59 protein-coding genes, 1 tRNA gene, 1 other RNA gene and 2 pseudogenes (1 of these 63 only partly in view) are annotated in these 54129 nt (G+C 65.8%); 31 read left to right on the top strand and 32 right to left on the bottom strand.

Annotated elements, in window-relative coordinates; genetic code table 11:
• Both ABEI27_RS07970 and ABEI27_RS07965 read left to right on the top strand, forming a co-directional pair.
• Positions 1-96, top strand: the end of a protein-coding gene (locus tag ABEI27_RS07970; RefSeq protein WP_375798873.1) for an alpha hydrolase. 498 nt of this gene lie to the left of the window's left edge; the window shows 96 of its 594 coding nt (coding positions 499-594); its start codon lies beyond the left edge, outside the window; the stop codon is at positions 94-96.
• A gap of 142 nt (positions 97-238) precedes the next feature.
• Positions 239-1129 (top strand): EamA family transporter, encoded by an 891-nt coding sequence (locus ABEI27_RS07965; protein ID WP_375798872.1) that lies wholly within the window; start codon positions 239-241, stop codon positions 1127-1129.
• A gap of 42 nt (positions 1130-1171) precedes the next feature.
• Here the strand turns inward: ABEI27_RS07965 and ABEI27_RS07960 are convergent.
• Positions 1172-1594: pseudogene (locus tag ABEI27_RS07960) on the bottom strand (zinc-binding dehydrogenase); the annotation flags it as partial.
• 12 nt (positions 1595-1606) lie between these two features.
• On the bottom strand, positions 1607-2206 hold the full coding sequence (locus ABEI27_RS07955) for an alcohol dehydrogenase catalytic domain-containing protein (protein ID WP_375798871.1): 600 nt from the start codon (positions 2204-2206) through the stop codon (positions 1607-1609).
• Positions 2207-2424: 218 nt separating this feature from the next.
• On the opposite strand from ABEI27_RS07955, the gene hisS reads away from it, so the two are divergent.
• Both hisS and truA read left to right on the top strand, forming a co-directional pair.
• Entirely contained in the window at positions 2425-3720 is a 1296-nt protein-coding gene (gene hisS / locus ABEI27_RS07950; RefSeq protein WP_375798913.1) for a histidine--tRNA ligase, read from the top strand.
• 6 nt (positions 3721-3726) lie between these two features.
• Positions 3727-4545 (top strand): tRNA pseudouridine(38-40) synthase TruA, encoded by an 819-nt coding sequence (gene truA / locus ABEI27_RS07945; protein WP_375798870.1) that lies wholly within the window; start codon positions 3727-3729, stop codon positions 4543-4545.
• A 60-nt stretch (positions 4546-4605) separates the two neighbouring features.
• On the opposite strand, the gene ABEI27_RS07940 is transcribed toward truA, so the two are convergent.
• Complete coding sequence (locus ABEI27_RS07940; protein WP_375798869.1) at positions 4606-5337, bottom strand: SDR family oxidoreductase; 732 nt, start codon at positions 5335-5337, stop codon at positions 4606-4608.
• A gap of 125 nt (positions 5338-5462) precedes the next feature.
• Positions 5463-6014, bottom strand: a complete 552-nt coding sequence (locus ABEI27_RS07935) for a GbsR/MarR family transcriptional regulator (protein WP_375798868.1) — start codon at positions 6012-6014, stop codon at positions 5463-5465.
• Between the two features lie 140 nt (positions 6015-6154).
• Here ABEI27_RS07935 and ABEI27_RS07930 point away from each other — a divergent pair, with 140 nt between their 5' ends.
• The 4 genes from ABEI27_RS07930 to ABEI27_RS07915 are packed head-to-tail and all read left to right on the top strand — an operon-like array spanning position 6155 to position 9913.
• Positions 6155-7702 carry a COG1361 S-layer family protein gene (locus ABEI27_RS07930; protein WP_375798867.1) on the top strand — a complete coding sequence of 516 codons (1548 nt, stop codon included), beginning with the start codon at positions 6155-6157 and terminating at the stop codon, positions 7700-7702.
• Entirely contained in the window at positions 7699-8436 is a 738-nt protein-coding gene (locus ABEI27_RS07925) for an ABC transporter ATP-binding protein (protein WP_375798866.1), read from the top strand. Before ABEI27_RS07930 ends, ABEI27_RS07925 begins: the two co-directional genes overlap by 4 nt.
• The gene (locus tag ABEI27_RS07920) at positions 8433-9182 is read left to right on the top strand and encodes a hypothetical protein (RefSeq protein WP_375798865.1); all 750 of its coding nucleotides are present in this window, start codon (positions 8433-8435) and stop codon (positions 9180-9182) included. Before ABEI27_RS07925 ends, ABEI27_RS07920 begins: the two co-directional genes overlap by 4 nt.
• Entirely contained in the window at positions 9179-9913 is a 735-nt protein-coding gene (locus tag ABEI27_RS07915) for a hypothetical protein (protein ID WP_375798864.1), read from the top strand. The genes ABEI27_RS07920 and ABEI27_RS07915 overlap by 4 nt, the downstream gene beginning before the upstream one ends.
• Positions 9914-9976: 63 nt before the next feature.
• Here the strand turns inward: ABEI27_RS07915 and ABEI27_RS07910 are convergent, their stop codons facing one another.
• Both ABEI27_RS07910 and ABEI27_RS07905 read right to left on the bottom strand, forming a co-directional pair.
• The gene (locus ABEI27_RS07910; RefSeq protein WP_375798863.1) at positions 9977-10423 is read right to left on the bottom strand and encodes a universal stress protein; all 447 of its coding nucleotides are present in this window, start codon (positions 10421-10423) and stop codon (positions 9977-9979) included.
• 84 nt (positions 10424-10507) lie between these two features.
• Positions 10508-11029 carry an archaemetzincin family Zn-dependent metalloprotease gene (locus tag ABEI27_RS07905; RefSeq protein ID WP_375798862.1) on the bottom strand — a complete coding sequence of 174 codons (522 nt, stop codon included), beginning with the start codon at positions 11027-11029 and terminating at the stop codon, positions 10508-10510.
• A gap of 39 nt (positions 11030-11068) precedes the next feature.
• On the opposite strand from ABEI27_RS07905, the gene ABEI27_RS07900 reads away from it, so the two are divergent.
• On the top strand, positions 11069-11488 hold the full coding sequence (locus ABEI27_RS07900) for a UPF0146 family protein (RefSeq protein ID WP_375798861.1): 420 nt from the start codon (positions 11069-11071) through the stop codon (positions 11486-11488).
• Between the two features lie 309 nt (positions 11489-11797).
• Here the strand turns inward: ABEI27_RS07900 and ABEI27_RS07895 are convergent, their stop codons facing one another.
• From ABEI27_RS07895 to hisH, 3 genes are all read right to left on the bottom strand, one after another.
• Positions 11798-11977 carry an Hsp20/alpha crystallin family protein gene (locus ABEI27_RS07895; RefSeq protein WP_375798860.1) on the bottom strand — a complete coding sequence of 60 codons (180 nt, stop codon included), beginning with the start codon at positions 11975-11977 and terminating at the stop codon, positions 11798-11800.
• A 358-nt stretch (positions 11978-12335) separates the two neighbouring features.
• Positions 12336-13142, bottom strand: a complete 807-nt coding sequence (gene pheA / locus ABEI27_RS07890; protein ID WP_375798859.1) for a prephenate dehydratase — start codon at positions 13140-13142, stop codon at positions 12336-12338.
• 66 nt (positions 13143-13208) lie between these two features.
• On the bottom strand, positions 13209-13850 hold the full coding sequence (gene hisH / locus ABEI27_RS07885; protein ID WP_375798858.1) for an imidazole glycerol phosphate synthase subunit HisH: 642 nt from the start codon (positions 13848-13850) through the stop codon (positions 13209-13211).
• Positions 13851-13996: 146 nt separating this feature from the next.
• Between hisH and phnD the strand changes: the two genes are divergently transcribed.
• From phnD to ABEI27_RS07870, 3 genes are all read left to right on the top strand, one after another.
• Positions 13997-15037, top strand: a complete 1041-nt coding sequence (gene phnD / locus ABEI27_RS07880) for a phosphate/phosphite/phosphonate ABC transporter substrate-binding protein (RefSeq protein WP_375798857.1) — start codon at positions 13997-13999, stop codon at positions 15035-15037.
• Positions 15038-15115: 78 nt separating this feature from the next.
• Positions 15116-15937 carry a phosphonate ABC transporter ATP-binding protein gene (gene phnC, locus ABEI27_RS07875; protein ID WP_375798856.1) on the top strand — a complete coding sequence of 274 codons (822 nt, stop codon included), beginning with the start codon at positions 15116-15118 and terminating at the stop codon, positions 15935-15937.
• On the top strand, positions 15934-16947 hold the full coding sequence (locus tag ABEI27_RS07870) for a PhnE/PtxC family ABC transporter permease (protein ID WP_375798855.1): 1014 nt from the start codon (positions 15934-15936) through the stop codon (positions 16945-16947). The genes phnC and ABEI27_RS07870 overlap by 4 nt, the downstream gene beginning before the upstream one ends.
• Here ABEI27_RS07870 and ABEI27_RS07865 read toward each other — a convergent pair.
• From ABEI27_RS07865 to ABEI27_RS07855, 3 genes are all read right to left on the bottom strand, one after another.
• Positions 16944-17534 (bottom strand): uracil-DNA glycosylase family protein, encoded by a 591-nt coding sequence (locus ABEI27_RS07865; RefSeq protein WP_375798912.1) that lies wholly within the window; start codon positions 17532-17534, stop codon positions 16944-16946. The genes ABEI27_RS07870 and ABEI27_RS07865 overlap by 4 nt on opposite strands.
• 101 nt (positions 17535-17635) lie before the next feature.
• The gene (locus ABEI27_RS07860) at positions 17636-18217 is read right to left on the bottom strand and encodes a DUF99 family protein (protein ID WP_375798854.1); all 582 of its coding nucleotides are present in this window, start codon (positions 18215-18217) and stop codon (positions 17636-17638) included.
• A gap of 79 nt (positions 18218-18296) precedes the next feature.
• Complete coding sequence (locus ABEI27_RS07855; protein ID WP_089765108.1) at positions 18297-18473, bottom strand: DUF5786 family protein; 177 nt, start codon at positions 18471-18473, stop codon at positions 18297-18299.
• Positions 18474-18603: 130 nt separating this feature from the next.
• Here ABEI27_RS07855 and ABEI27_RS07850 point away from each other — a divergent pair, with 130 nt between their 5' ends.
• The 3 genes from ABEI27_RS07850 to ABEI27_RS07840 all read left to right on the top strand — a co-directional run bounded on the left by ABEI27_RS07850 (position 18604) and on the right by ABEI27_RS07840 (position 20086).
• Entirely contained in the window at positions 18604-19236 is a 633-nt protein-coding gene (locus ABEI27_RS07850; protein ID WP_375798853.1) for an MBL fold metallo-hydrolase, read from the top strand.
• 100 nt (positions 19237-19336) lie between these two features.
• On the top strand, positions 19337-19492 hold the full coding sequence (locus tag ABEI27_RS07845) for a hypothetical protein (RefSeq protein ID WP_375798852.1): 156 nt from the start codon (positions 19337-19339) through the stop codon (positions 19490-19492).
• Between the two features lie 111 nt (positions 19493-19603).
• Complete coding sequence (locus ABEI27_RS07840; protein WP_375798851.1) at positions 19604-20086, top strand: DUF5807 family protein; 483 nt, start codon at positions 19604-19606, stop codon at positions 20084-20086.
• A 162-nt stretch (positions 20087-20248) separates the two neighbouring features.
• On the opposite strand, the gene ABEI27_RS07835 is transcribed toward ABEI27_RS07840, so the two are convergent.
• Both ABEI27_RS07835 and ABEI27_RS07830 read right to left on the bottom strand, forming a co-directional pair.
• Positions 20249-21490: a DHH family phosphoesterase gene (locus ABEI27_RS07835; RefSeq protein WP_375798850.1), complete on the bottom strand. Its 1242-nt coding sequence runs from the start codon at positions 21488-21490 to the stop codon at positions 20249-20251.
• A 118-nt stretch (positions 21491-21608) separates the two neighbouring features.
• On the bottom strand, positions 21609-22079 hold the full coding sequence (locus ABEI27_RS07830) for a universal stress protein (RefSeq protein WP_375798849.1): 471 nt from the start codon (positions 22077-22079) through the stop codon (positions 21609-21611).
• A gap of 433 nt (positions 22080-22512) precedes the next feature.
• On the opposite strand from ABEI27_RS07830, the gene ABEI27_RS07825 reads away from it, so the two are divergent.
• Positions 22513-23403: a S1C family serine protease gene (locus tag ABEI27_RS07825; RefSeq protein WP_375798848.1), complete on the top strand. Its 891-nt coding sequence runs from the start codon at positions 22513-22515 to the stop codon at positions 23401-23403.
• A gap of 50 nt (positions 23404-23453) precedes the next feature.
• On the top strand, positions 23454-23912 hold the full coding sequence (locus tag ABEI27_RS07820; RefSeq protein ID WP_375798847.1) for a universal stress protein: 459 nt from the start codon (positions 23454-23456) through the stop codon (positions 23910-23912).
• Positions 23913-23933: 21 nt separating this feature from the next.
• On the opposite strand, the gene ABEI27_RS07815 is transcribed toward ABEI27_RS07820, so the two are convergent.
• Both ABEI27_RS07815 and ABEI27_RS07810 read right to left on the bottom strand, forming a co-directional pair.
• On the bottom strand, positions 23934-24488 hold the full coding sequence (locus ABEI27_RS07815) for a GNAT family N-acetyltransferase (protein WP_375798846.1): 555 nt from the start codon (positions 24486-24488) through the stop codon (positions 23934-23936).
• A complete protein-coding gene (locus ABEI27_RS07810; RefSeq protein WP_375798845.1) occupies positions 24485-24856 on the bottom strand; it encodes a universal stress protein in 372 nt (123 codons plus the stop codon). The genes ABEI27_RS07815 and ABEI27_RS07810 overlap by 4 nt, the downstream gene beginning before the upstream one ends.
• A 542-nt stretch (positions 24857-25398) precedes the next feature.
• Between ABEI27_RS07810 and ABEI27_RS07805 the strand changes: the two genes are divergently transcribed.
• Complete coding sequence (locus tag ABEI27_RS07805; RefSeq protein WP_375798844.1) at positions 25399-26076, top strand: DUF5806 family protein; 678 nt, start codon at positions 25399-25401, stop codon at positions 26074-26076.
• Positions 26077-26240: 164 nt separating this feature from the next.
• On the opposite strand, the gene ABEI27_RS07800 is transcribed toward ABEI27_RS07805, so the two are convergent.
• On the bottom strand, positions 26241-27473 hold the full coding sequence (locus ABEI27_RS07800) for an MBL fold metallo-hydrolase (RefSeq protein ID WP_375798843.1): 1233 nt from the start codon (positions 27471-27473) through the stop codon (positions 26241-26243).
• A gap of 437 nt (positions 27474-27910) precedes the next feature.
• Between ABEI27_RS07800 and ABEI27_RS07795 the strand changes: the two genes are divergently transcribed.
• Positions 27911-28219 (top strand): hypothetical protein, encoded by a 309-nt coding sequence (locus ABEI27_RS07795; RefSeq protein WP_375798842.1) that lies wholly within the window; start codon positions 27911-27913, stop codon positions 28217-28219.
• Position 28220: 1 nt separating this feature from the next.
• Positions 28221-29252 carry an oxaloacetate decarboxylase gene (locus ABEI27_RS07790; RefSeq protein WP_375798841.1) on the top strand — a complete coding sequence of 344 codons (1032 nt, stop codon included), beginning with the start codon at positions 28221-28223 and terminating at the stop codon, positions 29250-29252.
• A 103-nt stretch (positions 29253-29355) separates the two neighbouring features.
• Here ABEI27_RS07790 and ABEI27_RS07785 read toward each other — a convergent pair whose 3' ends face one another.
• From ABEI27_RS07785 to rnpB, 3 genes are all read right to left on the bottom strand, one after another.
• On the bottom strand, positions 29356-29646 hold the full coding sequence (locus tag ABEI27_RS07785) for a hypothetical protein (protein WP_375798911.1): 291 nt from the start codon (positions 29644-29646) through the stop codon (positions 29356-29358).
• Between the two features lie 168 nt (positions 29647-29814).
• Positions 29815-30918 (bottom strand): matrixin family metalloprotease, encoded by a 1104-nt coding sequence (locus tag ABEI27_RS07780; protein WP_375798840.1) that lies wholly within the window; start codon positions 30916-30918, stop codon positions 29815-29817.
• Positions 30919-30991: 73 nt separating this feature from the next.
• Positions 30992-31438, bottom strand: an RNA gene (gene rnpB, locus ABEI27_RS07775) — RNase P RNA component.
• Between the two features lie 198 nt (positions 31439-31636).
• Between rnpB and ABEI27_RS07770 the strand changes: the two genes are divergently transcribed.
• A complete protein-coding gene (locus tag ABEI27_RS07770) occupies positions 31637-32239 on the top strand; it encodes a TIGR00296 family protein (protein ID WP_375798839.1) in 603 nt (200 codons plus the stop codon).
• Positions 32240-32292: 53 nt separating this feature from the next.
• Here ABEI27_RS07770 and ABEI27_RS07765 read toward each other — a convergent pair whose 3' ends face one another.
• From ABEI27_RS07765 to ABEI27_RS07755, 3 genes are all read right to left on the bottom strand, one after another.
• Entirely contained in the window at positions 32293-32928 is a 636-nt protein-coding gene (locus tag ABEI27_RS07765) for a histidine phosphatase family protein (protein WP_375798838.1), read from the bottom strand.
• Between the two features lie 73 nt (positions 32929-33001).
• Positions 33002-34156 (bottom strand): nicotinate phosphoribosyltransferase, encoded by a 1155-nt coding sequence (locus ABEI27_RS07760; RefSeq protein ID WP_375798837.1) that lies wholly within the window; start codon positions 34154-34156, stop codon positions 33002-33004.
• Between the two features lie 98 nt (positions 34157-34254).
• Positions 34255-35700 (bottom strand): Hvo_1808 family surface protein, encoded by a 1446-nt coding sequence (locus tag ABEI27_RS07755; RefSeq protein ID WP_375798836.1) that lies wholly within the window; start codon positions 35698-35700, stop codon positions 34255-34257.
• A gap of 176 nt (positions 35701-35876) precedes the next feature.
• On the opposite strand from ABEI27_RS07755, the gene ABEI27_RS07750 reads away from it, so the two are divergent.
• Positions 35877-36455 carry a cysteine hydrolase family protein gene (locus ABEI27_RS07750; RefSeq protein WP_375798835.1) on the top strand — a complete coding sequence of 193 codons (579 nt, stop codon included), beginning with the start codon at positions 35877-35879 and terminating at the stop codon, positions 36453-36455.
• A gap of 3 nt (positions 36456-36458) precedes the next feature.
• Here the strand turns inward: ABEI27_RS07750 and ABEI27_RS07745 are convergent, their stop codons facing one another.
• The gene (locus tag ABEI27_RS07745) at positions 36459-37397 is read right to left on the bottom strand and encodes a hypothetical protein (protein ID WP_375798834.1); all 939 of its coding nucleotides are present in this window, start codon (positions 37395-37397) and stop codon (positions 36459-36461) included.
• 143 nt (positions 37398-37540) lie between these two features.
• On the opposite strand from ABEI27_RS07745, the gene ABEI27_RS07740 reads away from it, so the two are divergent.
• Positions 37541-38842 (top strand): dihydroorotase, encoded by a 1302-nt coding sequence (locus tag ABEI27_RS07740; RefSeq protein WP_375798833.1) that lies wholly within the window; start codon positions 37541-37543, stop codon positions 38840-38842.
• A gap of 198 nt (positions 38843-39040) precedes the next feature.
• On the opposite strand, the gene ABEI27_RS07735 is transcribed toward ABEI27_RS07740, so the two are convergent.
• Entirely contained in the window at positions 39041-39811 is a 771-nt protein-coding gene (locus ABEI27_RS07735; protein ID WP_375798832.1) for a carbon-nitrogen family hydrolase, read from the bottom strand.
• A gap of 133 nt (positions 39812-39944) precedes the next feature.
• Here ABEI27_RS07735 and ABEI27_RS07730 point away from each other — a divergent pair, with 133 nt between their 5' ends.
• On the top strand, positions 39945-41375 hold the full coding sequence (locus tag ABEI27_RS07730) for an FAD-dependent oxidoreductase (RefSeq protein ID WP_375798831.1): 1431 nt from the start codon (positions 39945-39947) through the stop codon (positions 41373-41375).
• Between the two features lie 68 nt (positions 41376-41443).
• On the opposite strand, the gene ABEI27_RS07725 is transcribed toward ABEI27_RS07730, so the two are convergent.
• Positions 41444-41517 (bottom strand) — tRNA-Lys (locus ABEI27_RS07725).
• Between the two features lie 115 nt (positions 41518-41632).
• On the opposite strand from ABEI27_RS07725, the gene ABEI27_RS07720 reads away from it, so the two are divergent.
• Positions 41633-43888, top strand: a complete 2256-nt coding sequence (locus ABEI27_RS07720) for a PAS domain S-box protein (protein ID WP_375798830.1) — start codon at positions 41633-41635, stop codon at positions 43886-43888.
• Positions 43889-43910: 22 nt separating this feature from the next.
• Here ABEI27_RS07720 and ABEI27_RS07715 read toward each other — a convergent pair whose 3' ends face one another.
• The 3 genes from ABEI27_RS07715 to ABEI27_RS07705 all read right to left on the bottom strand — a co-directional run bounded on the left by ABEI27_RS07715 (position 43911) and on the right by ABEI27_RS07705 (position 45055).
• Entirely contained in the window at positions 43911-44603 is a 693-nt protein-coding gene (locus tag ABEI27_RS07715) for a hypothetical protein (protein ID WP_375798829.1), read from the bottom strand.
• A 126-nt stretch (positions 44604-44729) separates the two neighbouring features.
• On the bottom strand, positions 44730-44885 hold the full coding sequence (locus ABEI27_RS07710) for a hypothetical protein (protein WP_375798828.1): 156 nt from the start codon (positions 44883-44885) through the stop codon (positions 44730-44732).
• Positions 44886-44896: 11 nt separating this feature from the next.
• Positions 44897-45055, bottom strand: a complete 159-nt coding sequence (locus tag ABEI27_RS07705) for a hypothetical protein (RefSeq protein WP_375798827.1) — start codon at positions 45053-45055, stop codon at positions 44897-44899.
• Between the two features lie 217 nt (positions 45056-45272).
• Here ABEI27_RS07705 and ABEI27_RS07700 point away from each other — a divergent pair, with 217 nt between their 5' ends.
• The 3 genes from ABEI27_RS07700 to ABEI27_RS07690 all read left to right on the top strand — a co-directional run bounded on the left by ABEI27_RS07700 (position 45273) and on the right by ABEI27_RS07690 (position 47807).
• Positions 45273-45584 carry a hypothetical protein gene (locus tag ABEI27_RS07700; RefSeq protein ID WP_375798826.1) on the top strand — a complete coding sequence of 104 codons (312 nt, stop codon included), beginning with the start codon at positions 45273-45275 and terminating at the stop codon, positions 45582-45584.
• A 99-nt stretch (positions 45585-45683) separates the two neighbouring features.
• Positions 45684-47432 carry a nitrite/sulfite reductase gene (locus ABEI27_RS07695; RefSeq protein WP_375798825.1) on the top strand — a complete coding sequence of 583 codons (1749 nt, stop codon included), beginning with the start codon at positions 45684-45686 and terminating at the stop codon, positions 47430-47432.
• Positions 47433-47510: 78 nt separating this feature from the next.
• Positions 47511-47807, top strand: coding sequence for a DUF6360 family protein (locus ABEI27_RS07690; RefSeq protein WP_375798824.1), 297 nt, complete (start codon positions 47511-47513; stop codon positions 47805-47807).
• A 97-nt stretch (positions 47808-47904) separates the two neighbouring features.
• On the opposite strand, the gene ABEI27_RS07685 is transcribed toward ABEI27_RS07690, so the two are convergent.
• On the bottom strand, positions 47905-48093 hold the full coding sequence (locus tag ABEI27_RS07685; protein ID WP_375798823.1) for a heavy-metal-associated domain-containing protein: 189 nt from the start codon (positions 48091-48093) through the stop codon (positions 47905-47907).
• A 128-nt stretch (positions 48094-48221) separates the two neighbouring features.
• On the opposite strand from ABEI27_RS07685, the gene ABEI27_RS07680 reads away from it, so the two are divergent.
• From ABEI27_RS07680 to ABEI27_RS07670, 3 genes are all read left to right on the top strand, one after another.
• Positions 48222-48815: an AsnC family transcriptional regulator gene (locus ABEI27_RS07680; protein WP_375798822.1), complete on the top strand. Its 594-nt coding sequence runs from the start codon at positions 48222-48224 to the stop codon at positions 48813-48815.
• A 115-nt stretch (positions 48816-48930) separates the two neighbouring features.
• Positions 48931-51651, top strand: coding sequence for a heavy metal translocating P-type ATPase (locus tag ABEI27_RS07675; protein ID WP_375798821.1), 2721 nt, complete (start codon positions 48931-48933; stop codon positions 51649-51651).
• Positions 51652-51737: 86 nt separating this feature from the next.
• Positions 51738-52643, top strand: a complete 906-nt coding sequence (locus tag ABEI27_RS07670; protein ID WP_375798820.1) for an acyltransferase — start codon at positions 51738-51740, stop codon at positions 52641-52643.
• A 20-nt stretch (positions 52644-52663) separates the two neighbouring features.
• Here the strand turns inward: ABEI27_RS07670 and ABEI27_RS07665 are convergent, their stop codons facing one another.
• The gene (locus ABEI27_RS07665; RefSeq protein WP_375798910.1) at positions 52664-52954 is read right to left on the bottom strand and encodes a sensor histidine kinase; all 291 of its coding nucleotides are present in this window, start codon (positions 52952-52954) and stop codon (positions 52664-52666) included.
• Positions 52955-53430: 476 nt separating this feature from the next.
• Positions 53431-53787 (bottom strand): annotated as a pseudogene (locus ABEI27_RS07660) (histidine kinase); the annotation flags it as partial.
• Positions 53788-54129: the final 342 nt, after the last annotated feature.

The following is a 54129-nucleotide window of genomic DNA, read 5'->3' as shown; positions in this document are numbered from 1 at the left end:
CTCCGGGCGCTACTCGCCCAGGAGCGCGACCAGGCGGCCGTGGACGCGGTGTTCCCGGACCACGAGCAGTCGTACGTCCGCGGGCTTCGGGAGTAAGCGCCGCAGGCCCCGAAAGTAAGCGCCGCACCCTTCGAGAGCGAGCGCCGCAGGCACAGGAGTACGTGTCCGCGAGTCCCAGGGGCACGCGCCTGCGAGCGGAATGGGAACCTCTTTCTCGACGAACCGACCAGAGCAACCTGTGCTCTCGCTCGGACCCGGCGTCGCGTACTCGATTGCCGCGGCCGCCGTCTGGGGAACGTACATCTTCGTCCTGAAGCGATACTTCGATGCGTATCCCGCCACGGTGCTAACCGTCGGCATCAACGCGGCGGCCATCGCGTGGTACGTCCCGATTGCCGTCCTCTCGGGAGCGTCGTTCGACTGGCTATCGGGGCTGGGCGCCCTCGTCGATGGGCCGACTGCGCTCTTCGTCTCTCTAACGACGATTCTCCTGACGGCGGCGGCGTTCCTCGTGTTCCTCCGCGCAATCGACGTCGGAGAGGTGTCGTACGTCGCGCCGATCAGCAAGATCATTCCGGTGTTCGTGCTCCCGATCGAGGTGCTCCTCCTCGGCCAGCGATTGGCTCCCGTGGAGGTCACCGGCGTCGCGGTCGCAACGCTCGCGGTCTACGTCGCCAACTACCGCGCGGGGTCGCTTCTGGACCCGCTTCGGAAGGCGGCGTCGTCGCGGGCGGCACAGTTGGCCCTCGTCAGCGCGGCGTGTTACGGCGTGAGCGACGTCGGCAAGCGCGTCGTGCTGCAGGAACTCGGCGTGCCGCTGACGCTTTGGGTCCCGATCCTCCTCGGTGGCGTGATGCTCGTGGTCCTCCCGCTGGCCGCCCGCGAGTGGGTCTCACTCCGCGCGGATCTCCCGCGCTTCGCGCTGGCGGGTGGCGGCGTCGCGCTCGGCGAGCACGTCACCTCACTCGCCTTCGCGGCCGCGCCGGCGTCGATCGCGTCACCGATCATCAACACTCAGGCGGTCGTCGCGGTCGTCCTCGGCGGGGTGCTGCTCCGCGAAGAGTCGTTCCGCATCCGACTCGTCGCCGCGGGTCTCGCCGTCACTGGTGTCGGTCTGATCGCGGCGTGAGCCGGGCCCGCAATCAGGCTGGACGGGAGCAGGCGATCCGACTCAGGGTTCGCTGATCCGGAGGATCGGCTTGATACTGTCGCCGTTTTCGGAGTCCTCGACGGCTTCTTCCATCTCCTCGAAATCGTAGTCGATGACGAGTTCGTCGAAGGGGAACTTCCCCTGTCGGTACCGTTCGATCAGATCCGGGATGAACCCCTTGGGGTTGCTGTCGCCCTCAACGACGCCCGTGATCGACCGGCCGTTGAGGATGCGACCGTTGACGTCGTAACTCGCGCGGGTACCGAGCGCCGGCGCTTCGACGACAGCGAGAGTTCCTCGCTGCGTGAGCGTGTCGACGGCCTGTTCGGCCGCGTCGGCGACGCCGGTCGTCTCGACGGCGCAGTCGGAGCCGCCGCCGGTGGCCTCCTGGACCACTGCGACCACGTCGTCGACCGTCTCGGGGTTGACCGTCTCGGTCGAGCCGAGGTCGTGCGCCTACTTCAGACGGTTGCCCCTGACATCGATCGAGACAATCTCGGTACAGCCCTTGAGATTCGCCGCCATCACCGCTGAGAGGCCGACTGAGCCCGCGCCGAAGACGGCGATCGAGGAGCCAGCCTGCGGATCGAGCGTGTTGATCACTGCGCCGGCCCCGGTCTGGACGCCGCAGCCGAGCGGTCCCAGGAGTTCGAGCGGGACGTCGTCGTCGACGGTGACGACGTTACGCTCTGTCGCAACCGCGTGGGTGGCGAACGAGGACTGCCCAAAGAAGCGGCCACTGAGTTCCTCGTCGCCACGCGAGAGCGGCGAGGTGCCGTCCTCCGGTCGGCTCCCGCCGAAGTTGTGCGCGAAGAAGTCCTCGCAGTAGACGGGATGCCCGGCGTGGCAACTGGGAAAGTCGTCGTCGTAGTCGAAACTCAGTACCACGCGGTCGCCGGGTTCCACGTCGGTGACGTTCGTGCCGACGGCCTCGACGACCCCGGACCCCTCGTGGCCCAGTACGGCCGGGAGCGGCGTCGGATACAACTGATCCCGGACGATCATATCAGTGTGACAGACCCCCGCGCCGACGGCCCCGCCCGCTCCCGTGCCCACGAGTTCACTTCGACGTGGCCGACCGGCCATCCGCCGATGTGAGTGAGCGCTTACCCAATATCATAGCCGACCGGCCATCCGCCGATGTGAGTGAGCGCTTACCCGATATCATAGCCGACCGGCCATCCGCCGATATGGCTGATCGCTCACCCGCCGTCATAGCCGACTGCCCGCACGTCTTCAACAGTTTCAAGCGCGCCACCGCCGAACTCCGGCGTATGTACGACCGACTCAAGGGCTTTCGCGACTTCTACCCCGAGGAGATGGCCCCCCGCCGGGAGGTCATCGACACGCTGGAGTCGACTGCGACACGCTACGGGTTCCGGGAAATCTCTACGCCCGCCCTCGAACGGACGCAAATGTACGTCGACAAGAGCGGCGAAGCGATTGTCGAGGAACTGTACGCCTTCGAGGACAAAGGCGGTCGCGAGGTGTCGCTGACGCCGGAACTCACGCCGACGGTCGCCCGGATGGTCGTCGCAAAACAGCAGGAACTCTCGAAGCCGATCAAGTGGTGCTCAACGCGACCGTTCTGGCGCTTCGAACAGGTCCAGCAGGGCCGATTCAGGGAGTTCTACCAGACCAACGTCGACGTCTTCGGGTCCGCGGAGCCGGAGGCCGACGCGGAGATACTGGCGTTCGCCGCCGACGCGCTCGCCGATCTGGGGCTCACGGGCGACGACTTCGAGTTCCGCGTCTCCCATCGCGACATCCTCAGCGGTCTTCTCGCCGCCTTCGATGCCGATGTCGACGCCACCGCCGCGATCCGTGCGGTCGATAAGCGGGCGAAGATCGAGCAGGCGGAGTACCTCGGCCTGCTGTCTGATGCCGGCCTCTCCTCCGAGCAGGCCGAACGGTTCGACGACCTCGTCGCCCGCGGAGATCTCGACGAAATCGCCGAATTCGGCGGCGAAGACGTCAGAGACGCGGTTGAGAACCTCCGAGACGTGCTCGCGGCGGCCGAGGACTTCGGGGCGCGCGAGTACTGCAACGTGTCGCTGACGACGGCCCGTGGTCTGGACTACTACACCGGTGTCGTATTCGAGTGCTTCGACTCGACGGGCGAGATTTCGCGATCCGTCTTCGGCGGCGGCCGGTACGACGACCTCATCGAGAGTTTCGGCGGGCAACCCATCCCGGCGGTCGGCGTCGCCCCCGGCCTCGCGCCGTTGTCGCTGCTCTGTCAGCGCGCCGGCGTCTGGCCCGAGGAGGCGCTCACGACCGACTACTACGTTCTCACGGTCGGCGACACTCGCGACGTCGCGTCCCGCATCGCCCGCGACCTCCGCGCGTCCGGCAACGTCGTCGAAGTCGACGTCTCCGACCGGAGTTTCGGCGCGCAGATGGGCTACGCCGACAGCGTCAACGCCGAGACGGTCGTCATCGTCGGCGAACAGGACCTCGCGAACGACGAGGTGACGGTGAAGGATATGTCGTCCGGCGACCAGACCACCACGCCCGTCGAGGCGTTCCCGGGCGACCGAGATGCGCCGACCTACGACGACGTGGTCTGAGCGCCCGTGCGCGCCTTCCGCGTTGCCTACGACGGCCGACCGTTCCACGGCTTCCAGCGTCAGCCCTCGGTCCCGACCGTCGAGGATGCGATCTTCGACGCTCTCGACGAACTCGGCGTGTTCGACCGCGAGGCGGAACACCGACCGGAAGGCTACGCCGCGGCCGGGCGGACCGACGCCGGTGTCTCCGCGCTCGCGCAGACTGTCGCCCTCGCGTGTCCCGAGTGGTGCACGCCACGGGCGCTCAACGGCGAACTTCCGGTCGCGATCAGCGCGTGGGCCGCCGCCGACGTGTCCCCTGATTTCCACGCGACTCACGACGCTGTCGAGCGGACGTACGTATACGACCTCTACGGCCCCGAACTGGACGACGACCGGGCTGTCACGGCCGCGAGCACGCTCTCCGACGAGCACGACTTCCACAATCTCACTCCCGACGACGACGGGACCCGGCGTGACCTCTCGCTCCGGATCGACCGCGAGGGCGACTTCGTGACGCTCTGGGTCGCGGCCGGTGGATTTCCCAGACAACTCGTCCGCCGGGTCGCCTCGGTCGTCCGGAGCGTGGCGGCCGGCGAGCGCGACCCCGAGTGGATCGACGACCTCCTCGGGTCGGAGCCGATAGCGGGGCCTGATGGCGTCCCGCCGGCCCAGCCCGAACCGCTGATCCTGGCGGACGTTACCTACCCCGGTGTGGCCTTCGAGTGCGACCCACAGGCCGCCGCGAGCGCCGTCGACGTCTTCTCGACGCGGCGGCGGGAGCATCGGACTCGTGCGCGCACCGCCGGCCGCATCGCCGACGGTGTCCGCGAGGCCGATCGATAGCCGCGCGAGTGAAGCCGACCGTGCAGCGTCGCTGGGAGTTCAGTACACGCGGCCCCGCCCTCACCAGCCGTCGAACTTGTCTCGCCGGTAGAGATCGATCTCGTGGACGGTCGATCGCTCCTGCGAGGCGGCGAACGCGATCGCCTCCGCGACCTCTTCTGGTTCAGTCACCTCACCGGGGTCGAAGCGGTCCTCGAACGACGCCCCGGACTCGCTGGCGAACTCCGTTCTGACCTCGGTGGGGTTGACGACGCTGACGCCGACGCCCTCGGAGCCGACCTGCGCCTCGACGCTGTGGGCGAATCCACGGGTCCACCACTTCGTGGCCGCATACACCGGGTTCGCGGGGCGGGGGTACTGGCCCGCGAAACTGCCGACGAACACGAGGTTCCCGTCGGTCTCCCGCAGATGGGGGATGGCCGCGCGGGTCGCGAAGAAGTACCCGTCGACGTTCGTCTCCATCATCAGCCGATAGTCCGCTGTCGATAGTTCATCGACTTCCCCGCCGACGCCGAGACCGGCGTTGTTCACGAGGACGTCGAGGCGGCCGAAGTGGTCGACTGTCGTTTCGACCATCGCCTCGACCGAACCCTCCTCGCGAACGTCTGTCGGCACGACGAGCGTCTCGGCGTCGGTTGACGATTCGATCGCCTCGGCCACAGTTTCGAGTTGCGCTCGTCGTCGCGCTGCGAGGGCGACGTCCGCACCGTCGCTGGCGAGCGCGTGCGCTGTCTCTGCACCGATTCCCGAACTGGCGCCCGTGATCAGGGCGACGCTGCCTTGCGGTGTCACGTCCGGTGGCTCACGGCCGAACGACTTGAGTCCTCGGCCGTGTTCACCGCAGCAGCGGCACGGGCTCTCACTGCAACAGTGGCACGGCACGCGCTCTCGTCCCGGCAGCGCCAGACAAGCCGGTATCAGTCGCGCTGCAGTCTGTCCAGCAGCCCAGTCAATCGCTCGATCGAACCGCTCGTGAGGATCCCCAGCAGTCGCTCGCTCCGGTCGTACATCGTTCGAAGTGATTCGATACGCTCCTGATACACGTCCGCCTGTTCGCCGTCGGCGTCTTCGAGACGCTCCGCGGCCGAGTCGAGCGCTCGCGTCATCACGTCGATCTCGCGCCGAACCTCGTGCTGGAGGAACTTCTGGATGACGTGCCAGAAGTCGGTCTCGGCCTCGTAGAACACCTTCTTGCCCTCTCCCGGCACCGCCCGGCGGTGCACCAGGTGGAGGCGGTTCATCTTCTGCATTGCAGTGCTGACAGTCGACTTGGCGTACCCGCTCTCTTCGACCAATCCGTCAAGCGAGAGCGGTTCGTTCTCGAAGAAGAGGATACCGTACAATCGTCCGTAACTCTGGTTCAGCCCGTACACTTCCGCACTCCGCTCCAGCGCCTGAATGACTTCCTCACGGGCCTGCTGCACCGCATCCTCGTCGGTTCCGTCGACGTCCTCGGCGTCTTGATTCATACAATTCGGTAACTACCGAAAATACTAAATTCTGTCGCACAGAACATTCGGAATACACCGAATATGATGAATAACACTTCCGCGGGGATTCCCCGTTCGTGGCGAATCGACGCCCTCCGGAGAGACGGAGGTGACCCCCGATGAAGCGAGTCGCCCTGGTGGTCCTGCTCGTCGCGTCGGTCGTCCTGAGTGCGGCACCGGTTGCGGCGCTGACCTCGAACCCGGAGATACAGACGGTCGTCGCCAGTCCGACGATTCAGCCCGGTGGAACCAACCACGTCTCTTTCCAACTCCTGAACGACGGCACGGGTGCTGAAGACGAGACGAGAGACGCGTACAACGTCCACATCCGACCGGCAAACACCGTCGGGCCCATCGAGGTCGATACGAACCACCTGTACGTGGCGTCGCTCCCGGACGGCGCTCCGGCGAGCCTCTCGCTTTCACTCGACGTTCCCTCGAACATCGACAGCGGCACCTACCGCGTCCCGCTTCGACTCTCGTACGAGTATAATAACGGTGCCGGCGGCGACGTCGAACGGAAAACGACGGTCTCCCTGCCCGTTCGCGTCGAGCGTGGCCCGCAGTTCGACGTCGTCGACACCGACTCGTCGGCTCCCGTCGGCGGCTCCGGCACGCTCGAAGTGACGATCCGGAACGTCGGGACGTCCGCGGCGTACGATTCGACCCTCTCGCTCTCTGCATCCTCCCCGAGCGTCTCGCTCGGATCGAGCGATTCGAGCACCCGGTTCGTGGATACCTGGGAGTGCGGCGAGAATCGCACCTTCGAGTTCGAGACGGCGCTCCGGGACAGCGCCGCCACGGGTAACTACTCGCTATCGGCGCAGATCGACTTCGAGAAGCCCGGCGGAACGACCGGATCGACACCTTCGCTGGCGGTTCCCCTCCACGCACTTCCGGAGACGACCTTCGACGTTTCGAACGTGAGCCGTTCCCTCCAGGTCGACGAGAACGGAACCGTCTCGCTGACGCTCCGGAACGACGGTCCTGTCTCCGTGGCCGACGCGACCGTCACCCTCCGCTCGCCGCACTCCGCGATCCGCGTCGCTGGCAGCGCGAACGCGACGCGCTTCGTCGGCTACTGGGCCCCCGGCGAACGCCGAACCGTCACGTACGAGGTGCGGGCCACAGCGGCCGCAGAGCCGCAGAACTACTCGCTGCTGGTCTCGGTGGCCTATCGTGGCGCGGACGGCGACTACGCCACCGACCGGATCGGTCCGATCGGCGTGACGCCCGCACCGGAGCAACCGACGTTCGCCGTCGAACCGATGAACACCACGCTCGGCATCGACAGCACGAACGCCGTCCGCGTCCGCGTTCGGAACGTCGGAAACGAGCGCCTCACCGACGTTCACGCCCATCTGGCCGTCGACGCGCCGTACGAGAGCAACAACCCGACGAGTTACGTCGCGTCGCTCCCGCCCGGCGAGAGCGTGACGATGACCTTCGAGGTGACGACGCCCGAGGACGGCGTCCCGACGCGGGACGCGATTCCGCTCACAGTAACCGCCGACACGCCCGACGACGAACGGATCACCTCCGATAGGTACTTCGTCCCGATCACGATCACTACCGCCGGTGGGACGACTCGACTCCTGTCGACGGTCGGCGTCGGCGCGGTGGCACTGGCGGTCCTCGGCGGTGCGTGGTGGTGGTACGAACGATGACCGAACGGATCGTCGGCACCGAGCGCCCGGAGTCCGAGTCGGAACCGACCGCCGGGGACCGTGACGTCGTCCTCCGCGGCTCCGACCTCGCAAAGACCTACAGTTCCCGGCTTCCGTTCGGGCGGAGCGTCGAGGTACTGACCGGCGCGAGCGTCACTATCCGGCGCGGCGAGGTCGTCGGCATCGTGGGCGGGAACGGGTCCGGGAAGTCGACGCTGATGAAGATCCTCGTGGGCGCACTCGATGCCGACGAAGGCACTGTCGACGTGAACGGTCGAGTCGGGTGGTGCCCCCAGGACGAACTGCTGTACGACCGACTGACCGTCGAGGAGACGTTCCGGTTGTTCGGTGAGGCGTACGGGATGGACCCCACCGAAATCGAGTCGGCCCGTGACCGCCTGGCCGAGACGCTGGACTTCGAGGAGTTCCTCGACTACCGGATCGATCGGCTCTCCGGCGGCAATCGGCAGAAAATCAACCTCTCGATCGCACTGATGCACGACCCCGACGTGTTGCTCCTGGACGAACCGTACACGGGGTTCGACTGGGAGACGTACCTCGCGTTCTGGGACCTCACGGCGGCACTTCGCGAGCGCGGCACGGCCGTGGCGATCATCTCGCACCTGATCAACGAACAGGAGCGGTTCGATCGGATCCTCGAACTCGCGGACGGCACCCTGACCGACGTGACCGACGAGGGGTCGAGCCAGGCCGGCGAGGAGGGGGTGCGATGACGGTGAGCCGTCCGTCGAGCGATCGGTTGCGTGTCGGCCTCGATGCGGCCGTCCGGGAGTTCGTCCGGGAGCCGATCAACGTCGCGCTGCTCGTCGTGCTCCCGCCGGTCGTCATCACGAGTTACGAGTCGATGCTGTCGGCGTTCCCACGACTCCCGTATATGACGACTGACCCCGGAGCCCTCGGCGCGACCGCCGGGACGCTCTTCGTCGCCGCGTTCCTCCCCGCGGTGATCGGACTCTTCCAGGTCATCAGCGCCCAGCGAGCCGACGAGCGCCTGTCGCTGGCTGGCTTTCCGGAACTGGCGCTCTTCGTCTCGCGCCTCGGTGCGGTCTGTCTCGCGACGCTTCTCACCGCCGCGCTCTCGCTGGGCGTCCTGGCGACGACCACCGAAGTCGAATCGCTCGCCCTCGGGTTCCTGACGCTCGCATTCGTCGGCGGACTGTATGGACTCATCGGGATGCTGATCGGGACTGTTCTCCCTCGGGAACTCGAAGGATCGCTCGTGCTCATCTTCGTCGTCGACGTGGACGAGGCGCTCGCGAGCGGGGTGATTGCGACGGACGCGGCGGCGACGAAACTCTTTCCGCTCCACTATCCCCACGAGGTGTTCCAGGTGGCGGTCGACGGGACAGCCCCCGCCGCGACCGACGTGCTCGCAGCCGCCACCTACGGGGCCATCGTCCTCGTCGCGACGTTCCTCGTTTACACGGCGCTGGCCGAAACGGGAGGTGGCGGGGGATGAACACGCTGCGGACGACCTTCGAGATGGGCGTCCGCGAGTACGCACGGACGCCGATCCTGCTTGCACTCCTGGCGTTCCTCCCGGTCTATCTGATTCTCGTCTTCCACTGGGTGATGCCAGAGAGCCGAGTGACGGTCGATATCCCGATCCAGGGCGCGATGTCCGCCGAGATGACCGCCGTCGCGACGGTCCTGACGACGCCGATGGCCGCCGCGTTCGTCGGCGGTGCCGCCGGGTTGTTCCTGATGCAGTCTGCCAGCGCAGTCGACAGTCGGCTCGCCATCGCTGGCGCCGACGCAGTCGAAATCGTGGCCGCCCGAGGCGGGGTCCTCGCGCTGGCGGCGCTCGTCGGGGGCGTCGTCTCCGTCGGCGTCCTGTCTGCGGTGATGTCGGTCGAACGTCTCCGCTGGTACCTGCTCGCAATCCTCCTTGTCGCCCTGATGTACGGTGGCCTCGGAGCGCTCGTCGGCCTCGTTCTGAACCGACTCGCCGGAGTTTACGTCCTGCTGTTCGGGCCGTTCTTCGACCTCTTCCTCGCGCAGAGTCCACTGACCGACGAGACCCACGCACTCGCGCCGTTCCTCCCCGGTCACTTCCCGATGAAACTGGCGTTCGACGCTGCGCTGACCGCGCGCGTGGTCCCGAGGAACCTGTGGTTCAGCCTCGCGTACGTAGCTGTTCTCGCACTCGGCGTCGGTCTCGGCTTCCGACGCGGCCTCCGAGTCGACTGATCCGAAGCGTCTCGGTCTCACTGCTCCTCTACCGAGTGCACCGATGGCGACACGCCGGTCGTCTCACTTGACGACCGTGACAGGAACGGTCGCCTTCTCGACCAGTCCCTTCGCGACGCTGCCGACCATCTCGACGCGCTCGGAGAGCCCTCGATGACCGACGATGATCCCGTCGACCTCGGACTGCTCGCCGTACTCGACGATCGCCTCGACGGGATCGCCGTACAGTAGCGTCGTCTCGACGTCGATGCCGGCCTCGACCGCGCGGTCACGAGCGTCGTCGAGGACGTCCTGACCGCGCTTTTCGGCGACCTCGATGTTCTCCGTGTAGATCCGATCCCCGACCTGCGTGTGCGTCGGAGCCTCCTCACCGGCATCTTCGACGAGGACGCGCGGTTCGACCGCGTACCCGACGACGAGCGACGCATCCATCTGCGCTGCTACCTCGAATGCGTGTTCGAGCGCTTCGGTACTCGGTTCCGAACCATCCACTGCGACGAGGTACTGCATTACCTCTCGGCGTTAGTCCGGAGCGCGTATAGATGTTGCTGCGGGGGGTTTCGAGTGGGACTGCGCAATGAAGTGATTTGGGCGTCAGTACAGTAACTGGCTACAGGTCCCGCAGAGGTTCTCCTCTTTCACGTCGACTTCGCGGACCGTGGGCGAAAACGACATAACGCACTTGCTGTTGTCGCAGTGTTCGAGGCCGAGCGTGTGACCGATCTCGTGGACGACCTCCTTGCGGACGCGGTCTGCGAACACTTCCGACTGTGGCTTGGTGGTGATGCCACCGTCGGAGGAGGTCTGGAGGCGATGTGTAGAGATCACGGAGCCGTTCCCGTTCAGGTACGCGAGACCGAACACGTAGTTCCGGCGACGGTAGTAGAGGTCCTGTGAGGTGATTCCGATGTTTTTTTCGCCCGTTCCGGCTCTGCTCGCCAGTTCGATGAACTGCTCAGCTCGGTACTGGTTACGGCTCCGGTCGAACGCGCCGTCGGGGATCGACTGTTCCTCCTGCACCGTGACGTCGCAGTCGTAGACCCCTCGCAGCGCGGCCGAAGCTTCGCGCTTGACTTGGGCCGAGAGGTCCCCGATCGGCACGATATCGACGTGCATAGCAGGGTTTAAGCAGGGTGGATTGATAAAGATCCCGCCGTGAATTCGCCGCCTGAGAACGCCCTCGTTGCCCGATTTGCGACGTACGGCTCAGCCGTGGAGATCGGCATCGGCCGGCGACCAGCAGTCGCTGTCGCGCTCGCTGAGCAGGGCGTTGATGTCACCGTCGTCGACATCGCCGACCCCGATCATCTGGAGGTTCCCGCCGCAGTTCCGTTCGTCCGCGACGACGTCGTTGCGGCCAGCAGACGCGACCATCCTGGCGAGGCGTACGAGGCGGCGGTACTCTACGCGTTGAACCTTCCGCCGGAACTCCACCGACCGGCGCTCGCCGTCGCCCGCGCCGTCGACGCCGACTTCCTGTTCACGACGCTCGGCTACGACCCCCCGTCCATCGCCGCGGAGACCGAGTCGCTTCCGGCGGGCGAGACGCTGTACGTCGCCCGTGGCGGTGAGTGAGTCTCACGGGGTCTTCCCGAGGTACCACACCGACCGGACGATCAGCAGCACGCCGAGCGCCCACCATAGTCCGCCGAGCCCGTACCGCGAGTCCCCGACGAGTCCGAACACCGGCTCACTGAGGAGCGACGCGTATATCACGTAGCACCCGGCGTGATCCCCGAAAGTACCGAGAGAAGCATCAGCAAGCGGCACAGTGTCTTCAGTGCCAGCCGCAGGCCCGAGTCGCTCATCGCTTCAGTGGCTCTCTCGAAGGGAGAAAAATCACTCCTGAGAGAGACTCGATACATCCCCGGACTGACCGGCGCGTTACCTGACGTCGATCCGGTGGGACTCGTCGTCGTCGAGCTTGGGGAGCGTCACAGTCAGAACGTCGTCGTTGTAGCTCGCCGTCGCGTCGGCGGCGCGGATCTCATCCGGGAGGCGGATCGATCGACGGACCGGCTCAGAGCGGCGCTCTCGGTGGACGTACCGGTCGTCTTCGTCCATCTCACCACTTCGCAGGTGACGGCGACCGTGAGCACCCGTTCGTCGACCGAGACGTCGATGCCGTCTTTCGCGCCGCCCGGGAGGTCGACGCCGGCGGCGAGCGATTCGGGTTCGTCGCGGAGGTCGATCGCCATCTCTCAGGCGGGCGATCGGGGGCCGTCGAGCTGGCTGCTCTTCGCTTCGATCTGCCGGGACATTCGGGCGAAGAGGTCGTCGAACGCGAGTTCGTCGAAACCGGGGGAGCGTCTCATCATTGCATATTCACCGCTCTCTCAGAGGCGCACTAAGGGCTCACATACAGCCGGAGCAGTGCTCGCAGATATCACGGAGAACGCTCTTACTCCGTGAGGCCCAGATTTCAATCGACGACGTGCCGCCGGTCGTAGGACCCGAGTCGCTTCACCCAGCCGTCGTCAGCGATCGCTTCGACGTCCTCCAGTGCCTCCGTCGCGCGGCCCTCGTAGAGGCCGGCCTCGAAGTCGATGTGGAAGAGATAATCCCCGAGTCGGTTGCCGCTCGGCCGCGACTCGATCCGCGAGAGGTTGATGTCGCGCTCGGCGAACGCCTCGAGTAGTTCGAGCAGGAGCCCCGGGTAGTTCGCATTCGGGTAGACGACGACCGTTGACTTTCCGCCACCCGTCGTCCGCGCTGTGGCGGGCGCGACGACCAAAAACCGCGTCGAGTTCGAGGACCGATCCTGGATGTCCTCGGCGACGACGGTGAGATCCTCGCCGGCGTTGTCCGGATGGCCGATCCCTGCGACGGTCGGGTCGTCGCGGGCGTACTCGACGCCTTTGGCGGTGCTCGCGACGGGTTCCAAGTTCGCGTCGGGGTACTCGCGCTCCAGGTAGGAGCGACACTGCGCGAGCGCCTGCGAGTGGGAGGCGACGGTGTCGAAGTTGGCGGACTGGGCGAGGAGAGCGTGGCGGATCGGCGTGACGATCTCTTCGGTGACGGCGATCTCGGCGTCGGCGATGGCATCGAGGGTCTCGGTGACGCTGCCCTCGATGCTGTTCTCGATGGGCACGACGCCGCGCTCGAACTCGCCGTTGTCGACGGCGGCCACGATGGCCGACACCGACTCGCGGAACGCGACGTCCTCATCGACGGCGCGGGCGGCGCGGTGGGAGTACGTTCCTTCGGGCCCCAGCGTGACTACCTGCATAGCGCCGTCTACTTCGGGGGTTCATAAAAGCCCGTCGGGGCTGCCCGGGGCGCGTCCCGCGCTCCACTACCGCTCGGCGCAGTACTCGACGAAGTTCCGGAGGATCTGCAGACCGGTCTCGCCGGACTTCTCGGGGTGGAACTGGGTCCCGAAGACGTTGCCCGCCTCGTTGGCGACGACCGCCGGGAACGACACGCCGTAGTCGGTGGTCGCGACCACCGCGTCGTCGTCGGGTTCGGCGTAATAGGAGTGGACGAAGTACGCGTACTGCCCGTCGATCCCCTCGACGATCGGGTGCTCGCGCTCGACGCGGAGTTCGTTCCAGCCCATATGTGGCACCTTCCGACCGCGCTCGAAGCGGACGTTCGTTCCCGGAATGAAATTCAGGCCTTCGACCTGCCCCTGCCCGGCGTGGTCGGCCTCCTCGCTCGTGGTGAGAAGCATCTGCATCCCGAGACAGATCCCGAAGACCGGCTGTCCGCGGTCGGCCGCTGCGGCGAGCGGTTCGCGGAACGGGCCGGCGTTTTCCATCCCCTCGCTGAACGCGCCGACGCCGGGGAGGACGATCCCGTCGGCGGCCGCAAAGTCGTCGGGGTCGTCGGTGATTTCGACGGCGGCACCGGCGCGTTCGAGCCCCCGCTGTGCGCTACGGAGGTTGCCGAGGCCGTAGTCGACGAGGACGACCTCCGCTGCAGTCTGAGCGCTCATATGCCACCTTCGAGAGGCCGGGTCAAATCGCTTCCGACGCTGGACACCGACTCCGGCCACACGACTGGCTAGATTTGCCACTGTTTGGCTATATATAACTGAATCAGAATCTTTATGCGGCTCATCCAGTAGTTCCATACGATTGTATGACGAAACGACGCGCCTTCCTCAAGTCCACGGGAGCCCTCGGGATCGCTGGGCTCATCGCTGGATGTACCGGTAACACGAACAGCGGCGGCAGTACCGACACCGAGACAGCGACTGCAACCGAGACAGCGACAGCGACACCGACGCCCGAGAGCCAGATGACCTTCGGCGACGACGGCACCGTCGACTTCGGGATCTCGCCGTCGGTTCCGCAGGAGGATCTCAATGTCCAGTACTCTCCCCTGCTGGACCACATCGGCGCTTACCTGAAAGAGAACCACCAGGTTCCCGACGACCTCTCGGTCGAGGGAATCATCGGTAGCAACTACAGCGCCGTGATTCAGGCGCTCGGACAGGGAACGATGGACGTCGCCGAGACGGGTCCCTTCGCCGCTGCACTCGGCGTGAAGACCGGCAACGCGGATATCATCCTCCAACGGTACGGCTACGGGAGTTGGGAGTACACGAGTATCATCGCGACGCCCAACGACAGCGACATCACGGAACTGTCGGACCTCTCCGGCAAGACGGTCGCCTTCTCCGATCGGCTGTCGACGAGTGGCTGTCTCTATCCGCTGTACAGTATGTCCAGCCAGGGCGGTCTCGACGTCGGCAACCTCCCCGAGGGCAACGGCTCGCAGGCCGAGTTCGATGCCCGGTTCGCCGGCGGCCACGTCGGATCGTACACGCTCCTCGAACAGGGCCAGGTTGACGCCGCCGCGATGGGCGGGTTCGTCCGCGACACCAAGACCGGACCGACGCCCGACAAGTGGCAGAGCGTCGCGACGACGCTCCACGAGGACACCGGCCTGCCGCGCGCCCCGATCGTCGTCTCGCCGGGACTGAGCGACGAGGCGAAGACCGCAGTTAAGCAATCGTTCCTCGAAGGCCCCGACAGCATCTACTACGGTGCTGACGGCGAAGACGGAACTGACGACGACCTCTGGTTCAGTGACGTCCGCGCGGCCGGAAAGGCGGAGTATCAGTCCGTCATCGACGTCGCGAACGAACTCGGCGTCGGAACCGATATCTTCGGATAGCCCTCTAACCGGCCGCTCGCTGGGAGCGTCCCCGCCGCTTTTTGTGCGGCCACATCTCAGTTATTCTATCCACAACAGATGCCCACCATCGAATTCGAGAACGTCTCAAAGATATACGGCGAGGACACGGTCGCGCTCGACGACGTGTCGTTCACCATCTCCGAAGGCGAGTTCGTCATCCTGCTCGGACCCTCGGGCGCGGGCAAGTCGACGATGCTTCGCGTGCTGAACGGACTGACTGACCCGACGGAGGGATCCGTCCGGATCGGCGGGGCGGAGATATCCGGCAACCGGAGCGAGGTCGGAATGGTGTTCCAGGAGCACTACCTCATCGAGAGCAAGACCGCGTTCGGAAACGCGCTCACGGGTGCGCTGTCCCGCAACGGACTGCTCCGGAGTATGCTCGGGCTCCACTCGGAGTACGACAAGATCAACGCCCTGGAATCGCTCCAGACCGTCGGCCTGCTCAACGAGGCCGGGCAGCGGGCCGAATCGATGAGCGGCGGGCAGAAACAGCGCGTCGGGATCGCCCGTGCGCTCGTCCAGGAACCGGAGATCGTCCTCGCGGACGAACCGGTCGCCAGCCTCGATCCGAAAGCCGCCCGCGAGGTGATGCGCTACCTCAAGAAGGCCGCGACAGCGAAGGACCTCACGACGGTGACGAGCCTCCACCAGGTGAACATCGCCCGCGAGTTCGGGGACCGGTTCCTGGGCATCCGGGACGGAGAGGTCATCTTCGACGGCGACGCCGACGACCTCACGATGGAGGAGATGGACCGGATCTACTACGGCCACGACGGCGGCGGCGACTTGCTCGCGGACGATCCGACTGACACGGACGCGGTTCCCTCGGAGACGCCCGAACCGAACGCGACGCCCGACGGGGGTGAGGGCGTATGAGTTCCGACTCGATCGATCCCGCCGTTCGCGAGAGGCTCGAAACGCTGGATCGCCTCCGCCGCCTGAAGTACCTGCTGTGGGCTGCGATTCTCGGTGCCGTCGTCGGCGTGACGTACTGGGGCCTCGGCTTCATCGGCTTCCAAGCCGGGGTCGTCGCCAACCGCTTCCCGGCGATGTACGAGTTCATCTCGCGGGGCTTTTTCCCGCCGGACTTCCAGAACTTCACGGTCTACACGAAGGACAACAACATCACCGGACTCCAGGCCATCCCCGCGAGTTTCCGGAACTGGGGCCAACCGATCTTCGAGAGTTTCCAATCCTCGCGGCTGTCGCTCGTGAAGGCCAGCCTGGTGACGCTGTTGCTCGGCTTTATGGGAACCGTGATCGCGTTCCCGTTCGCGCTCATCTTGGGCGTGCTGGGTAGCGAACGGGTCACCCCGTTCCCGTTCAATTTCCTCTTCCGCGGCACCCTGAGCGCGATTCGCGCCATCCCCGCCATCGTCTGGATCTTCCTCTACATCCCCATCGGCCCGCCGAGTCAGATCACCGCGGTGCTGGCGATCGGCACCGACAGCATCGGCAACCTCGGTCGGCTGTTCACCGACGACCTCGAAGAGATCGAGGAGGGGCCGATCGAGGCGATCCGCTCGACCGGCGCGTCGAGTACGCAGACCGTGAGTTTCGGGATGCTGAGTCAGGTCTCACGCTCGTTCATCGCGTGGACGCTGTACATTCTCGAGATCAACACGCGCATCGCCATCTCGCTGGGGGTCGTGGGTGCCGGCGGCCTCGGGCTGATGATCCGGAACAGCCAGGACCTCTTTGAGTTCCAGCAGACCGCTGCCGGGCTCATTATGGTCTTTATTGTCGTGCTGGGCATCGAGTTGATCTCCTCGCGGATCCGGGCCCGACTGCGCCCCGGCGAGCACTCGAGCAAGGGCGTCGTCGAGGCGGTTCGTGACCTCTTCAACCCGAACAAGTGGCTCGGCCGCGGCGACCCTCGGAACTAGAACTGCCCGAGGTTCGACTGCCCACCGTCGTCTTGGCCGCCGACGCCGGCGATTTCTGCGGCGCGCTCGATCGTCCCGAAGAACGTTTCGCGCTGACTCCCGTCGTACAGTGTCGCCGCCGGATGGACGGAAACGACGGCGCGGTAGCCTTGACCACCGAGTCTCACGTCGACGACGTCGCCGGCCGCCTTCGTCACCGCGACCGATCGATCCAGCAGGTGCTCGGAGGGGACCTTCCCGAGCGTCACGACCAGTTCGGGATCGACGACCGCGAGTTCGCGTCCGAGGTGACCGCGGCAGTTCGCCAGTTCGCCTTTGTGCGGGTCCCGGTTGTCCGGGGGTCGACAGCGAACGCAGTTCGTGATTCGAACGTCGTCCCGTGCGAGGCCCGCGTCCTGGAGCGCCTCGTCGAGGACTGTTCCGGAGCGCCCGACGAACGGTTCGCCCTGTTCGTCCTCGTTCGCGCCGGGTGCTTCCCCGAGAAACAGGAGGTCGGCGTCGGCGGGACCGACTCCGTCGACGATCTGTGACCGCGACTCGACGAGTTCGGGACACTGTTCGCAGGCGATCACGTCCGGCCCCTCCATCCGCTCGGCCGCCGCTCCGTTCTCGGCGGCCGCTGTGTCGTCGTCGCTCATACTAGAGGGGTGGTCGGCCGCGACTTACCCGTGACGGTCCCGCCCCGTTCTCATCCGTCGTTCCGGACCCGCCACGACCGCGCGCCGCGGGCCGCAACCCGAGCCACCCGGAGCGGCTCCGGGCGGCCGTCCGCTGGCGTGTAGGCGCGAACGATGCGCGCCGCGTCAGGCCCGCCTGACGACTCACGTTTGTCCACAGCGCGGACGAACAGCGGTTCGCCGTTCACCTCGATCCGTTGTCGCGGCGGCAACCGGTCGTACGTCTCCAGCCGCTCGGTCAGTGCGGTCCCCTCGAAGTGCTCGCGGAGCGCCGGCTCCAGTCCGGGGCTCGACTCGTAGGATACCGCGATGACCGGGCGCTGGGCGACCGCTGCGAGCGCGTCGAGGTCGAGGAGATTGAACCAGGCGGGAGCGATGCCAGAGAGCACCACGTACTGGACGTCCTCGCGAAGCGACTCCTCGAACAGGTCACGTACGGCGTCCGTGGCGTCGAGACCACCGACCGTGGCGGTTGCAAAGGCGATGCCATCGACTGTCCGATCTGCTCGAACGACCGCGCCGCAAAAGACACAGTCACCACTGGATTCGTCTGTCGACTCCGCGATGCCGAGTGCTCGCGTTCCCGGCTTCACCCGCGAGATGCCTCCTGCTCAGCCCGCACCCGAAGCGCGATGGCGCACCGCACGTGCGTGGTCGCCAGTCTATTCGGGTCTATTCCTCTTTGATATCCTTGAGCCGGTCTAGAAGTTCGTCGTTCGACGCGCCGATCTCGAACTCCACGTCTCCCCCGTGGTCTGCCTCGGAAGTTGCGACGCCGTCGTCGTCCTCGAGATCGGTATCGAAGTCCTGATTCTCTTGTTCGGACTCGTCGTAGCTCCCAAATCCCATACAAATGATGATAACGGGTCGACCGATAAAAAACACACGCAGTCCCGTGGTACCTGTTACCACACGTGACGATAGCGGCAGTGATGCCACTGGCCGAGGCTTTTTTATCGCCGCTGCGGAACCGATGGGTATGGAAATCCACACCGTCACGGAAAAGGCGACGGACTTCACGTGTAACGCGTATCTGCTCGTGGGCGACGCCCCGGTGCTGGTCGATGCGGGGACGATGCCGGGCGTCGACGACGTCGTCGCCGACCACGTTGAGGACCTCGACGCGGTGTATCTGACACATCAACACCGCGATCACGTGGGTGAACTCGACGCCGTCCTCGATCGGTTCGACGCCGACCTCTACGCGTACGGCGAGCATCCGCGACGGACCGCAGCGCTGTCGGACGGGCAAGAGGTCTCTCTCGCCGGGGAGTCTTACGAGGTCGTCTACACGCCCGGCCACGCCGACGACCACGTCTCGCTCATCGGCGAAACACGCGTTTTCAGCGGCGATGTGATCGTCTACAACGACGGCGCGTTCGAGGACGGGAGTTTCGGCCGGACGGATCTGCCCGGTCAGTCCCGCGAGCGACTTATCGAGAGCCTCGAAACGATTCTGGACCGACTCCCCGACACGGTCGCGGAACTGTACGCCGGCCACGGCGGCGTCTACCGCGCCGACCCGGACAGCGACGAGGACTCCGTCCGCGACGTGATCGAACGGGCGCTCGACCGCGCCGAACGGCGCGAACCGAAGTACCCCGACGAATAGCAGACTCCCCGATGGCCCGGGTGAAACGCGCGTTCCATACGCGTAACACGAATATATTCGCCCCTAAATATTATTTTCATTCACCACAAATTCCGCGTCGATGCCGACCTGTGAGAACTGCGGATCGTTCGTTACCACGGAGTACGTCCGGGTGTTTGCCCCGAATGAGATGGAGCATCCACGCGTCTGCCCGAACTGCGAGGACAAGGTCCGCGACGGTGCCGACGTTCGGGAGGCGCGCGCAACGCGCCACTGACGCCGGTGACGACATCGGGTATCGACTCACCACCCGACGCCGTTGCCGATTGCGGTCACGACTGGCTCGTGATTTCACGCGGCTTTTATCGCTGCGCGCCGTCGCGACGCTATGAGCCAACTCGATGCGTTTCTCGCGGGCGAGAACCACGAGGACGTTGCGCTGTATCTCACCGAACGGTACCTCGACAGTCAGGGGAAACTCCCGAACCTGGGCGAGGCTGTCGACGGCGGTTACGTGCTGGTCGTTCCGGGCGACGACGGACGACGAGCCTTCGCCGCCGGAACGGGGATGGACGCGATGGAGTTCGCTCGCGGGGCGATGGACGAGACGGGGCACATCTCCCGCAGTCTCGACGGCGGTGAGTGTCCGGTTGCCGGCAACGACCCGGACGGTCACGAGGTGGCGTTCATTTTCGCCTTCTCCGAGGCGCAGAACGATGAAGTCGGTGGTCTCTACGAGCGCGGCGACGTCGTCCACGCGTACGCCCATTGCGCCTGTGGTGCGAGTTACTCCGACAAGTGGGTCGTCGGCGAGGAGGACGCTACGGGCGTCCAGCCCGGCGGCTCAGAACCGATCGAATCGACCGACTAACGAGGGCTGACAACCGGCACGACCGCGCCCGCGCCGACGTGCCGGACAACCGCGACCCGGCGCGGGCCATTGCTCACGTCACGGCGGGACTGGCCCCGGCTTCCGATATAACGGTTCGTCCGGACGCCGTCCGCACCGGCAGTAGTCCCACCGTCCCCGCCGCTACTCGTCTTCAGTTGTGTCGTCGACTTCGTCCTCACTCCTGACGTCGTCGGCTTCGCTTGCGACGTCCTCGAACGCCCGGAGGATGACGCGCTTCGCCGTCGCCCCCTGGGTTGTCCAGTGGTGGGCGTAGTCCAGCATATCGTCGTAGATATCGGGCTTACATCCCGCGGCGCGCGGATGCCCGCCACCGTTGACCCGCCCGGCGACCTCGTGGGCCCGCTCGAACCCTTCTGAGCCGCGGATGCTGGCGCTGCCGGCCGGCTTCACGACGACCGCACCGTCGGCCCCCTTCTCCCGTAGCGCCTCGGCGACCTCGTTCTGCGAACAGCGGCCGTAGGTCACGCCGACCGTCCAGGGGCCGATCCGCTTCAGTTCGGCCCGCGACACGGCGGCGTCGATGAGTTTCTCCTTCTCGACCCGGCGGTGTTCGATGTACTGCTCGACGATGGGGGGAAGGTCCACGCCGAACGCGCCGACGACGGCGACGTACTCCTCGGGGTCCGTCCAGTAGGCGTAGTCCGCGAGGTCGTCGCTCCGCGGGTCCTCCTTCTGCCAAAGGTCGTGGTCGCGGGTGACCGCCGCGAGTTCCGCCCACTGCTCGGCGAAGTCGTAATCGAGCGAGCGCAAGGTCACGTCCGTCGAGCACTCCTCGTCGGATTCGCCGACCACGAGGTCGACGCCCGTCTCGCGCACTCGTTCCGCCGTCTCGTCGCTCCACTGATGATGGTCGTACCACACAATCGAGTCTGCGACTGCGTCGACAGCCGCGAGTTCGTCTTCGATCCAGGCGTACTCGTCGGGGCAGAGGTCGCAGACGTAGAGATCGATGCCCGCCGGTGCGTGCTCGGCGACGTTCTCGAGCGCTTCGTCGAGGGAGTACGGCCCCGCACCGACGAGCGCGACCGTCGAGCGCGGACGGTCTTCCTCCTCCTCAGTGACGTCGGCATCGTCATCTGCCGGGGCGTCCCGTTCCCAGCGGTCGACGCGCTCTTCGACGTCCGCCTCGAAGGTCGCCCACTCGATTGTCGCGTCGTACATCTCCCGGATCAGGGCGACACAGCCCAGGCCGTCGGCGTCAGTGTCGGCGATAACGACGGCCTCAGCGCCGTCGACCGCCTCGGCGACGCGCTCTTCGACCCGGTCCTCGTCGAGGGAGTCAGGGTAGAAGAACCCCGTCCCAGGAAGTTGCGATTTCCGCGAGATCGAGAGACCCGCGGTGTCGATGAGTTCGTCTTCCATATCGCAACGACGGCCGCCCGCGTGAAAACCGGCGCGGTTTCGCCGACCGTCGCGCCTGCAGGCGTCGGACGCTGCACTGCTATCAGCGACCCTCTGCGCCGCTCCCCTTCGACAGCTCTCAGTCGGCGCGTTCAGGCGTTCCCGTTAGCGCGCTGTCCCCTTCCCCGGCGGCGAGTTGGCGGACCGTGAGCACGGGGACCGGACACGTTCGGACGACGCGCTCGGCCACCGATCCGATGAGAAACCGGTTCTCGCCGTGGCGGCCGCGAGTCCCCATCGCGACCACATCAGCGTCGACCCCGCGGGCGTACTCGTCGATCACCGACGGCGGATGACCCTCCTGCACCGACGCGATCACCTCGCGGTCGGTCGACTCGCGGACCTCGTCGATCGCCTCCTGTCCCCGATCTTCGAGCGCGTCGGCCATCTCGCCGCGGAGTCGCTCTGGCGAGGAGGCGACGTCGCCCTCGTCGACGACGGAGAGACAGTGTATCTCGGCGTCGAAGCGCTCGGCGAGATCCAGTGCCACGTCGACGGCCCGCCTGGCGCTCTCGGAGCCGTCGGTGGCGATGACGATGGTCTCGAACATACCAACGGCTTCGCCGTCGGCCTGCATAAATCCCAAGCAGAAGGCGTCGGACGGCTGCCCGCCCCGTCGCGCGCTTCTCCCCGTTTCACTGCGCCTGCCTCCCCCACTTTGCCGTACTCGTGCACCCTCGGCGAACCACGGCCGCTCGACCTGGCTTCCCCGCGGGAACGGCTCTTCGGGGCAGTTCCACAAGGCACACAACGGTCAGGGGTGACCACTTCGGCGTGACCGAACAGAAGATATCCCGCAGGCAAGCTCTCGAACTCGGCGGTCTCGATCTCGCTGCCGTGCTCGCCGGCTGCTCGGTTCCGTCGGCAAACTCGTCCGCGCAGTCGACCGAGTCGTCACCGAATCCGACTCGGGACGACGTGTCCACAGCCACGGCGGACGAGAGCCCATACACCCGCGTGTATCGGGAGACGAGTCGGTCGTCTTGGTACGGACCGGGCGCGGGCAAGGGACGGGCTTTCAGTACGACCAGACGCACATCATCACGAACGCACACGTCGTCGGCAACGCCCGAACCGCCCAACTCAGATACAACGACGCCACGTGGAGCACCGGCACTGTCCGGGGAACAGACGTGTACAGCGACCTCGCGGTCGCCGCATCCGACGGGGTCCCCGACGACGCCCGGCCGCTCTCGTTCGTGGAGGAGTCGCCCGAGATCGGCCAGCGAGTCGCGGTCATCGGCAATCCATACGGCCTCAGCGGGACGGTTACCTCGGGGATCGTCAGCGGAACCGATCGCCTGATTCCCTCACTAGCCGGTTACCAGATCCCGGACGCGATTCAGACCGACGCTGCGGTAACCCCCGGAAACAGCGGCGGCCCGCTGATGTCGCTGGATGGTACCGTGGTCGGGGTCGTCAACTCGAAACGCGGCGACGACATCGCCTTTGGCATCTCGGCCGCGCTCACTCGTCGCGTCGTGCCCGCACTCATTCCGACAGGCCAGTACGAGCACGCATATATGTGCGTCTCGCTGCGGAACGTGACGCCGCGCATCGCTCAGGCGAACGACCTGACGCACCCTCGCGGGTCGCTGGTGGTTCAGGTGGCCGACGATGGGCCCGCGAAGGGGGTCCTCCAGCCGAGTTCCATCGAGACGGTTGACGGGATCCAACCCCCCGTTGGCGGCGACGTCATCACTGCGCTCGACGGCGCGCGAACGCAGTCGTTCGAGGATCCGGCAAGCCATCTGGCGCTTGCGACCCGTCCGGGGGACACGATCAGCGTGACTGTGCTCCGCGACGGGGCTCGACGGACAGTCGACACGACGCCGGCGTCGTGTCCGAAGCAGTCCACGTCGCCGCTCAACTGACCGCGGTCGTAGTATGAGGATTTTTGCCGCCGGACGTTGCAGGAGCGTGTATGACCGAACGCCGACCGCTGTCTGTCGACCTCGTCCTCGCCCCAGTGGACGCGAGCGACGAATCGACGGACGCGGTAGCGCACGCCGCCGCGATTGCTGCCGAATACGACGCGACGGTCCACGTCGTCCACGTTCTCGGCGAGGACGTCGTCAGAGCCATTGAAGCGGGAAGGGTCGACGAGAACGAGGTCGCTGCGGACGGCGAGGCGATTATGCAGACGGCCCAGTCAATCGCGGCCGAGCACGACGTCGACCTCTCGACGTCTGTCGCGTACGGCTTCTCGACGACGATGAAACTGCGACATCCCGGGAGCGTCGTCCTCGACACTGCCGAGGAACTCTCCGCCGACTTCCTCGTCGTCCCGCGGGAACCACTCTCCGGCGATCCCGGCGAGGTGCTGGCGAAGGCCGCCGAGTACGTCCTCCTGTACGCGAGCCAGCCAGTCCTGTCGGTCTGAGTCGCGTGCGAGCGCCGCCGTTCAGCCGCCCTCGTGGCCCGCGTCGGCCAGTCGGATCCCCATCTCGAGTTCGAAACTCTCAGCGTTGCCGGCCTCGAACCCGATCTTCTTGTAGAGGCCGACCGCGGGCTTGTTCCAGCGCTCGACGGTGAGCCACACCTTCTCGACGCCCTCCTCGGCACCGTAGCCGAGCAGGGTCTTCATCAGCCGGGTACCGATACCCGCTTCCTGGTAGGCCTGGAGGACGAATATCGCGAGTTCGTAGGCGTCGCCGTCGGGAACGAGCGTCGCGTGCCCGGCGGCCGTCTCGTCGTCCCACGCGATGACGTTCAGGCAGTCGTCGCTGAGAATCGTCTCGAGCCACTCGCGGACTCGACCCTCCTGACTCGGTGGGATCCCTTGCGCTCGGTCGGCGGGATCGAACTCGTCGTACATCGACGCCAGCGCCTCGTACTCCTCGTCGCTCCCGTCGTGCGCGCGAATCTCGATTGTCCGCCCCTCCCGATCCTCAAACGTCCGCGGCGGCCCCTCGAACGGGCCGGCGACAGCGTCTGGATACCCGCGGTCTCGGGTCATCGGACGAGCGTTACGCTGATGTGGGAGTTCAGCAGGACGAACTCGGCTGTGCTCCCGAGTTGGATCTTCCCCATCGGACTGGTCGTCCCGCCACCGATCACGATCCGGTCGAAGCCCTCGGACTCGGCGATGTCGACGAGTTCGCTTCCGGGATCGGTGTCGGACTCGATGTGTCGAACCGTCGCCGTGATCCCCCACTCGTCGAGCGTCCTGTCGACCTCGGCTTCGATTTCGCTCGCGCTCCGCGCTCCGACGGTGTCGATGATGGCGACGGTCACCTCGTCGTTGGCCTCGGCTGCCCGTTCTGCGGTCCGTTCGAGTGCCTGGAGGGAGTCATCGGATCCGCCGATGCCCAGAAGGATTCTCATACGCCGGTTGTCGGCATCGGAGTAGAAAAATCGTCGGGTGTGGGCTACGCTGTCATATCTGGTTCGTCGCGCACCTCTGTGCGGGTTTCGACGTCGTCTATCAGTTCCGAGGACCGCCGAGTACTGTACTGCTTATTCCGGACGACCGCCCCCTGGCTGACGATGGTCCTGAATCGCGTCTCGCTGGCGACGGTTTTCAACGCCCGTCGTCGAGTTCGACGTGCTCCGGCGGCTGCTGTCTCACGGTCCCGGATCGGTTTCGAACCGGAAACCGGTTCTGTACGCCGCTCGGATCGACGTGAGACGCTTTGCCCTTCGATATCGGGCGATAGAATGTGCAACCGTCGTCCGACGCAGAGGCACAACCGCCGGACGACGTCTGGCCGAGTGTGTCCTCGGCACGTGAGAAAACTCCCTCGCGGGTGAAAAGAACACGATGAAGACAATTTCATAACACTCGCCGACATGACCCGGTCCACCTCGAGTTGACGCCCGACGTGGCCGACGGAACGCTTTTTGCGGTCGGACCGACACCCCGCAGTATGGACGACGACGCCGAGACGCCGGCTGCCAATCGGAGACCGTCCGACGACGACGCTTCCACGTCGGCCGCACCGTCGGACACCACCTCCGTGTCGGAGACCGACGAGGAGACAGACACCGGCGTCGAGGACCGCTCGAATACAGCCGACCCGTCGGACGGCGATGCGCCGCCGGAGGACGTACAGAAGTACGCTCGGTTCAAGAAGGTCGACGGCGCGCAGTACGACCGCGTCAACGACTTCCTCCGCGATCGGACGTACATCACAGCGCGCGAGTGGGCCATCGCTCGCCTGTGTGCGGACTTCCGAACCGAGACCGGCGTCGAGATGACGAAGATCGGTGAGAACCTCCCCGAACTGGTACCGTTTATGACCGACACCTACACGCCGCAGGCGGTCAACCAGGCCCGTTCCTCCTTCGAGGACAAGATCCGGAAGTCGGGGGCGACGTTCCTCTACGGCGCGATGTCGGGCTTCTTTACCGCCGAGGAACTCGACGAGATGATGTACGAAGTCACCGAGATCGCGAAGTTTCTCCTGGAGGTCGAGGGCGTCGATCTTTCGGTCGAAGAGGAGATGGAGGCCGAAGAACGGATCTCCAGCGTGATGCGCGAAGTCAGGGAGGCAAGCGCCGATATGCGGGCCGAAGAACTGACAGAAAACGCCGACGCCGAATAATCGGCCAAATCCGGTCGGACAAGCGGGCTTCGGCGGAACGGAGGGCGGGTATCTTCTCCTCGACAGCACCCCGCCTCAGCACTTCAGGATTAGTCCACCGTTGCTTCGGAGCACGGGAGAGGCGATATGTCCGATTCGATTGCTGCGACTCCGTTTCTGACCGCTCACAGCGACACCGTGTCACCGACCGCCGGTGCCGACGCCCTGCGCCCGTCAGTTTCGAGCTCGGCCGCGAAATCCGCACAGCGGTCGCCGTGGTTCACGAGGACCGGGACGTCCCGGTAGTCCTCGAGGAACGTCAAGAGTCCCTCGCGGTCGGCGTGTGCGGAGAAGTCGTACTGCTCGACCTGCGCGCTCACAGGCATTATGCGCCCGTCGATCTCCGCGCTGCCCGTCTCCAGGAGGTCCCTCCCCGGCGTCCCGTCGACCTGATAGCCGGTCATCGTGACCTTGTTCACCGGATTCGACCGGATCTCGGGAATGTAACTCATAGCGGGGCCACCCGAGAGCATTCCGCTGGTGGTGATGATCGCGGCTTTCTGGTCGGTGATACGCCCGCGCTGTCCGTCGCGCCCGGTGACGAATCGAGCGTGGGACTTCGCTCGTCTGAGCGCGTCGGCGTCGCGGACGAACTCGGGGTACTGCCGCAGCATCTCGGTGACTCGCTTCCCCATCCCGTCGACGTAGCAGGGGATGTCGTAGGCCTCACAGATGAGCAACATCTCCTGCGTGCGGCCGATTGCGAACGCGGGGACGACGACTGTGCCCCCCTCCCAGAGCGTCGTCTCGACGCTTTCGGCGAACCGCGCCTCGACCCTCTCTCGGTCCTCGTGCTCGACGTCGCTGTACGTACTCTCGCAGATGACGGCGTCCGCGTCTGGCCGGGCCGTCGTGCCCGAGACGAGTCGCTGGTCGTCAGTGTGGAAATCGCCCGTGTAGAGGAGTCGCGTATCGCCGTCGTCGACGAGGACGTGCGCGCTGCCGGGAATGTGACCGGCGGTGTAAAACGTCACTTCGTGGCCCGCTGCTGCGAATGTCTCCTGATACCCGTGGGTCTCTGAGACTTCGGTGACGCGCTTGAGGTCGTTCTCTGTGAACGGACAGTTGTACGATCCGCCGTGCAGTTTCAGCGTGTCGCGAGCGAGCGTGAGCGTGAGTTCGTACGTGGGCGGAGTCCAGTGGATCGGCGGCCGCTGATCCCCCGAAAGCAGCGAGGGGACCGTCCCGACGTGATCGAGGTGGCCGTGGGAGACGACGACTGCGTCGGCCGCGGGCGTCTCGACCGGAAACTGCGGGGGATTGCCGGTCAGCAACCCGAAGTCGAGGAGCAACGAGTCGTTGACGAGGAGCGCGCTTCGGCCTACCTCGCGCGCGCCGCCGAGGAACTGGATATCCATCGTGTAGGTTAGCGGCCCAAGGGATTTCCACCCGTCGGTTCTTCCCTCGGTGGCCCGGAGGCGACAGCGATGACCAGCGCTGCTACGACCTCGGTGAGTCGTCCACGATACCGTCTCCGAGGGCGAACAGGCGGTCATCACGGGAGGTCTGCAGGACTGCCGCCAACGACCGTCTCGCCAGCATACGGGCCGAGCGTACTCCCCAATAGCGTGCCAGAGAATCACACTCAGTTATACTCCTCTTACCCATCTATACCCAATGATAGAATATTATCATTATAGATCATAATGTTTATAATCAGTCACTATCAACGGGCGGTTGAGGCTCGAACGATGAAATTCGTACCCAGTTCCGGAACGTCTCACCCCCGATCCGACCGCGTCCCGAACCGAACCTCACGACCGACTTCGCCGACACAACCGCCCAATCGACCGATATGACTGGCCCGAACGAGCACGAGACAACACTGGACGAACCGACCGCGAACGCCCGACGGACCGAAAGCGAGCGCGGTGCCCCACTGGTCCCCGACCTCTGCCGGATCCGAACCGAGCACTTGACGTCGACCGAGACGACGCACACGACTCGTCCTTCCCCCAAGCCAACTGAGGCCGAAGCCGAGCGCGATGCACCGCTCGTTCCAGACCTCAGTGGCGCACGGCCGGCCTCGTCGATGCCGACCACACCACCCACCGAAACACGCAGGACGACCGAGGATCGCACGACGACGCAGGAGGGGCGCTAGAATGCCGCTCGACATCCCCTCGGACCCGCACATCCGCGAGGACCTCGACAACCCTGCGGGCCGGGAGTTCCGCGCGTTGCTCGACACGCAGACGTTCACCTTCGCTCCCGGCATCTACCACGCGCTCGACGCCCGTCTCGCCGAGATGGCCGGCCTCGACGCCGCCTATATGTCAGGGTACTCTACCGTCCTCGGTCAGTTCGGCTTCCCGGACCTGGAGCTGGTGACGATGAGCGAGATGGTCGAGAACGCAAAGCGGATCGTCGAAGCAACCACGCTCCCTGTCATTGCCGACTGTGATACGGGCTACGGCGGTATCCACAACGTCCGCCGGGCCGTCCGCGAGTACGAGAAGGCCGGCGTCGCCGCAATCCACATCGAAGACCAGACCACGCCGAAACGCTGTGGTCATATCGCCGGCAAGCAGATCGTCGACCGCGAGGCGGGCCGCGCGCGCTTCGCCGCCGCCGTCGACGCGAAGCAGTGTGACGACACCGCCATCATCGCCCGGACCGACGCCTATGGCTCGGCCAACGGCGACTGGGCGGAACACCTCGAGCGCGGGCGCATCTACGCCGACGCCGGCGTCGACTTGGTCTGGCCCGAAATGCCCGATCCAAGCCGCGAGGACGCAGTCAACTACGCCGAGACAATCCACGAGACCCACCCCGACCTCGACCTCGCGTTCAACTACTCCTCGTCGTTCGCTTGGTCCGAAGAAGACGACCCGCTAACGTTCGAGGAACTCGGCGACCTGGGATACAAGTACATCTTCGTCACGCTTTTTAGCCTCCACTCGGGCGCTCACAGCGTCTACGAGGACTTCGAGCGACTCGCCGAGGCCGACGAACAGGCCCAGATGGAACTCGAAGACCGGTACCTCGATCACGAAACCGAGTCACATCACGAACTCTCGTTTGTCTCTCGGTTCCAGGACACCGAGATGGAGTTCGATCCCGAGGCACGGCGCCGTATCGACTCGAGCGAAGGGTTCACACAGGAGGAATCTGAGCCGCTCCAGTCCGATGATTGAGCCGAACTGTCTGCGGCCCGACGCGCTTCTCGGGGCGTTGTGAGCACTGAGACGGGACAGTCTCAGTCCGTGTGAACGGTTCTGTCTCTCCTCACTTCGACGGCTACTCCTCGTCCGGAATTGCCCTGACCTCGAACTCCCGGTAGCCCCCGTAGGCGGCGTCGAGCGCCCCGAGCCACCAGTTCCAGCGGTCGGCAACGCCCGAATCATCTGGCGCGTCCTCGAGGTTCCGAACGATCTCCTCGATGGTGAGCGGTTCCCCTCTGTCGTCCTCGACGATTCCTGCGTCTGCGAGGTCCCGGGCCTGCCTGGCGACAACGCGGTGCTCGGCCTTACTCCCGTCGAACGCGTCCGCCAGCGCCGCGACCAGATCGTCGGCCTCGAACCGGGCCATCTCCAGCCCGGACGGTCCCCTGCGGTCGCCATTGTTGGTCATACATCCTTCTACGACCCCCGGAGAGAAGAATCCGCCGCTGTCGTCCGTTCGCTACGCAGTCCGGTAGTGGACTATGTTCGGTTGCCGCTGGCCCGTCCCGACCCGTCTTTCGCACACCCACGCGTCTCAGGTCCACCACTCGCTGCGGCGCTCCTCGTAGGGGGCGTCGCGGAACGGCGACGGCCTCTCGCTCTCGTCTTCCGCGCCGAGTCCGTAGGCCAGCCAGTATCCGGTGTGCCAGGCCACGGCGTTTGTATCGAGATCGATGAGCGAGATCCGGAGGGTCGAGTACGTCTCGACCGCCCCGTCGCCGTCGGGGTCCCGACCGACCGTGCGGCCGCAGGAGGCAGCCTCCGGACCGCACGGTGACGCTTCGAGCAATTGAACGACGATGTCGGCCGCTTCGGCGCGCTCGACCGTAGTGAACGTGATGTTGGCTGGCATCCCCGGCGCGCCCGTCTCGTAGTAGTTCAGCGCGTGTTTGACCTGTCGGCGGGCGCCGTCGGGATCGCTCGCATTCGCGACGTCGACGTAGACGGAGAAGTTCGCGTCGTCCCACGGGAAGGCGCGCTCGGTCGCGTCCGGTTGCGGTTCGGTGTAGAGGACGGTCCGACTGGCCATCACGACCTGTGGCGCGTCCTCGTGAGTCAGACCCAGGGTGTGACCGAGTTCGTGTTCGACCACGCGCACCGTCGACTCGTTGGAAAACCCGGTACGGATCGAGACCGTCTCGGGACGATCGATCTGCCGTCGGTTCTCGATCAGCGGTGCACAGCCTGCGGCGTCGTCCGACCCCTCACACCGGGGGACTGCGTCGACAAACTCCAGGACGATGTCCGGGTCGTCGGCGTCGGGTCGAACCGTGTACGTCACGGGGAATCCGGCGAGACGTTCGGCCTCGGCTTCCCAGTACGCGGTCGCCTCCCGGACGAGCGGCGTCCAGTTCCGTCCCGACCCTGCCGTGTCGTGGACGGCGACGACGATTGGCTCGCTTCCCCAGGGGCTCTCCCGATCCGGCGCGGCCGTCGGCGTCGGCGATGGGGTGCCCTCGCTCGTCACAGTGTCCGATCCAGGGTTCGAACCGGTCGTCGGGGCCGTCGACGCCGGCGTCCCGTCGCTGGGCGTCGTCGTCGACGGGACGTCGACGGGGAGGTCACCCACGGGGCCGACACAACCGGCGAGTGTGAGCAGTAACACCACCCCGACAACGGCGGTTCGCGGCGTCCTCATCGCTGTACGAAACCGGAAGGACCAGATCGACAAGAAAGTTGCCTCGCGCGGCTGTCGCTCGCGGATGGTGAATGGCTGAGAGGAGTAAGCCCCCTTCTGTTCGTCTCGGCATTCGGCTGAGCGCCCGCGCCCTGTCCGGACTACCTTGACGGCGCGGACTTGCACCGGTGAAGATTCACCGTTCCATCCGTTCTCGGCCGTTCGTGCGGGATCGCGCGTGTTGCGACCATATGGCTCGCGGCTTCCGCCGCTCACGTTCTACGGTCGCGCTGCGACCGCGCCCTCGACGGGTCAACTCCCTTCCCTCGCGGGTCGGTTCGCGTGCGGACGGGTCGCCCCGCTCGCACCGCCGGCGGCTCGCGCCGCCGAGCGCGTCTCATCGGTCGGGCCGAGGGGTCTCGTTTCTGTTCCAGAGCCAGCCGTCTCCGACTCCGGGCTTGCGCCCGGTCACCCGTCCGGACGGTGGGGGGACTTTCCTCATCGGTCCGCCTGGACCGACGGGAGCCGAGCTCTCTCTGCCGTTAGCGACCAGACGGGAGAGTTAAATAAGACGTTCGGTCGCCCCGGTGTGCGGCAGTTTACGAGCGTTCGATCTGCCCGTGCGCCACTGTCTCATCTGCCACCTATTCACAATCGCCCGCCCGAACGGACGCTCGGGCCCGTATACTCCCGAGATAGAAGGGAAGCGTTCAAGTCAGCCCAGCGCCTCATCAAAGGTATGTCCGAGGCGCAGACCGTTCGTCTCTCTTACGATGACGGGGCGAGGGCGGTCGAGCTCGCGCGTGAATCGGTCGAATCGTACGTTCTTCACGGACAACGAGAGCAGCCGGGTAGTATGCGGGACGCCTTCTACGCCCGCACCGGCGCCTTCGTCCGAATCCGGTCCACGCGCGGCCGGGGACGCCTCAGAGGCTGTGCCGGTGCCTACCGGGGGAGCGATCAGCTGGGTCACGCTATCGTCGATGCCGCGATCCAGGCGGCCTCCGGCGACTCCTGTGGCTCCGAGATCGAACAGCCCGAACTCTCGAATCTCAACATCTCGATCTGCGTCGTCTGCGATCACACGGAGACCGACCGACCGCTCGACGACATCGAACTGGGGAAACACGGCATCGCCGTCGACAGAGACGGCAACCACGGCTGGCTGTACCCGATAATCCCGGTAGAGAACGGCTGGAACGAGGAGCAGTTCCTGACCCACGCCTGCCGCAAAGCGGGCCTCTCACCGCTGGCCTGGCAGGACAACGACACGACCGTGACGCTGTTCGACGGCCAGGTCTTCCGCGAGCGCGCCGACGGCGGCAGCGTCGAAGAACTCTAACGACGCTGACTCTCACTCCGACTGCTCCGCTGTGATAGACATCGCTACCGGAGTCACAGGTGTGACGTGTCCCCCGAAACGTCGAGTTTCCACTTGCCGATCTCGTCACCGGCACAATTATTCACCCGCTCGACCCGCGTGATCCCGCATAGCGGCGCGTCGACGCCCTCCGTGGAACCGACGAGTCCCTCGACGACTGCACCGACGGTGAGCCCGTGACCGACGAGGAGGACCATCCCGTCCTCGTCATCGACGATCTGCCTGACGGTCTCGCCGACCCGTGCGCTCGCCTCGGCGTGGGTTTCCGGAAACGTCGGGTGCAGATACGGTTCGTGACCGCTCCGGATCGGATCGAACCGGGCAGTCAACTCCCGATTCGACAGTATCTCCGGTTCTGCGTCGAACCACTCGGCGTTCCGGTGCTCGCCCAGTCCCGGCTCGAGCCACGCCTCCGTCCCGATCTCCTGACAGATTTCGTCGACGGTCTCGACCGCCCGGAGGAACGGCGAGGCGTAGACGGCGTCGAACGACGGGGCCGACTCGGCGAACCGCCGCCCGACACGCCAAGCCGCCCAGCGACCCAGTTCTGTCAGCGGCGGATCGTGCACTCGCTCGGCGTGTTCCTCCCAGTCGGGATCGACCGTGTCGCGCCGTTCGCCGTGTCTCACGACCCAGACAGTATCTGCCATAGGCGCGCTAGTCGGGCGAGAAAAATAGGTTCCCCGCCGCGCGGATTTCGATCGTAGCGGTCCGGCCCGAGTCTCACTTCGCGCCGTACGCACACCGGTCCGCGTCGCGAGCGGCCCGATCGGCCGCCGCGTCGATCCCGAACTCGAAGTCGTCGACGACCGCACCGTCTCGGAGCAGCGGCTGAAGAAGCGACTTTGCGCCCTCGGGACCGTCGCGGTCTCGGAGTCCGACGTGGTGGCCGCCGTCCGGCGTCCGATAGACGGATTTCGCGCCGGTGAGTTTCCCGCGCTTGGCGGCGGGTTCGCCGTCGACCTCGACGAGGTCGAGCCCGAAGTCTACGGGATCGGCGTTCGAGATGTAGCCGCCGACACCGAAGCCGTCGGCGACGTCCCGCAGCGCCCGCAGGTCTTCGGGTCCGAGGCCGCCCGAGACGAAAACACCGACGTCGTCGCGGCCGTGTGCGTCGAGCGTCCAGCGCACCTCTTTGACGATATGGCGGAAGTCGCCCCGTCGAGACCCGGTGGTGTCGAGTCGCACACTGTCGAGGCGGTCGCCGAGAGCTGCCGCGGCGCGGAGCGCCTCGTCGGTCTCGTCGGAGTACGTGTCACACAGCGCAACGCGAGGGACGTCCTCGCCGACGGCCTCGTCGAAGGCCTGCCAGGCCGCCTCCTGCTCCCCTCGGCCGAAGGAGATCACCAGCGCGTGCGGCATTGTCCCGCCGGCCTCCTCGCCCAGTACCTCGCCGCCAGCGACGTGCGAAAACCCGTCAAGTCCGGCGATCAGCGCACTCCGCTCGATCATTGCTGCAATCGAGGGATGGACGTGCCGCGCCCCGAACGAGAGGACGGCAGAGTCGGGCGCGGCCCGCCTGACGTCCAATGCCGCCGTCGCCACGCCCGAGGCGTGCGAGAGGAACCCCAGAATCGACGTTTCGAGACGAGCGAACTCCAGGTAGTCTCCCTCGATCCGCATCACTGGGCCGCCGTCGAACAGGCGGCCCGAGGGGACCGCGTCAACGTCGACGTTTCGGCCCTCCAAGAGCGCCGCGACGTCCTTCACGCCCGCGAGTAGTTCGTCGTCCCCACTGGGGAACTGATCGGCAGTGATCTCAGCGACGACGTGGGGGTTCCGCTCGGCGTACCGGAGCGTCGTCTCCGTCCGATCGAAGTACGCGTCGGTCGCTCGGCCGTCGATAATGGCTTCCGGACCAACGATGTCGAACTCCATACTCACTGTTCGATGGGCGCGCTGAAAAGTTCACTCGTTCAGCCGCGCATTCCGAAGGCGATTACTCTTCAACCGGGTGCAGAGCCCCGGATCCGTCCTCACGACGAGCGCGGCCTGATGTTGCTCACGTCGTCGACCGTCGGCCCGTTCACGATCGTCACGCGCGTTCCGGACTGCGTAACGCGGAACGCGTCAGCGAACTGGCCGTCGGGGATCACGTACGTCGCCTCGCCTCGCTGGTCAGCGTTCTGAGCCTCGAGGACGGCCTGATACGCCTGCTGGAACTGCCGTGCGTCGGCCTCACTGTCCCACTCGGTCACCCAGACGTACCCGTACTCGGTGTCGTTGCTGGTCTGGTTTCGGTACGGGAACAGCCGATCGTTCCCCCATCCTGCGGAGGGTTCGGCGGCGTAATTGTAGGTGTCGTACCGGTTGTTGACGTTGCCGAGCGTCCGGGGATTGATTGTCTCCGCACCCGACTGTCGCGCCTGGTACCAGAACATCACGTACATCGACGCCTCGCCCACGGTGTCAGAGCCACCCTCACCCTGCTGCGGGAACGTCTCCCAGCCGTTTCTGGCGCGGTCGCGGTACTCGATCGGAACCGGCGTCTCGTCGGTGCGGTGGATGATCTGCTCGGAAGAGACGGGCGGCGTCTGGAAGGACTCGTCGACGGCACTCCACCCCTCGGACCTGATGAGGCTGTCGACGTAGACGGGGCCGTCCGAGTACGGCTGGAAGATGGTCAGGAAGATGCCGAGATTCATTCCGCCGCCACCGCCGCCACCGCCGCCGGACGCCGCCGGCGTTTCGACGCACTCCCACGCGCCGCCGCAGCGCTCGATGTACTGCTGTTCGACGTAGCTCGCGTCCCCTTCGATCAGCCCGTCGGTTGCGAGTTGGCCGTCCTGGGTCTCCGCGCTGTAGCGTCGATCGGTGAGGTCGTAATGCTGATCCTGGAGTCCGTGGACGAGTTCGTGCACCAGTGTGACGTTGCTGATCGTCGGCGACTCCGGCGTCCCGGTGATGATCTTGATCTCGTCGTCGCTGGGGGAGTAGAAGCCAGCGACGGCGCTGGTCCGGGTACTGCTGATCGCCGCGTTACTGTTCTGGGACTCTCCGGTCACGAAGAGCGCTTCCCACACCTGGTCGTTCCACTGGCTGTAGTCGGTCTCACCGGCTGCGCCACCACCGCCGCCACTCCGATTCCGATACGTCTCCCGGGAGATGACTGAGACGGGCACACGGCGCTCGAACTCGAGTTTGCGGATCACCTCGACGCGAGCCATCGCGCGTCCGACGTACGTTCGCATCTCTTCGTCGGACAGTCCGTCGGACTGGTCGACGGAGACCGGCTCATTGTACCAGTAGCCGTCTTCCCAGCCGAGGACGTCCGATTCGGGATCGGAGAAGTTCGCCGGTGGCGACGCGACGGTCTCGCCGCCGCTCGTGACAGGGCCGGAGTCCTGCACCGGAGCGCTGCAGCCCGCGAGGGCGAGGAGTGCAGCGACGGCCACCACCGCGAGGCCGTATCTTACATTCATTACCACTTCAAAGTCCCACGCGGGGAAGTACCTTTTTGCCTCCGGATCGACCACCCGGGACTCGGACACACAGTCCCCCGATTCTCGGGTCCTCAGAGTCCCGAGATACGTGTCGTCACTATCCCGACTCCCGAATCGACGGAACCCATTTTGCTCTGTACGAGCGACAATTGCATATGCTCACGTTCGATCCTGCACGCACTGCGGTCGTCGTCGTCGATATGCAGAACGGGTTCTGCCACCCGGACGGGAGCCTCTACGCTCCCGGCAGCGAAACAGTTGTCGACGCCGTCGCCGACCTCGTCGCCGACGCTCGCGATGCCGGCACACAGATCATCTTCACTCGCGACGTCCACCCGCCGGAGCAGTTCGACGATACGCACTACTACGACGAGTTCGATCAGTGGGGCGAACACGTCCTCGAAGGCTCCTGGGATGCCGAGATCGTTGACGCCCTCGAGGCCAGAGACAAGGATCACGTCGTCGAGAAGCACACCTACGATGCGTTCCACCAGACCGAACTCGACGGCTGGCTGACCGCCCGCGGCATCGACGACCTGCTCATCTGCGGGACGCTCGCGAACGTCTGCGTCCTCCACACTGCCGGCAGTGCCGGGCTCCGGGACTACCGTCCGGTACTCGTCGAAGATTCGATCGGCGCGATCGAGAACGCTCACCGGGAGTACGCCCTCGACCACGCCGACTGGCTGTTCGGCGAGGTGGCCACGCGCGAGGACGTCGCTTTCGAGGGGTGACGTTCAGCCGAGACGGATCGGATCGTCGCTGTCGCGGACCGTCACCCGGACCTGCTCGCCGACTGAACACTCCCAGTCGGGACAGACGAGTTTCGCACCGAACGACGGGTCGATGCCAACGAACAGCGAGAGCCCAGTGATCCGATCACCGTTCGCGAGGACGTCGACGTCACGCCAGGTGACCGTCCGGTTCGTGCGGGCTCCGATCGGCTGATCGAGAAACGACACGGTCTCGTCGGCGCGCTCGCGGCCCACGGAACCGAGCGCGCCACCGGCCGCGTAGTGAGCAAAGCCGCCATCGAGGGCGACTCGTCGGGCCGATCCCGCCGTCTTAGCCGGCTCATCGGTACCGACCGTCGCTCCCACGCCGGCGAACCGCTCGCCGGTTGCGGGGTGTTCCGGAGCGTCCAACAGCGCGTACGTCTCACCGACCTCGATCACGGTTCCGGTACCGTCCCACGGCAGCGGCTCGACATCGACCCCGACATCGACCGGTAGCGACCCCCCGGCCCGGTGGAGGTGCTGCGACGGCCGCCGAAACCCGACGTGGACGTGGTTCTCGACCCACGGCGCGAAGAAACCCGAGCGGACCATCGACCCGAGTGAGTCGCCGACGGAGATCCAGTCGCCCGAGGTCACAGTCGGCCGAACGTGTAGCACTCGGGCCACGAGGCCCTGGCCCGGCGATTCGACGTCGATACCGCTCGCCCCGAGGTCGACGTCGACGAGGATCAAGTGTTCCTCGTCGTCCGCGTACGATTTCGACGGGGCGCGGACGGTCCGGGTTTCGACGACCTCGCCGGCGATGGGCGAGCAGCCGACGTTCGTGGCCGGATACAGGTCGATCGCACAGCCCGCGTCGTGTGCTGGATACGGCGAATTGTACAGCGAGAACCGCCGGTACTCGCGAAGCGTCGACTCAGGGAGCTGGACTCGACTCACCCTACCTCGTTCGTTCGTGCTCGTGGCCGTCACGCCATCTCACCGCGCATACGCTATCGCTGGACGGCCGGCGCTTAGGTCCGTCGGCCTGGACGTTCGGATCGAACCGCTGGGCTTAGGTCCGCCGCGGGCGACGTCTGCGTATGTCGACACTTCTCCACGACGCGCGACTCGCTGACGGGCGGGTCCGCGACGTCCGGATCGCTTCCGGTCGGATCGCCAGGGTGGCCGAATCGGTCGACGCCGAGTCGCACGACCGCATCATCGATGCCGACGAACGGCTCCTGCTGCCCGGCGCGATCGACGCGCACGTTCACTTTCGCGAACCCGGACACGGCGAGAAGGAGACTTGGACAACTGGCTCGCAGAGCGCCGTTGCCGGGGGCGTAACGACGGTGGTCGACCAGCCGAACACGACACCCCCGACGGTGACTGGCGAGGCGTTCGACGAGAAGGCCTCGTTGGCGGCCGCGTCGTCCGTCGACTACGGCATCAACGGTGGGGTCACCCCCGACTGGGACCCTGCATCGCTGTTCGACCGACCGATGTTCGCGCTCGGCGAGGTCTTCCTCGCCGACTCGACCGGCGATATGGGGATCGACGCGTCGCTCTTCGCCGACGCAGTGGCGCGTGCCGCCGAAGACGACGTCGTCGTCACCGTCCACGCTGAGGACGCCGAGTTGTTCGACGAGTCGGCCCGCGAGCGCGACGCCGGCGGTACCGGCCGCGACGCCGACGCCGACGTCTGGAGCCAGTACCGCGCTGCCGAGGCCGAAGCGGCGGCGGTCGAGCGCGCAGTTGACGTCGGTGCGGACGCCGGTGCGGACATCCACGTCGCGCACACGAGCACGCCTGAGGGCGTCGACGCCGCGGTCGCGGGCGATGCGACTTGCGAAGCGACGCCCCACCACCTGCTCCTGTCTCGCGCGGACGCGACCGAACTGGGGACGTACGGCCGGATGAACCCCCCACTCCGGAGCGAGGAGCGCCGCTCCGGCCTGTGGCAGCGGCTCGTCGACGGCGACATAGACATCGTCGCAACTGACCACGCGCCGCACACGCGCGAGCAGAAGGAGGCTGGACTCTGGGATGCGCCGAGCGGCGTCCCCGGCGTCGAGACGATGCTTCCGCTGCTCTTGGCTCGCGCTGGCGAGGGGGAACTCTCCTACGAGCGCGTCCGCGACGTCACCGCTGCGAACGTCGCGTCGATCTTCGGCCTCCCGCGGAAAGGCCGAATTCAGGAAGGATACGACGCCGATCTCGTGTTAGTGGATCCTGACGAAATCCGCGAAATCCACGGCGACAATCTGCACTCGAAGTGCGGGTGGACGCCGTTCGAGGGGCGAGACGGCGTCTTCCCGGATCTGACGCTCCGGGGCGGTGAAGTCGTCTACGACGGCGAGGCCGTCGTCGGCGACTCGAACGGCGGGAACGTGCGGGCGTGACACGCTGGTATCGCGCCGAGATCGACCCCTCAGACTTCCACTGCAGATCCGTTCTATGGGCACAACAGGGGCGAACAGCCGGCACCTGCACTGGTGGGCCTCCCGCGTCGATGTGCCGGACAACCGCAATCCGACGCGGGACTCGCGTCAGGTCACGGCGGCCCTGGTCCCGTCTTCGGATATAAACTCTCACCCCGCTCAGAGCTGCCTGTCCTCCAGCACCGGGAACGTCGCTCTCGCGTCCCGAACTGCGTCGAGATCGATCTCAGCCCGGGCAGTTCCGGGAGCCCGCCCGGCGTTAGCCCGCTCGACGCCCCAGGAATCGATTACGACGCTCTCTCCGGCGAGATCAACCCCCTCGATGGACCCGGCGAGATTCGCGGCGACGAGGATCGACTGGCTCTCGATGGCCCGGGTGCGAGCGAAGAGGTGCCAGTGATCGAGTCGCTCCAACGGCCACGCGGACGTGACGAGCAGCATCTCGACGCCCTTGTCGACGAGCGACCGGTAGAGCGCGGGAAAACGGAGGTCGTAGCAGGTCGTCAGCCCGACCGTCCCGAATTCGGTCTCGACGGCGCAGGCATCAGATCCGGGCGTGAGCCGGCGTGCCTCCTCGGACTCGTAGCCGAACAGGTGCATCTTCCGGTAGGTCGCGAGCAGGTCGCCGTCCGGCCCGAAGAACGGGGAGGTGTTGTAGAGGCCATCACCCTCACGTTCGAGCACGCTTCCGCCGTGGAGGTAGATCGACAGGTCGTCGGCGAGCACGCCAAGTCGATCCGTCGTCTCTCCCGGGACCGACTCGGTGGCGTCGTCGTAGCCGTCGAAGGCGAAGTACCCGACCGGCCACAGTTCCGGGAGCACGACCAGTTCCGCCCCCGCGTCGGCAGCGTCCCGGATCCGGGAGACGGCCCGGTCGAGGTTCTCGTTCGGGGCGTTCTTCGCCGGCAGTTGCACGGCCGCGACGTCCATACCGATCTTTCGCGCCGCGACCCAGTAAAATCATCTGCTGGGGATCGGCAACTCCGGGTTGTACGTCCGTGGCCGTGCGCGACCGGTGTCGTCCGGCGAAAGCTATCTACCCTCGGCCGCCGCAGAGGGCGATATGGCAGACCCGTTTGTCGTCGTCGGAGGTGACGCCGCCGGCCTCTCGGCCGCGAGCAAGTGCCGTCGAACCGATCCTGACCGGGACGTCGTCGTCTTCGAGAAGGGTCAGTGGATCTCCTACGCACACTGCGGGACGCCGTACTTCGTCAAAGGCGAGGTCGAGCACCTCGAGAACCTGCTCTCGCTGTCACCCGCCGCGGTGGCGGAACGCGGCATCGACCTGCGCCGGGGGCACGAGGTCGTCGAGGTCGATACCGAATCGCGGACCGTCACCGTCCGAGCGGGCGGCGAGCCGTTCGAACAGCCGTACGGCGACCTCATAATCGCCACGGGTGCTCGCGCGGTCGACGATCCGATCGAGGGCTCGTCGCTCGACCGAGTCTTCACGCTTCACGGCCTCGACGACGCGGCGGCGATTCGAGCGTACCTCACCCCGCCCGACGAGTTCGCTGTCGCCGACCTCGGTGGCGACGACGCAGTCGCGACAGACGTGGCCGAGCGATACGGGGCGATGACACCGCCGGAGACGGTCGCAATCGTCGGCGCGGGTTACGTCGGCGTCGAGATGGCCGAGGCGTTCGACGCCTGGGACGTGGACGTACACCTCTTCCAGCGCTCCGCACGCCCCGTTCCGGGCTTTGGCGACGCCGTCGGCGACGCGGTCATAGAGGTACTCCGCGACGCGGACGTTACAACCCACTTCGGCGAGGAGGTCGTCCGCCTTCGCGGCGACGGCGGGACCGTGGACGCGGTGGTCTGTGACACCGGCTCGGAGCTCGACGTCGACGCCGCACTCGTCGGGATCGGAATCCGTCCGAACGCCGAACTCGCCGCCGATACGCCGATCAACCTCGGGGCCTCGGGCGCAGTCGCCACCGACGCCTACGGCCGCACCTCCGTCGGCGACGTGTACGCCGCTGGCGACGTCGCGGAGATGCCACATACCGTCACAGGCGAGGCGACCTGGGATCCTCTCGGACTCCCGGCGAACCGCGCCGGCCGGGCCATCGGCGCGACGGTCGGCGGGAAGCCAACCCCCGTCGGGAGCGTCGCCGAAACGGCGATGGTCAAAGCGTTCGACCTCGAGTGCGGTCGGACCGGGATTCTGGATCATCAGCGTGCCCGGGAGGCCGGCTTCGATCCGGTCGCTAAAACGATCACCGCCGGATCCCGGTCGGGCTACTATCCCGGCGCGGCCGAGACGACAGTCACCCTCGTCGCCGACCGCGACACGGGTCAGCTTCTCGGTGGCAGCATCGCCGGGACCGACCGGGCGGCCGTCCGGATCGACACCGTCGCGACGGCGCTGGGCGGCGAACTGACCGTGGGCGAACTCGAACGGCAGGACCTCGGCTACGCGCCGCCGTTCAGTCCGGTCTGGGACCCCGTACTCGTCGCCGCGAAGGTACTCAACGGGTCGCTGCCCTGAGTCTCCGTGGATTCGAATCCCGCCGGGTAGAATGCCTGCCGCTCGCGGTCGTGCTTGCGACTGGAGAACGGGCCGGACGCGATTTGAACGCGCGACCGTCTGGTTAAAAGCCAGACGCTCTGCCGAACTGAGCTACCGGCCCTCAATCAGGAATAACTGGCGGCCGGGCATAAGGGTTTGCTCTTCGAGTGTGTCGATCTGCCCCCGGAGAACGAGAAGAACAGGTATTCATTCTTCCGCCGACGAACCTGGTCACAGTGTTCGGCGAAAACGATCCGGGAGAGTACGCTGCAGACACCGATGCGGCGGATTCCCGCACCCCGAGAGACGACGACTCGACGACCCCGCCGACGATTCTCGTTCGTGGCGACGACGCGCTCGCGGCGGTCGTCCGCGACGCGCTCGCCGATTGGTCCCGGGTCGTCGACGTCGCCGTGGCCGACGCCCCACCGACCTCGCGCCCGCGGGTCGAATGCATCGTCTCCCGACGTCACTCTCCGTCCGGCAGCCCCGCCACCAACGGGGCTGGCGCTGAGTCGATCGGTGGCGACAGCGACACGGGTGCTTCTCCGACCGGCCGGCTGCCCCCGACCGTGCTCTATCCGGAGCGCCCCGACGACGACCTGGCACGTCTGGCTGCGGGCGACGCGACCGTTCGATACGTTCCGCAGTCGATCGACACCGATGACCGCGCCCTCCTCGCCGACGTAATCGAGGCGTGTCTCCCCGCTGAATCCGCCGTCGACAATCCTCACGCGGCCGATCGCGACTTGCTCGCGGCCGCCGTTGCACTCACCGGGGTGGGTGGCTGGGAGTTCGACCCCGACACAGAGACGCTCACGTGGACGGCGGAGACTTACCGGATGCACGGCGTCGACCGCTCGCTCGAACCGACACTCGAACGGGCGATTGAGTGCTATCACCCCGAGGACCGTGCAGCGATCCGGGCCGACATCGACACGGCACTCGACGGGGAGCGGTTCGATTCGACGTACCGACTCGTCCGCGCTGACGGCGAGACGCGGCAGGTTCGTTCGCAGGGACGCCCGGTCGTCGTCGCCGGCGAGGTCGTCGGCGTCCGCGGCGCGCTCCAGATCGTCACCGACCACGACCGACCCAGAGACGCCGCTCGGAGATTCAAACGGGCAGTCGAGGCCGCTGGACACGCGATCTTCATCACCGATCGGAGCGGCACGATCGGATACGTCAACCCGGCGTTCGAAGACGTGACCGGATACGCCCCCGAGGAGGCGATTGGGGCGGATCCCTCACTGCTCAAATCGGGCGAAATGAGCCAGGAGTACTACGCGGACCTCTGGAACACGATTACGTCCGGCGAGGTGTGGTCCGATCCCATCGTGAACCAGCGCAAATCCGGCGAGCACTACCACGCCTCCGAGACGATCGCCCCGATCACGGCCGAGAACGGATCCCTCGAGGGGTTCGTCGCCATCCAGACCGACATCACCGAGCGGGTGCACACCCGCGAACGCCTGAAGCCCTTCAGAGAGATCGCCAACCGTCTCGACGATCCGATTATGCTGCAGGACTGCGACGGCACCTTCGAGGTCGTCAACGACGCCGTCGTCGAGTACGCCGACGTCCCACGCTCGGAGCTCATCGGTGCCGACGAGTCCGCGTTTATGAATCCCTCGAGCGCGCGAAAGGTGACCGAACACAAGCGCGCTGTCCTCGAATCCGAGCGCTCGATCGATTACGAGATCTCCCCCACGTTCCCGACGAAGGGCCAGCGGTCGTTCGTCACCACGCGCTACCCCCACTACGGTGAGAACGGAACGATCAACGGCACGGTCGCCATATGTCGTGACATCACCGATCGGGCGGAGCGCGAACACCAACTGCGGGTGCTCGATCGGGTCCTGCGACACGACCTCTACAACAAGATGAACCTCATCCTGGGGCACGCAGAACTCCTCGAAAATCGCAGTAGCGGCGATGCCCGTCGCTCGGCGGAACAGATCCGTGCGGCCGGCGCTGACCTCGTCGAACTCGCCGACAAGGAGCGTCGCATCGTCGACCTCCTCACGGACGAACCGGTACACAAGCGCCACTCCCTGCGGTCGGTGCTGGACGATGTCGTCGATGCTCTCGACGCGGACTACCCCGACCGGACGGTCACCGTCGAGTGCCAGAAGCCGTTCATTGTCAGCGCCGTCCCGGAGATCCGTGACGCGATCACGGAACTTGTCGAGAACGCCTTCGTCCACGCTGGCGACGATGCCGACGTGACAGTCCACGTCGGCCGCGAGGACGATCGGATGGTCGTGACCGTCTCCGATACCGGTCCCGGCATCCCCGAGATGGAACAGCAGGCGGCACAGGGTCCCGGTGACATCACGCCGCTGTTTCACGGATCGGGACTGGGGCTCCAGTTCGTCTACTACGTGGCGAAGCGATCCGACGGGTCGCTCCGCTTCGGATCAACCGATAGCGATGGTGCTGTCGTCTCGCTGTCCCTGCCGACACCCGATCCGGCAGACGGCACGGCCTAACGCTGGACCGCTGGAGCCCGCCTCACTCCGGCGTGACAGTCTCCTCGTCGAAGTACGTCTGCAGGGCCTCCGAGACCATATCACCGGGATTTCTGTTCTCGATCGAGGCCCGGCGTCGAAGTTCGCGGTAGACGTCGTTCGGCAGCGAGAGTTCGAGTCGTCCCAGATCGATGCCGCGGGCGGCGAGCGCCTCTGCGGCGGTGGTGTCACCGTCGACCTCGCTGGCGATCCGCCGAACCTGTCGTACGGTGAGGTCGGCGTCGACGACTGCCCACGCCAGATCGAAGCGGTCAATCCCCGAGACGCGCGCGATGTGCTTCGCGGCGGTCGGTGCGATGTCGCCGCGGGCGACGTGCCGGCGGATCGCCTGCGGGAGGTCGTGAACGCGGGCCCACTTGCGAACGAACGACACCGACACGTCGCCGCCAGCGCGCTTGACCGCCTGCTTGTACGAGCCGACCCCTCTGACGAGTGCGGCACAGGCCGCGGCTCCCCGGAGCATATAAACGTTGTCAGCGGCACCGACGGTGTTCTGTGAGAATGCAAGCACCGTCTCGGCCGCCTCGGCGACGCTTTCGGGGTCGTCAGGATTGAATCCGACGGCTTCTTTCGCCCGTTCACCGGTGACGGCGGGGTCGGCGCGGACGACCGGCCGGCCGACCGGCTCTTCTCGATCGGCGGGCAGGCGTCGGTCTGCGTCAGCGTCCTCGGGCATCGTCGGATTTACGTAGCGAGCCCGGAAGTAAAAGACTCTCTCCGTTGAGTGGGCGGGCCGAGAATCATCGGCTCGATGGCCGACGTGCTTCGGGGGGTCGACCGCCCGCCTCGGATGTCACTGTCGTTACTCGTCGCGCCCGTCAGAGAGATGTTCCCAGATTTCGGTGCAGCCGGCACCGTCCGACAGCTCGTCGAGGTGACTGGTTTCGACGTCCTCGTCGGCGCTGTCTTCGGCGTCGGTACTCGCTTCGCTCTCGCTCGCGTCGTCTTCGAATTCCATCTTTTGATTCATTAGCGACTGCTCGCATCGCGGGCCGGCTCGCTGTCGTTCGCATCGGCATCGGCGTCATTCTGTGCTGTCGCGTAGAGTTCCGGGGCGACGTCGGCCGGGGCGTGTTGGCGGGCCCCCGCTGTAGTAGTTCGATCAGCAATCGGGACAGGGTCGGTCATCAACCGCCGCTACGGAGCCAACCCGCATAAGGGCCGCTTCAGGCGTAAATCGGACCACTGCTCCCCGATACCAGAAATCCCTTCCGGCATCTCCGACGTACGTTATGGGCAATAACCGATGGACTGCAATCAGATATCCCGGAATCTCGGTGTCAGCGAACGCGTCGCAGTTTGTGACCGCCGTCAGAGACGGAACCGTGGGGCCCGTAGTGGGCGTATGACCGTTCGACTTCGGATCCTCGACGACGGGGCGTGGCTCTCTGTTAACGACACCCGTCGGGTGAGCGTGAGCGAACTCTGGCGGCTTCACAGCCGGGAATTCTGCGACTGCGACCTGGCAGACCTCGTGGTCGAGAACTTCCAGGCGGTGGGTGTCGACGGGGCGACCGTCGAGGTTCGCGTCTACGGACAGTGCATCGCCTGCGGCACGAAATCGACCACGGAATGGATCCCTGTGGGCCGGATCATAGACGACGAATTCACCGATCTGGAGCGTGAGAGTGTTCTCAACGCCCAGTCCGGGGAGTGATCGTGAGGAAGAAGCAACAATCACCGGGAGGCGGGAGCAGCGGGAAGGGTTGACGACACGCGTCCCTCTTTGAAGGTGGGGGTCTTGTAGACGACAACGATGCCAACGGACGTCGAGAACTGGAAATCCGAGGTCTACGGGAACGAAATACGCGAACACCTCTTCCAATTCGCCGAGGAGGGCTTCGAGACCATCCCTGACGACGAGCGGGACGCGTGGTTCGAGCGCTTCAAGTGGTGGGGGCTGTACCACCAGCGGAACGGTCAGGAAGGCTACTTTATGATGCGGATCGGGACACCGAACGGAGTTCTCGAACCGGGACAACTGCGCGTCGTCGGGGAAATCGCCGACGAGTACGCCCGCGGTCCAGGTACGAACCCGATCTTCGGCGAGTCCTACGCCGACTTCACGACGCGGCAGTCGATCCAACTGCACTGGATCCAACTCTCGGACGTCCCTGACGTCTTTGAGAAACTGGAAGCCAACGGTCTCTCGACCCAGCAGGCGTGTGGCGACTCCTGGCGGAACATCGTCGGGAATCCTGTCGCCGGTAAGGACGGACAGGAGGTCATCGACGCCTGGCCAGTCATTCGCGACCTCAACGAGACGTTCAAGGGCAACGACGACCACTCGAATCTCCCGCGAAAGTGGAAAGTCTCCGTCACGGGATCGGCCGACGGCTCCGGGCAGGGCGACATCAACGACCTCGCCTTCGAGCCGGCGTACAAGGAAATCGACGGCGAGGACGAAGTCGGCTTCAACGTCCGTGTCGGCGGCGGCCTCGCACGGAACGAACCTCGCCTCGCCCGCGACATTGACGTCTGGGTCTCCCCGGATCGGGTCTCTGACGTCGCCGGCGGCCTCTCGGCGCTCTTCCGGGACAACGGCGACCGCGAGGACCGCTACAACGCGCGGATCAAGTTCCTCGTCGACGAGTGGGGTGCCGAGCAGGTCCGCGAGACGCTCCAGGAGGAGTACGTCGACTTCGACCTCTACACCGCCGGTCGCGACGTTCGTGAGGAGTACACCTACAACACCGGCGAGGGCGAGCGAAACGACCTCATCGGCGTCCACGGGCAGAAGGACGGGACGAACTTCGTTGGCCTGAACGTCCTCGTAGGGCGGATGGGTGCCGACGACGTACTGGAACTGGCCGACCTCGCCGAGGAGTACGGCTCCGGTGAGGTCCGACTCTCCCAGCGCCAGAACGTCATCGTCACCGACGTCCCCGACGCCGAACTCGACGACTTCCTCGCGGAGGATCTGCTCGAACACTACTCGCCGGATCCGTCGCCGTTTATGCGCGGTTCGATCGCCTGTACGGGCACGGAGTTCTGTTCGCTCTCGATTGTCGAGACGAAGAACCGGCAAGTGCGGTTCGCGCGCTGGCTGAAACAGCACGTCGACCTCCCCGAAGGCGTCGACGAGTTCCACATTCACCTGTCGGGCTGCACCGCCTCCTGTGCGCAGCCGCAGATTGCCGACGTGAGTCTCCGCGGAATGAAGACTCGCAAGAACGGCGAGGCGGTCGAGGCGCTCGACGTCGGTCTCGGCGGCGGTCTCGGCGACGAGCCGCAGTTCGCCCGCTGGGTCACTCAGCGCGTCCCTGTCGACGAGGTGCCGGGTGCGATCGCGAACCTGATCGAGTCGTTCGCCGCAGAGCGTGCGGCGGGCGAGTCCTTCCGCGCGTTCATCGACCGCCACGACGACGAGGAACTCGACGCGTTCGTCGAACCCGAAGAGACGGACTACGAAGACCCGATGATGCACAACACGAAGATGACGTGGTACCCGTACGCCGAGGACGACGGGCTGGACGCCAGCCCGCCGACGCCGGCCGACGACTGAGTAACACTCACTCGGCGAACCCCCCGCACTCGACGTTTAGAGCGGTACCGACTTGCTGCTCGACTGCATTGCTCCACTATGCCAAACCGCTTGCTCAGAGTCAACGCTTACACGACGCTCGATCTCGTCGACGCCGCCGCCCGCGGCCACGACTTCGAAGACGAAGCCGTCGCGGTGCTGAACGTCACGTCGCCGCGCGAGAACCCAGATCGCGTGCAGTTCCAACTGGAACTCGACAACAGCCAACTTGAGTCGATACCCGCGCACGCAGACGAGGTGACGCTCTCGCCGGAGGAGGCCCGAACGATCGCCGACGCGCTCAACTCCCACGCCGACAAGGTCGAAGCACACCTGGACGGCGCAGACGACGAGTAGCGCGCGCCTTTGAGGAAACCTGACGGTCTCACTGTCGTCTGCCCTCACTATTGACCCGGTCAGCGTCGCGTTCGTCGTACCCCAGGCCGAGGTGGTGTCAGGCTTCGACGAGGAGCACGAGCGCTGCGAGCAGTTCGTCGGTGGCCGCTGCGCCCTCGATGGCCGCCGTCTCCGTGTCGCGATCGGCTGTCGCTGACTCGACGCCTGCGACCGACTCCAGAACCCCCTCGATGGTCTGCTCGCAATGCCCGCAACTCGTTCCCTTGACGGCGATCGCATACGTCATCGTCTCGACTCTGGCACTGCTCTCCTATGACGATTTTCGTTTCCAAGATGTGGCTCCGGCTCCCTGTTCGATTTGGAAACGAAAGCGCTTCGGGAAACTAACTTAGGTGGACGAGATCATACACAGATATGGCTTCGCTCGACGAGACGGACGTCCGGATCCTCGAACTTCTGGTCGAAAACGGCCGCCGTCCGTACAGTGACATCGCAGCGCGCGTCGACCTCTCGCCGCCGGCAGTCTCCGACCGGGTCGAGCGCCTGCGCGAATCGGGCGTCATCCGTCGATTCACCGTCGATGTCGACCGCTCGCAACTTCGGGCGGGTGTGCCGGTGCTCGTGACGCTCGACGTCCCGTCCGACGCGGTCGACGAGGTCCGCGAGAACGTGATCGCGGCCGAACCGACTGAGCACGTTTTCGTCACCGCCGAGGGTGACGTCGTGTTCCACGCGCGACTGCGCGCCGACGCCGTCCGCGAGCAACTCGACGGTCTGGTGGATCTCTCGCGGATCGACGACTACGCGATCACCGTCGTCGGCGACGTCGAGTGGAGTCCCGCCGTCGGCGGCGCGGAGTTCGCCCTTTCGTGTGCGGAGTGCGGCAACACGGTCACGAGCGAGGGGCGTAGCGAGCGGTTCGACGGCGAGCAGTACCACTTTTGTTGTCCGTCGTGTCTGGCGCAGTTCCGCGACCGCTACGAGCAGTTCGAATCCGGCGCGGACTGATCCCCGACTGCACGGGAACCGCGGCTGACTTTCGATTCGAAGTTTCACGCACCGTCTGACCCGAACTATCGAAAGCACAACCTGGGTAAGAGAGGGACCCGTACCTAACACTACGATGAATACCCAGACGATCAACCTCGACGTCAGAGGGATGTCCTGTGCGAACTGTTCCCAGACGGTACAGGGTGCACTCGAGGAACTCGACGGCGTCGACGAGGCATCGGTGAACTTCGCCACCGACGAGGCGACGGTGACGTACGATCCCGAGGTGGTGTCGCTCGGAGCCGTCTACGAGGCGATTTCGGACGCCGGATACGACCCGGTGTCGGAGACGGTCTCTATCGGGATCACCGATATGACCTGCGCCAACTGCGCGCAGACGAACCAGACGGCGCTGGAGTCGACGCCCGGCGTCGTCACGGCGGACGTGAACTTCGCGACCGACGAGGCGCAGGTGGAGTACGCCCCCGGCGAGATCTCGATGGACGACCTGTACGACGCCATCGAGGCTGCCGGCTACGCGCCGGTCCGTGAGTCCGGTGAGGACGCGTCGGACGACGCCGGCGATGACGCTCGTGACACCGCGCGAAACACCGAGATACGCCGACAGAAGCGCCTGACGCTGTTCGGGGCTGTACTCTCGCTCCCGCTCGTCGGGATGCTCGCTGCGCACCTCTTCGCTCCCGGCCTGGTCCCCGAGACCGTCCCCGGCACGGGCCTCTCCTTCGGATGGGTCGCGTTCGCGCTGTCGACGCCCGTCCAGGTCGTCCTCGGCCGCGAGTTCTACGAGAACAGTTACACGGCCCTCGTCCGGAACCGCACGGCCAATATGGACGTGTTGATCGCGCTCGGATCGTCGACAGCCTACGCTTACTCGGTGATTGCACTCGTCGGGATCCTCCCGAACGCGGGGCTGTACTTCGACACGGCCGCGCTGATCCTCGTTTTCATCACGCTCGGGAACTATCTTGAGGCGCGCTCGAAAGGCCAGGCCTCAGAGGCGCTCCGCTCACTGCTCGAGATGGAGGCCGATACGGCTACACTCGTCGATGCGGCCGGCGAGGAACGCGAAGTCTCCCTCGACACGGTCGAAGTCGGCGACCGGATGAAGGTCCGACCGGGAGAGAAGATCCCAACCGACGGCGTCGTCGTCGGCGGCGAGAGCGCGGTCGACGAGTCGATGGTGACCGGCGAGTCCGTTCCCGTCTCGAAGGAACCGGGCGACGAGGTCGTCGGCTCTACGGTGAACCAGAACGGCGTGCTCGTGGTCGAGGCGGCAAAAGTCGGCGCCGACACCGCGATCCAGCAGATCGTCCAGACGGTCAAGGAGGCCCAGTCGCGACAGCCCGAGATCCAGAACGTCGCCGACCGGATCTCGGCGTACTTCGTGCCCACGGTCATCGTGAACGCACTCTTCTGGGCTGCCGTCTGGGCGCTGTTTCCTGAAGCGCTCGCGGGCTTCGTCGAAGCGCTCCCGCTGTGGGGCGTCGTGGCCGCCGGGCCGGCGGTCGCCGGCGGCACCGTCTCCACGCTCGAGTTCTCCGTGCTGGTCTTCGCCTCTGCGGTCTTGATCGCCTGTCCCTGTGCGCTCGGCCTGGCCACGCCGGCCGCGACGATGGTCGGGACTTCGATCGGGGCACAGCACGGCGTCCTATTCGAGGGCGGCGACATCCTCGAACGCGTCCGCGACGTCGACACCGTCGTCTTCGACAAGACGGGGACGTTGACCAAGGGAGAGATGTCGCTGACGGACGTGGTCGCGCTCGATGCAGCGCCCGACGGCGGCCAGCTGCGCGACTCCGAGGCGGGCGATGAGGAGGCCGCCGACGCGGAGGCGAACGACACGGAGACGGAACTCCTCCGGCTCGCCGCGGCCGCTGAACAGCACAGCGAACACCCGCTGGCCCGTGCTATCGTGGCCGGAGCCGAAGCACGGGATCTTGAGGTCCCCGAGGCGACGGACTTCGAGAACGCACCCGGGCGGGGCGTTCGCGCCAGGGTGGCAGGGGCAGCACCACGCGCTGGGGAACGCCCGAACGATGGCAGCGAGGCGTCGCGAGGCAGCGCGACCGTCCTTGTCGGCAACCGTCGGCTGCTCGAAGACGCCGGCATCGATCCGAGTCCAGCCGAGGACGCGATGCAGCGACTCGAATCCGAGGGCAAGACCGCGATGCTCGTCGGGCGGCTCCCGGACCCTGCGGCGAGCGCCGATGCGGACGCGACGGGCGAACTCCTGGGCGTCGTCGCGGACGCCGACACGGTCAAAGAGCGCGCGGCTGAGGCCGTAGCGGCCCTCCACGAGCGCGGCGTCGACGTGCACATGATCACCGGCGACAACGAACGGACCGCCCGTGCCGTCGCTTCCGATCTCGGGATCGACCCCGACAACGTCCGCGCGGAGGTCCTCCCCGAAGCGAAGGCTGACGCGGTCGAATCGATCCAAGACGGTGGGAAGCGCGCGATGATGGTCGGCGACGGCGTCAACGACGCGCCGGCGCTGGCGGCCGCGTTCGTCGGCACGGCGATCGGCTCCGGCACCGACGTTGCAATCGAGGCTGCAGACGTGACGTTGATGCGAGACGAACCGACCGACGTGGTGAAAGCCATCCGCATCTCCGAGGGGACGCTCTCGAAGATCAAGCAGAACCTCTTCTGGGCGCTCGGCTACAACACCGCGATGATTCCGCTTGCCTCGATCGGACTGCTCCAGCCCATCCTCGCGGCGGGTGCGATGGCCCTGTCGTCGGTCTCGGTGTTGAGTAACAGCCTGCTCTTCCGCCGGTACACGCCCGATCACGACTATCGACTGCTCGCCTTCCTCCGCGGCCGGAACTGAGCGGGCTCATCTCAGATTCCGATTCGGTCGGCCGATTCTCCTGCACAACCGAACGGATTTGCCCACTGAGTCCGAACCCAACGTCGATGACAAAAGTTGACGTCTCCCTCCCTGCGGAGGCGCAATCGAACGTCGATGCGTTCATCGACGAGGTCGACGACCGACTCGCGTCAGACGAGGACACCTGCCGGATCGTCACTGAAACGCTCGTTGACCTCCACGGGGACCGCGAGGCGTACGAGCGCTGGCAGGCCGGTGAGGAACTCTCGCCCGCTGAACGGGTCCGAGTACAGGGCTATGACCCCTGCAACGCGACGCTGGAATCGGAGTACTACGCGGAAAAGGACGACGAGCGATTCCCCGAATCGAAGTATCTCCAGTGGCTCTGGCGGCAGTTCGACGCCACGCCGATGGCCGACAACGTCGGGTTCGCGCTCCAGTTCCGACAGATGCTCGCGAAACACCTCTTCGCGGACTGTGGTGACGGCTGCCGGTTCTTCAAGGGGATCACGTTCACTTACGGCCACAACATCTCCGTCGGCGACAACGTCGTGATCCACGACGACGTCCACCTCGACGACCGCGGCAAACTCACGATCGGCGACCGCGCGTCGGTCTCTGACGACGCCCACCTCTACAGTCACGACCACGACGTCGTCGACCAGACCGAGGTCGCGAACTACCACACGATCGTCGGCGACGACGCCCGCGTCACGTACGATGCGATGGTCCGCGCCGGTTGTCGTGTCGGCGAGAACGCCATCGTCGGCGCGCGCTCCGTTGTCCAGGGTGACGTCCCGGACCATCACATCGCTGCGGGGACCCCCGCGAAGAGCCTGAAAGTCAAGGACGGGTGGGAATCCGTTGCCGATCCCATCGAGGAGCGGCTCACCACCCGCCGGGAGGAGCGCCAGATCGAGTACGACCTCCCTGCGGACGTCGACGACTTCGACGAGTTCGGACGGGGGTTGACGCCGCCGGACCGATCGTAATCTCCCGGTTGTTGTGCACCTCAGGCGCGTCCACTATCGCTCTCGGCAAGCGTCTCGCTTCTCTGCGAGTCTCGGCTCTCGGCGGTGTCGGATCGGGGGAGACGCACCACGAAGGTCGATCCGGTGGGTTCGGCGTCCTCGATTCGGATGCTCCCACCGTAGCCCTCGATCAGCGTCTGCACGAGCGAGAGGCCACCTCGGTCGCTGTCGTCATCCGACGGCTCGAAGAGCGTCTCTCTCTTCGCTTCGGGTATTCCCGGTCCGTTGTCGCTGACTCGCAACACGACGTCGTTCGGTTGTCGTTCGACGATGACCTCGATCTTGGGGTCGTCGGCGTCGTTGTGTTCGGCAGCGTTATGAGGAGGTTATCGACGACCGACCGGAGGCCGGCATTGGCTGTGACCGGCGCTCGGTCCGGTAGTTCTGTGATGACCGAGACGTTGAACGCGTTCTCCACCTGTGTGGCCATCTCTGTGACCACGGTGATCAGATCGACCGTGTCGAAGTCGGGTTCGCCGATCAGGGTGTTCGTGATCGCGCGCGTCGTCTCGATCCGCGTGAGCGCCTCGTCCGACTTCTCGACGATGACCTGCGGTGCGTCCCGGTGATCTGCGTCCATCGTTCTCCCCTCGATGAGTCCGGCGTGCCCACGGATCACGGTCAGATCGTTGCGGAGATCGTGCCGAATAAGGCCGTTGACAAACGCTAGAGCGTCAGTGACGGTCTGCGCCCGACGGGCGTCCATCCGCGCTCGAACGTTGTAGTATCCGGCCACAGCCCCGGCCAGCGCACCTGCTTCGGCCGCGATTAACAGCGGGAAGACCGGCTCGGCAAGCGTCCGCCCCTCGACGAGTTGGATCAGGAGGGTCGATCCGATCACTGCGACGAACAGTGCGCTCCCGCCGAGACACCAGCCGAGAACCCGTCGGTGATCCCGTCCGGAAAAGCCGGTCTCGGCGAGCCAGTACCCGAAGTAGGCGAGTCCGAGTGCCGGAACTCCATCGAGAACGAGGGCAAGGAGCGAGCCGCTCACAGTGCCGATGGTTGTCATCTCCCGGCTGTGATGTACGAGCGCTGCAACGAACAGCGCTCCACCGACCCCAGTGATGAGCCACGGGTGCGGATGCCGGATACTTCGGCTCATACTTGAGATATGTCCCCTCGAAATGAGTACTTTGGTATTACAACCACCGTACTGGATCTCTCAGTCGAGTACAGTTCCGGGGTATAATAGGATTTGCGCTGTCGGGAGTCCCACAGGCGGACGGTGTGAGCGAGTGGGGCGTGGGGCGGCGAACGATTGAAGAGCGTGCGCCGGCCGGGAATTGAACCGAGCCGAGACGGTCCTGCTCGCTTCGCTACGCGGGCTACGACTCGTCGGGGTCAATTCTCTCTGTGACGATTTCGCTGCTCACTTCGTTCGCAGCAGAAATGCGCCGGCCGGGAATTGAACCCGGGCTAGTGGCTTGGGAAGCCACTGTCCTAC

The organism is Halobellus sp., assembly GCF_042218505.1.
Classification (GTDB): domain Archaea; phylum Halobacteriota; class Halobacteria; order Halobacteriales; family Haloferacaceae; genus Haloquadratum.
The sequence above is the reverse complement of the archived record's forward strand: the minus strand, read 5'-3'. Positions and strand labels throughout refer to the sequence as shown.

Coding starts and splice junctions, on each gene's coding strand:
- phnD (WP_375798857.1), top strand. CDS start 13,997: ATGACGAAACGACGCGCCTTCCTCAAGTCCACGGGAGCCCTCGGGATC.
- ABEI27_RS07865 (WP_375798912.1), bottom strand. CDS start 17,534: ATGGAGGGGCCGGACGTGATCGCCTGCGAACAGTGTCCCGAACTCGTC.
- ABEI27_RS07770 (WP_375798839.1), top strand. CDS start 31,637: ATGTCCGAGGCGCAGACCGTTCGTCTCTCTTACGATGACGGGGCGAGG.
- ABEI27_RS07855 (WP_089765108.1), bottom strand. CDS start 18,473: ATGGGATTTGGGAGCTACGACGAGTCCGAACAAGAGAATCAGGACTTC.
- ABEI27_RS07740 (WP_375798833.1), top strand. CDS start 37,541: ATGTCGACACTTCTCCACGACGCGCGACTCGCTGACGGGCGGGTCCGC.
- ABEI27_RS07870 (WP_375798855.1), top strand. CDS start 15,934: ATGAGTTCCGACTCGATCGATCCCGCCGTTCGCGAGAGGCTCGAAACG.
- ABEI27_RS07845 (WP_375798852.1), top strand. CDS start 19,337: ATGCCGACCTGTGAGAACTGCGGATCGTTCGTTACCACGGAGTACGTC.
- ABEI27_RS07850 (WP_375798853.1), top strand. CDS start 18,604: ATGGAAATCCACACCGTCACGGAAAAGGCGACGGACTTCACGTGTAAC.
- ABEI27_RS07820 (WP_375798847.1), top strand. CDS start 23,454: ATGACCGAACGCCGACCGCTGTCTGTCGACCTCGTCCTCGCCCCAGTG.
- ABEI27_RS07795 (WP_375798842.1), top strand. CDS start 27,911: ATGACTGGCCCGAACGAGCACGAGACAACACTGGACGAACCGACCGCG.
- ABEI27_RS07905 (WP_375798862.1), bottom strand. CDS start 11,029: ATGCACGTCGATATCGTGCCGATCGGGGACCTCTCGGCCCAAGTCAAG.
- ABEI27_RS07690 (WP_375798824.1), top strand. CDS start 47,511: ATGCCAAACCGCTTGCTCAGAGTCAACGCTTACACGACGCTCGATCTC.
- ABEI27_RS07765 (WP_375798838.1), bottom strand. CDS start 32,928: ATGGCAGATACTGTCTGGGTCGTGAGACACGGCGAACGGCGCGACACG.
- hisS (WP_375798913.1), top strand. CDS start 2,425: ATGTACGACCGACTCAAGGGCTTTCGCGACTTCTACCCCGAGGAGATG.
- hisH (WP_375798858.1), bottom strand. CDS start 13,850: ATGAGCGCTCAGACTGCAGCGGAGGTCGTCCTCGTCGACTACGGCCTC.
- ABEI27_RS07685 (WP_375798823.1), bottom strand. CDS start 48,093: ATGACGTATGCGATCGCCGTCAAGGGAACGAGTTGCGGGCATTGCGAG.
- ABEI27_RS07760 (WP_375798837.1), bottom strand. CDS start 34,156: ATGGAGTTCGACATCGTTGGTCCGGAAGCCATTATCGACGGCCGAGCG.
- ABEI27_RS07780 (WP_375798840.1), bottom strand. CDS start 30,918: ATGAGGACGCCGCGAACCGCCGTTGTCGGGGTGGTGTTACTGCTCACA.
- ABEI27_RS07730 (WP_375798831.1), top strand. CDS start 39,945: ATGGCAGACCCGTTTGTCGTCGTCGGAGGTGACGCCGCCGGCCTCTCG.
- ABEI27_RS07920 (WP_375798865.1), top strand. CDS start 8,433: ATGACGGTGAGCCGTCCGTCGAGCGATCGGTTGCGTGTCGGCCTCGAT.
- ABEI27_RS07800 (WP_375798843.1), bottom strand. CDS start 27,473: ATGGATATCCAGTTCCTCGGCGGCGCGCGCGAGGTAGGCCGAAGCGCG.
- ABEI27_RS07840 (WP_375798851.1), top strand. CDS start 19,604: ATGAGCCAACTCGATGCGTTTCTCGCGGGCGAGAACCACGAGGACGTT.
- ABEI27_RS07670 (WP_375798820.1), top strand. CDS start 51,738: ATGACAAAAGTTGACGTCTCCCTCCCTGCGGAGGCGCAATCGAACGTC.
- ABEI27_RS07805 (WP_375798844.1), top strand. CDS start 25,399: ATGGACGACGACGCCGAGACGCCGGCTGCCAATCGGAGACCGTCCGAC.
- ABEI27_RS07705 (WP_375798827.1), bottom strand. CDS start 45,055: ATGACCGACCCTGTCCCGATTGCTGATCGAACTACTACAGCGGGGGCC.
- ABEI27_RS07925 (WP_375798866.1), top strand. CDS start 7,699: ATGACCGAACGGATCGTCGGCACCGAGCGCCCGGAGTCCGAGTCGGAA.
- ABEI27_RS07915 (WP_375798864.1), top strand. CDS start 9,179: ATGAACACGCTGCGGACGACCTTCGAGATGGGCGTCCGCGAGTACGCA.
- ABEI27_RS07830 (WP_375798849.1), bottom strand. CDS start 22,079: ATGTTCGAGACCATCGTCATCGCCACCGACGGCTCCGAGAGCGCCAGG.
- ABEI27_RS07755 (WP_375798836.1), bottom strand. CDS start 35,700: ATGAATGTAAGATACGGCCTCGCGGTGGTGGCCGTCGCTGCACTCCTC.
- ABEI27_RS07680 (WP_375798822.1), top strand. CDS start 48,222: ATGGCTTCGCTCGACGAGACGGACGTCCGGATCCTCGAACTTCTGGTC.
- ABEI27_RS07675 (WP_375798821.1), top strand. CDS start 48,931: ATGAATACCCAGACGATCAACCTCGACGTCAGAGGGATGTCCTGTGCG.
- phnC (WP_375798856.1), top strand. CDS start 15,116: ATGCCCACCATCGAATTCGAGAACGTCTCAAAGATATACGGCGAGGAC.
- ABEI27_RS07735 (WP_375798832.1), bottom strand. CDS start 39,811: ATGGACGTCGCGGCCGTGCAACTGCCGGCGAAGAACGCCCCGAACGAG.
- pheA (WP_375798859.1), bottom strand. CDS start 13,142: ATGCAGGTAGTCACGCTGGGGCCCGAAGGAACGTACTCCCACCGCGCC.
- ABEI27_RS07750 (WP_375798835.1), top strand. CDS start 35,877: ATGCTCACGTTCGATCCTGCACGCACTGCGGTCGTCGTCGTCGATATG.
- ABEI27_RS07715 (WP_375798829.1), bottom strand. CDS start 44,603: ATGCCCGAGGACGCTGACGCAGACCGACGCCTGCCCGCCGATCGAGAA.
- ABEI27_RS07810 (WP_375798845.1), bottom strand. CDS start 24,856: ATGAGAATCCTTCTGGGCATCGGCGGATCCGATGACTCCCTCCAGGCA.
- ABEI27_RS07785 (WP_375798911.1), bottom strand. CDS start 29,646: ATGGCCCGGTTCGAGGCCGACGATCTGGTCGCGGCGCTGGCGGACGCG.
- ABEI27_RS07930 (WP_375798867.1), top strand. CDS start 6,155: ATGAAGCGAGTCGCCCTGGTGGTCCTGCTCGTCGCGTCGGTCGTCCTG.
- ABEI27_RS07835 (WP_375798850.1), bottom strand. CDS start 21,490: ATGGAAGACGAACTCATCGACACCGCGGGTCTCTCGATCTCGCGGAAA.
- ABEI27_RS07790 (WP_375798841.1), top strand. CDS start 28,221: ATGCCGCTCGACATCCCCTCGGACCCGCACATCCGCGAGGACCTCGAC.
- ABEI27_RS07695 (WP_375798825.1), top strand. CDS start 45,684: ATGCCAACGGACGTCGAGAACTGGAAATCCGAGGTCTACGGGAACGAA.
- ABEI27_RS07910 (WP_375798863.1), bottom strand. CDS start 10,423: ATGCAGTACCTCGTCGCAGTGGATGGTTCGGAACCGAGTACCGAAGCG.
- ABEI27_RS07815 (WP_375798846.1), bottom strand. CDS start 24,488: ATGACCCGAGACCGCGGGTATCCAGACGCTGTCGCCGGCCCGTTCGAG.
- ABEI27_RS07700 (WP_375798826.1), top strand. CDS start 45,273: ATGACCGTTCGACTTCGGATCCTCGACGACGGGGCGTGGCTCTCTGTT.
- ABEI27_RS07935 (WP_375798868.1), bottom strand. CDS start 6,014: ATGAATCAAGACGCCGAGGACGTCGACGGAACCGACGAGGATGCGGTG.
- ABEI27_RS07710 (WP_375798828.1), bottom strand. CDS start 44,885: ATGGAATTCGAAGACGACGCGAGCGAGAGCGAAGCGAGTACCGACGCC.
- ABEI27_RS07895 (WP_375798860.1), bottom strand. CDS start 11,977: ATGGACGAAGACGACCGGTACGTCCACCGAGAGCGCCGCTCTGAGCCG.